General features: G+C 73.8%; 48 protein-coding genes and 1 pseudogene (1 of these 49 running past the window's edge). 30 read left to right on the top strand and 19 right to left on the bottom strand.

The genetic code is table 11. From position 1 onward, the window contains the following. The first annotated feature begins 453 nt into the window (after positions 1 to 453). The 6 genes from ACFWP3_RS17895 (at position 454) to ACFWP3_RS17920 (ending at position 10,491) form a co-directional block, all read left to right on the top strand. Complete coding sequence (locus ACFWP3_RS17895) at positions 454 to 1,953, top strand: xanthine dehydrogenase small subunit (RefSeq protein ID WP_384221750.1); 1,500 nt, start codon at positions 454 to 456, stop codon at positions 1,951 to 1,953. Continuing rightward, the gene (gene xdhB, locus ACFWP3_RS17900; RefSeq protein WP_384221753.1) at positions 1,950 to 4,385 is read left to right on the top strand and encodes a xanthine dehydrogenase molybdopterin binding subunit; all 2,436 of its coding nucleotides are present in this window, start codon (positions 1,950 to 1,952) and stop codon (positions 4,383 to 4,385) included. The genes ACFWP3_RS17895 and xdhB overlap by 4 nt, the downstream gene beginning before the upstream one ends. 1 nt (position 4,386) lies before the next feature. Further along, positions 4,387 to 5,241, top strand: a complete 855-nt coding sequence (gene xdhC / locus ACFWP3_RS17905; protein ID WP_384221891.1) for a xanthine dehydrogenase accessory protein XdhC — start codon at positions 4,387 to 4,389, stop codon at positions 5,239 to 5,241. 90 nt (positions 5,242 to 5,331) lie between these two features. Further along, a complete protein-coding gene (locus ACFWP3_RS17910) occupies positions 5,332 to 7,785 on the top strand; it encodes a SpoIIE family protein phosphatase (protein WP_384221756.1) in 2,454 nt (817 codons plus the stop codon). A 54-nt stretch (positions 7,786 to 7,839) separates the two neighbouring features. After that, a complete protein-coding gene (locus ACFWP3_RS17915) occupies positions 7,840 to 9,207 on the top strand; it encodes a pyridoxal phosphate-dependent decarboxylase family protein (protein WP_384221759.1) in 1,368 nt (455 codons plus the stop codon). Positions 9,208 to 9,327: 120 nt separating this feature from the next. After that, the gene (locus tag ACFWP3_RS17920; RefSeq protein WP_384221762.1) at positions 9,328 to 10,491 is read left to right on the top strand and encodes a phosphodiester glycosidase family protein; all 1,164 of its coding nucleotides are present in this window, start codon (positions 9,328 to 9,330) and stop codon (positions 10,489 to 10,491) included. Here ACFWP3_RS17920 and ACFWP3_RS17925 read toward each other — a convergent pair. After that, entirely contained in the window at positions 10,454 to 11,458 is a 1,005-nt protein-coding gene (locus tag ACFWP3_RS17925) for a CDP-alcohol phosphatidyltransferase family protein (RefSeq protein WP_384221765.1), read from the bottom strand. The genes ACFWP3_RS17920 and ACFWP3_RS17925 overlap by 38 nt on opposite strands. Positions 11,459 to 11,705: 247 nt before the next feature. Beyond that, the gene (locus ACFWP3_RS17930; RefSeq protein ID WP_384221768.1) at positions 11,706 to 12,854 is read right to left on the bottom strand and encodes a DUF475 domain-containing protein; all 1,149 of its coding nucleotides are present in this window, start codon (positions 12,852 to 12,854) and stop codon (positions 11,706 to 11,708) included. Between the two features lie 354 nt (positions 12,855 to 13,208). Between ACFWP3_RS17930 and ACFWP3_RS17935 the strand changes: the two genes are divergently transcribed. From ACFWP3_RS17935 to ACFWP3_RS17945, 3 genes are all read left to right on the top strand, one after another. Further along, positions 13,209 to 13,433, top strand: coding sequence for a DUF6243 family protein (locus ACFWP3_RS17935; RefSeq protein WP_384221771.1), 225 nt, complete (start codon positions 13,209 to 13,211; stop codon positions 13,431 to 13,433). A 106-nt stretch (positions 13,434 to 13,539) separates the two neighbouring features. After that, positions 13,540 to 13,890: an ArsR/SmtB family transcription factor gene (locus ACFWP3_RS17940; protein ID WP_384221773.1), complete on the top strand. Its 351-nt coding sequence runs from the start codon at positions 13,540 to 13,542 to the stop codon at positions 13,888 to 13,890. Continuing rightward, complete coding sequence (locus ACFWP3_RS17945; protein WP_384221776.1) at positions 13,890 to 14,645, top strand: cation transporter; 756 nt, start codon at positions 13,890 to 13,892, stop codon at positions 14,643 to 14,645. Before ACFWP3_RS17940 ends, ACFWP3_RS17945 begins: the two co-directional genes overlap by 1 nt. 67 nt (positions 14,646 to 14,712) lie before the next feature. On the opposite strand, the gene ACFWP3_RS17950 is transcribed toward ACFWP3_RS17945, so the two are convergent. Next, on the bottom strand, positions 14,713 to 15,543 hold the full coding sequence (locus ACFWP3_RS17950; protein WP_384221778.1) for an alpha/beta fold hydrolase: 831 nt from the start codon (positions 15,541 to 15,543) through the stop codon (positions 14,713 to 14,715). Between the two features lie 167 nt (positions 15,544 to 15,710). Between ACFWP3_RS17950 and ACFWP3_RS17955 the strand changes: the two genes are divergently transcribed. After that, entirely contained in the window at positions 15,711 to 16,658 is a 948-nt protein-coding gene (locus ACFWP3_RS17955; protein ID WP_384221780.1) for a cation diffusion facilitator family transporter, read from the top strand. Positions 16,659 to 16,711: 53 nt separating this feature from the next. Here ACFWP3_RS17955 and ACFWP3_RS17960 read toward each other — a convergent pair whose 3' ends face one another. The 6 genes from ACFWP3_RS17960 to ACFWP3_RS17985 all read right to left on the bottom strand — a co-directional run bounded on the left by ACFWP3_RS17960 (position 16,712) and on the right by ACFWP3_RS17985 (position 22,639). Next, a complete protein-coding gene (locus ACFWP3_RS17960) occupies positions 16,712 to 17,173 on the bottom strand; it encodes a DUF3093 domain-containing protein (RefSeq protein WP_384221782.1) in 462 nt (153 codons plus the stop codon). A 101-nt stretch (positions 17,174 to 17,274) separates the two neighbouring features. Next, positions 17,275 to 17,943, bottom strand: coding sequence for a DsbA family protein (locus tag ACFWP3_RS17965; protein ID WP_384221784.1), 669 nt, complete (start codon positions 17,941 to 17,943; stop codon positions 17,275 to 17,277). Continuing rightward, on the bottom strand, positions 17,940 to 20,030 hold the full coding sequence (locus ACFWP3_RS17970; RefSeq protein ID WP_384221786.1) for a cytochrome c oxidase assembly protein: 2,091 nt from the start codon (positions 20,028 to 20,030) through the stop codon (positions 17,940 to 17,942). Before ACFWP3_RS17970 ends, ACFWP3_RS17965 begins: the two co-directional genes overlap by 4 nt. After that, positions 20,020 to 20,616, bottom strand: coding sequence for a copper resistance protein CopC (locus ACFWP3_RS17975; RefSeq protein ID WP_384221788.1), 597 nt, complete (start codon positions 20,614 to 20,616; stop codon positions 20,020 to 20,022). Before ACFWP3_RS17975 ends, ACFWP3_RS17970 begins: the two co-directional genes overlap by 11 nt. An 84-nt stretch (positions 20,617 to 20,700) precedes the next feature. Beyond that, complete coding sequence (locus tag ACFWP3_RS17980) at positions 20,701 to 21,375, bottom strand: hypothetical protein (protein WP_384221791.1); 675 nt, start codon at positions 21,373 to 21,375, stop codon at positions 20,701 to 20,703. Between the two features lie 298 nt (positions 21,376 to 21,673). Next, the gene (locus tag ACFWP3_RS17985) at positions 21,674 to 22,639 is read right to left on the bottom strand and encodes a pirin family protein (protein WP_384221793.1); all 966 of its coding nucleotides are present in this window, start codon (positions 22,637 to 22,639) and stop codon (positions 21,674 to 21,676) included. Between the two features lie 109 nt (positions 22,640 to 22,748). Here ACFWP3_RS17985 and ACFWP3_RS17990 point away from each other — a divergent pair, with 109 nt between their 5' ends. The 6 genes from ACFWP3_RS17990 to ACFWP3_RS18015 all read left to right on the top strand — a co-directional run bounded on the left by ACFWP3_RS17990 (position 22,749) and on the right by ACFWP3_RS18015 (position 27,032). Further along, positions 22,749 to 23,102, top strand: a complete 354-nt coding sequence (locus tag ACFWP3_RS17990) for a tetratricopeptide repeat protein (RefSeq protein ID WP_384221795.1) — start codon at positions 22,749 to 22,751, stop codon at positions 23,100 to 23,102. A 70-nt stretch (positions 23,103 to 23,172) separates the two neighbouring features. Beyond that, entirely contained in the window at positions 23,173 to 24,366 is a 1,194-nt protein-coding gene (locus ACFWP3_RS17995; RefSeq protein ID WP_384221893.1) for a methyltransferase, read from the top strand. Positions 24,367 to 24,394: 28 nt separating this feature from the next. Beyond that, the gene (locus ACFWP3_RS18000; protein ID WP_384221798.1) at positions 24,395 to 25,174 is read left to right on the top strand and encodes a MerR family transcriptional regulator; all 780 of its coding nucleotides are present in this window, start codon (positions 24,395 to 24,397) and stop codon (positions 25,172 to 25,174) included. Positions 25,175 to 25,282: 108 nt separating this feature from the next. Beyond that, positions 25,283 to 25,921, top strand: a complete 639-nt coding sequence (locus ACFWP3_RS18005) for a DUF6230 family protein (protein ID WP_384221800.1) — start codon at positions 25,283 to 25,285, stop codon at positions 25,919 to 25,921. Further along, positions 25,912 to 26,385 (top strand): DUF6114 domain-containing protein, encoded by a 474-nt coding sequence (locus ACFWP3_RS18010; protein ID WP_384221803.1) that lies wholly within the window; start codon positions 25,912 to 25,914, stop codon positions 26,383 to 26,385. Before ACFWP3_RS18005 ends, ACFWP3_RS18010 begins: the two co-directional genes overlap by 10 nt. Next, positions 26,382 to 27,032, top strand: coding sequence for a hypothetical protein (locus tag ACFWP3_RS18015; protein ID WP_384221805.1), 651 nt, complete (start codon positions 26,382 to 26,384; stop codon positions 27,030 to 27,032). The genes ACFWP3_RS18010 and ACFWP3_RS18015 overlap by 4 nt, the downstream gene beginning before the upstream one ends. Before the next feature lie 73 nt (positions 27,033 to 27,105). On the opposite strand, the pseudogene ACFWP3_RS18020 reads toward ACFWP3_RS18015, so the two are convergent. After that, positions 27,106 to 27,351: pseudogene (locus ACFWP3_RS18020) on the bottom strand (hypothetical protein); the annotation flags it as partial. A 319-nt stretch (positions 27,352 to 27,670) separates the two neighbouring features. Between ACFWP3_RS18020 and ACFWP3_RS18025 the strand changes: the two are divergent. The 6 genes from ACFWP3_RS18025 to ACFWP3_RS18050 all read left to right on the top strand — a co-directional run bounded on the left by ACFWP3_RS18025 (position 27,671) and on the right by ACFWP3_RS18050 (position 38,718). Beyond that, the gene (locus ACFWP3_RS18025) at positions 27,671 to 27,973 is read left to right on the top strand and encodes a DUF2087 domain-containing protein (protein WP_384221808.1); all 303 of its coding nucleotides are present in this window, start codon (positions 27,671 to 27,673) and stop codon (positions 27,971 to 27,973) included. A gap of 134 nt (positions 27,974 to 28,107) precedes the next feature. Then, positions 28,108 to 31,734 (top strand): WGR and DUF4132 domain-containing protein, encoded by a 3,627-nt coding sequence (locus ACFWP3_RS18030; RefSeq protein WP_384221810.1) that lies wholly within the window; start codon positions 28,108 to 28,110, stop codon positions 31,732 to 31,734. Further along, entirely contained in the window at positions 31,731 to 32,903 is a 1,173-nt protein-coding gene (locus ACFWP3_RS18035) for an AAA family ATPase (protein ID WP_384221813.1), read from the top strand. Before ACFWP3_RS18030 ends, ACFWP3_RS18035 begins: the two co-directional genes overlap by 4 nt. A 12-nt stretch (positions 32,904 to 32,915) precedes the next feature. Further along, positions 32,916 to 35,411, top strand: coding sequence for a DUF5682 family protein (locus ACFWP3_RS18040; RefSeq protein WP_384221815.1), 2,496 nt, complete (start codon positions 32,916 to 32,918; stop codon positions 35,409 to 35,411). After that, entirely contained in the window at positions 35,408 to 36,577 is a 1,170-nt protein-coding gene (locus tag ACFWP3_RS18045; protein ID WP_384221817.1) for a VWA domain-containing protein, read from the top strand. Before ACFWP3_RS18040 ends, ACFWP3_RS18045 begins: the two co-directional genes overlap by 4 nt. Next, positions 36,574 to 38,718, top strand: coding sequence for a hypothetical protein (locus tag ACFWP3_RS18050; RefSeq protein WP_384221819.1), 2,145 nt, complete (start codon positions 36,574 to 36,576; stop codon positions 38,716 to 38,718). Before ACFWP3_RS18045 ends, ACFWP3_RS18050 begins: the two co-directional genes overlap by 4 nt. 23 nt (positions 38,719 to 38,741) lie before the next feature. Here ACFWP3_RS18050 and ACFWP3_RS18055 read toward each other — a convergent pair whose 3' ends face one another. The 5 genes from ACFWP3_RS18055 to ACFWP3_RS18075 form a co-directional block, all read right to left on the bottom strand. Next, positions 38,742 to 40,169, bottom strand: a complete 1,428-nt coding sequence (locus ACFWP3_RS18055; RefSeq protein WP_384221822.1) for a dihydrolipoyl dehydrogenase family protein — start codon at positions 40,167 to 40,169, stop codon at positions 38,742 to 38,744. Positions 40,170 to 40,209: 40 nt separating this feature from the next. Further along, entirely contained in the window at positions 40,210 to 40,602 is a 393-nt protein-coding gene (locus tag ACFWP3_RS18060; protein WP_384221823.1) for a thioredoxin family protein, read from the bottom strand. An 81-nt stretch (positions 40,603 to 40,683) separates the two neighbouring features. After that, complete coding sequence (locus ACFWP3_RS18065; RefSeq protein ID WP_384221826.1) at positions 40,684 to 42,123, bottom strand: aldehyde dehydrogenase family protein; 1,440 nt, start codon at positions 42,121 to 42,123, stop codon at positions 40,684 to 40,686. Positions 42,124 to 42,316: 193 nt separating this feature from the next. Then, complete coding sequence (locus ACFWP3_RS18070) at positions 42,317 to 43,516, bottom strand: thiolase family protein (RefSeq protein ID WP_384221829.1); 1,200 nt, start codon at positions 43,514 to 43,516, stop codon at positions 42,317 to 42,319. Between the two features lie 206 nt (positions 43,517 to 43,722). Beyond that, entirely contained in the window at positions 43,723 to 45,024 is a 1,302-nt protein-coding gene (locus ACFWP3_RS18075; RefSeq protein WP_384221832.1) for a LacI family DNA-binding transcriptional regulator, read from the bottom strand. 256 nt (positions 45,025 to 45,280) lie between these two features. On the opposite strand from ACFWP3_RS18075, the gene ACFWP3_RS18080 reads away from it, so the two are divergent. The 4 genes from ACFWP3_RS18080 (at position 45,281) to ACFWP3_RS18095 (ending at position 49,446) form a co-directional block, all read left to right on the top strand. Further along, entirely contained in the window at positions 45,281 to 46,570 is a 1,290-nt protein-coding gene (locus tag ACFWP3_RS18080) for an MFS transporter (RefSeq protein WP_384221835.1), read from the top strand. 61 nt (positions 46,571 to 46,631) lie between these two features. Next, positions 46,632 to 47,327: an alpha/beta fold hydrolase gene (locus ACFWP3_RS18085; RefSeq protein WP_384221895.1), complete on the top strand. Its 696-nt coding sequence runs from the start codon at positions 46,632 to 46,634 to the stop codon at positions 47,325 to 47,327. 153 nt (positions 47,328 to 47,480) lie between these two features. After that, the gene (locus ACFWP3_RS18090; protein ID WP_384221897.1) at positions 47,481 to 48,863 is read left to right on the top strand and encodes an amidase; all 1,383 of its coding nucleotides are present in this window, start codon (positions 47,481 to 47,483) and stop codon (positions 48,861 to 48,863) included. A gap of 118 nt (positions 48,864 to 48,981) precedes the next feature. Beyond that, positions 48,982 to 49,446, top strand: a complete 465-nt coding sequence (locus ACFWP3_RS18095; protein WP_384221837.1) for a type II toxin-antitoxin system PemK/MazF family toxin — start codon at positions 48,982 to 48,984, stop codon at positions 49,444 to 49,446. Between the two features lie 37 nt (positions 49,447 to 49,483). On the opposite strand, the gene ACFWP3_RS18100 is transcribed toward ACFWP3_RS18095, so the two are convergent. Next, on the bottom strand, positions 49,484 to 50,308 hold the full coding sequence (locus ACFWP3_RS18100) for a TIGR02452 family protein (protein WP_384221840.1): 825 nt from the start codon (positions 50,306 to 50,308) through the stop codon (positions 49,484 to 49,486). Between the two features lie 123 nt (positions 50,309 to 50,431). On the opposite strand from ACFWP3_RS18100, the gene egtA reads away from it, so the two are divergent. From egtA to egtD, 4 genes are read left to right on the top strand one after another with little or no spacing between them, the layout of a single operon-like run. Next, entirely contained in the window at positions 50,432 to 51,742 is a 1,311-nt protein-coding gene (gene egtA, locus ACFWP3_RS18105; RefSeq protein WP_384221842.1) for an ergothioneine biosynthesis glutamate--cysteine ligase EgtA, read from the top strand. Next, on the top strand, positions 51,739 to 53,043 hold the full coding sequence (gene egtB / locus ACFWP3_RS18110) for an ergothioneine biosynthesis protein EgtB (protein ID WP_384221845.1): 1,305 nt from the start codon (positions 51,739 to 51,741) through the stop codon (positions 53,041 to 53,043). The genes egtA and egtB overlap by 4 nt, the downstream gene beginning before the upstream one ends. Continuing rightward, complete coding sequence (egtC, locus tag ACFWP3_RS18115; RefSeq protein ID WP_384221848.1) at positions 53,043 to 53,813, top strand: ergothioneine biosynthesis protein EgtC; 771 nt, start codon at positions 53,043 to 53,045, stop codon at positions 53,811 to 53,813. The genes egtB and egtC overlap by 1 nt, the downstream gene beginning before the upstream one ends. A gap of 2 nt (positions 53,814 to 53,815) precedes the next feature. Further along, positions 53,816 to 54,790 carry an L-histidine N(alpha)-methyltransferase gene (gene egtD / locus ACFWP3_RS18120; RefSeq protein WP_384221850.1) on the top strand — a complete coding sequence of 325 codons (975 nt, stop codon included), beginning with the start codon at positions 53,816 to 53,818 and terminating at the stop codon, positions 54,788 to 54,790. On the opposite strand, the gene ACFWP3_RS18125 is transcribed toward egtD, so the two are convergent. From ACFWP3_RS18125 to ACFWP3_RS18135, 3 genes are all read right to left on the bottom strand, one after another. Beyond that, positions 54,673 to 55,602, bottom strand: coding sequence for a lysophospholipid acyltransferase family protein (locus tag ACFWP3_RS18125; protein ID WP_384221852.1), 930 nt, complete (start codon positions 55,600 to 55,602; stop codon positions 54,673 to 54,675). The genes egtD and ACFWP3_RS18125 overlap by 118 nt on opposite strands. Next, a complete protein-coding gene (locus tag ACFWP3_RS18130) occupies positions 55,599 to 56,423 on the bottom strand; it encodes a GNAT family N-acetyltransferase (RefSeq protein WP_384221855.1) in 825 nt (274 codons plus the stop codon). Before ACFWP3_RS18130 ends, ACFWP3_RS18125 begins: the two co-directional genes overlap by 4 nt. Positions 56,424 to 56,770: 347 nt before the next feature. Next, a protein-coding gene (locus ACFWP3_RS18135; protein WP_384221857.1) for an extracellular solute-binding protein crosses the window boundary here: on the bottom strand, positions 56,771 to 57,149 show its final stretch. Its footprint extends 884 nt past the window's final position; the window shows 379 of its 1,263 coding nt (coding positions 885-1,263); the start codon falls outside the window, past its right edge; its stop codon occupies positions 56,771 to 56,773.

Here is a 57,149-nt window from a genome sequence, read left to right on the forward strand (position 1 = left end):
GGGGCGGCCGCTGGTGCGGCGGGGGGCTGGGGGGCGGTCCCCCGGGGCCCGCCCCCCGGCCCCGGCCCCTGCCCCGGCCCCTGCCCCGGCCCCTGCCACCGCCCGCGGCCGGGGCCGCTCCCTTGACCGCAGTTCGCCCAGCCGTTACTTTGCGTGGACATCGACCCATGACCACCGAAGGAGGCGACCACCGGATGTCCACCTGCTCCGACCTCGCTCGCCTCGCCCACTGCACGGTGTGGGTTTCGGGTCGCATCGCACACGGCTGCTGACACGCCGCTCTGACGTGCCCTTCGTGGCACGTTCCGCGTTTCTTCGTCACCATCTCCTGGCACGTCGCTGTCGCGTGCCGTTCGCGCCCGCTCCTCCCTGTGGCGCGCCTGAACACAGAAAGCTGCCGACATTGGCGAACATGATGAACCGACCGGTCACGCTCCGAAACGACGGCCTGTGATGGCGGCGGCGAGGATCACGGTCAACGGACACGAAACACCCATCTCACCGGCCGCGCCCCACACCACGGCGCTCGACTTTCTGCGCGAGCGCGGCCTGACCGGCACCAAGGAGGGCTGCGCCGAGGGCGAATGCGGCGCCTGTTCGGTCCTGGTGGCCCGCCCGGGGGTGAACAAGCCCACCGACTGGGTGGCGGTCAACGCCTGCCTGGTCCCGGTCGCGGCGCTCGACGGCCAGGAGGTCATCACCTCCGAGGGCTTCGCCACCCCCGGCGAGCCCGGCACGCCTCCCGTGCTGCACCCGGTACAGGAGGAGATGGCGGTCCGCGGCGGCTCCCAATGCGGCTACTGCACACCGGGATTCATCTGCAGCATGGCCGCCGAGTACTACCGGCCCGACCGCTGCGCGCACGCGGCCCCGGGCCCGGACTCTGACTCTGACTCCGGCGCCGGCGCCGGCGCCGACGCCGACGCCGAGCACGGTCCGAACGGCTTCGACCTGCACGCGCTGAGCGGGAACCTGTGCCGCTGCACCGGCTACCGGCCGATTCGCGACGCCGCGTACGCCGTCGGCACGCCCACCGACGAGGACCCGCTGGCGCGGCGCCGCGAACAGGCCCCGCCCGCACCGGTCGCCACCGAGTACACCCGCGACGACAGCACGTTCCTCCGCAGGAGCACCCTCGCCGAGACGCTGCGGCTGCTGCGCAAGCGGCCCGACGCGGTGGTGGTCGCCGGCTCCACCGACTGGGGCGTCGAGGTGAACATCCGTTCCCGACGGGCCGATTGCGTAGTCGCCGTCGACCGGCTGCCCGAACTGCGGGAGCTGCGCGTCGCATCCGACCACATCGAGATCGGGGCGGCGCTGACGCTCACCGAGATCGAACGCCGCCTCGACGGCGAGGTCCCGCTGCTGGCGGAGCTGTTCCCGCAGTTCGCCTCCCGTCTCATCCGCAACGGCGCGACACTCGGCGGCAACCTGGGCACCGGCTCCCCCATCGGCGACAGCCCGCCGGTGCTGCTCGCGCTGGAGGCGTCGGTGGTGCTCGCCGACGCCGACGGCGAGCGCGTGGTCCCCTTGGCGGACTACTTCACCGGCTACCGGCAGAGCGTGCGCCGCCCCGGCGAGCTGATCCGCGCGGTGCGCGTCCCGCTGCCGCTGTCGCCCGTCACCGCCTTCCACAAGATCGCCAAGCGGCGCTTCGACGACATCTCCAGTGTCGCGGTCGCCTTCGCGCTCGACATCGAGGACGGCATCGTCCGCACGGCGCGCATCGGCCTGGGCGGCGTGGCCGCCACCCCGATCCGCGCCCTCGCCACCGAGGCCGCCCTGGAGGGCGGGCCGTGGTCGGCCGGGACCGTCGAGGCCGCGGCCGCGGTCCTGCGGTCCGAGGGCACTCCGATGAACGATCACCGCGCCAGCGCCGGCTACCGCTCCGCGATGCTCGGCCAGAGCCTGCTGAAGCTGTACGCGCGAACCACCGAGGCGGTGTCGTCATGAGCCATCTGTCCGAACGTCCCGAAAAGCCCGTCGTCGGCGTGGCGATGCCGCACGAAAGCGCGGCCCTGCACGTCACCGGCACGGCGCTCTACACCGACGACCTGGTGCACCGCACCAAGGACGTGCTGCACGCCTACCCGGTCCAGGTCATGCGGGCCCACGGCACGATCACCGCGCTGCGCACCGGGCCCGCGCTCGCCGTGCCCGGTGTGGTCCGCGTACTGACGGGTGCCGACGTACCCGGTGTCAACGACGCCGGGATGAAGCACGACGAACCGCTGTTCCCCGACGAGGTCATGTTCCACGGCCACGCCGTCGCCTGGGTGCTCGGCGAGACCCTGGAGGCGGCCCGGCTCGGTGCGGCGGCCGTCGAGGTGGAACTCGACGAGAAGCCCTCCGTGATCACTCTGCGGGAGGCGATCGAGGCGGACAGCTTCCACGGCGCCCGGCCCGTGATGCTGACCGGTGACGTCGACGCCGGCTTCGAGGACTCGGCGCACGTGTTCACGGGCGAGTTCCAGTTCTCCGACCAGGAGCACTTCTACCTCGAGACGCACGCGGCGCTGGCCCTCGTCGACGAGAACGGGCAGATGTTCGTCCAGAGCAGCACCCAGCACCCCTCGGAGACGCAGGAGATCGTCGCGCACGTCCTCGGCCTGCACAGCCACGAGGTGACCGTGCAGTGCCTGCGGATGGGCGGCGGCTTCGGCGGCAAGGAGATGCAGCCGCACGGGTTCGCGGCCATCGCCGCGCTCGGCGCCCGGCTGACCGGCCGGCCCGTCCGGGTACGGCTCAACCGGACCCAGGACCTGACCATGTCCGGCAAGCGGCACGGGTTCCACGCCACGTGGAAGATCGGCTTCGACGCCGACGGCCGCATCCAGGCCCTGGACGCCACCCTGACCGCGGACGGCGGCTGGAGCCTGGACCTGTCCGAGCCGGTGGTGGCCCGCGCGCTGTGCCACATCGACAACACGTACTGGCTTCCCAACGCCCGCATCACCGGCCGCATCGCCAGGACCAACAAGGTCTCCAACACCGCGTTCCGCGGCTTCGGCGGCCCGCAGGGCATGCTGGTGATCGAGGACATCATGGGCCGGTGCGCGCCGCTGCTCGGCCTGGACCCCATGGAGCTGCGCGAGCGCAACTTCTACCGGCGGGGCCAGTCGACTCCGTACGGACAGCCGGTCCTGCACCCCGAGCGGATCTCCGCCGTCTGGCAGCAGGTCAAGGAGGACGCCGGCATCGCCGGTCGCAAGCGCGAGATCGCGGCCTTCAACGCCGCGCACCCGCACACCAAGCGGGGGCTCGCGCTCACCGGGATCAAGTTCGGCATCTCGTTCAACCTCACCGCCTTCAACCAGGCCGGCGCGCTGGTGCTGGTCTACAAGGACGGCTCCGTCCTGATCAACCACGGCGGCACCGAGATGGGCCAGGGCCTGCACACCAAGATGCTGCAGGTGGCCGCGACGACGCTCGGCATCCCGCTGCACAAGGTGCGGCTGGCCCCGACGCGCACCGACAAGGTGCCCAACACCTCCGCCACCGCCGCCAGCGCGGGCGCGGACCTCAACGGCGCGGCGGTCAAGAACGCCTGCGAGCAGATCCGCGAGCGGCTGCTCCAGGTGGCCGGCACCCAGCTGGGCGCGAACGCCTCGGACGTACGGATCGTCGAGGGCGTGGCGCGCGTCCTCGGCAACGACAAGGAGCTGGCCTGGGACGAGCTGGTGCGCACCGCGTACTTCCAGCGGGTCCAGCTGTCGGCGGCCGGTTTCTACCGGACCGAGGGCCTGCACTGGGACGCGAAGGCCTTCCACGGCTCCCCGTTCAAGTACTTCTCGTACGGCGCGGCCGCGGCCGAGGTAGAGGTGGACGGTTTCACCGGCGCGTACCGGATCCGGCGGGTGGACATCGTGCACGACGTCGGCGACAGCCTCTCCCCGCTGATCGACATCGGCCAGGTCGAGGGCGGCTTCGTGCAGGGCGCGGGCTGGCTGACCCTGGAGGACCTGCGGTGGGACGCCGGGGACGGCCCGCACCGCGGCCGGCTGCTGACCCAGGCGGCGAGCACCTACAAGCTGCCGAGCTTCTCGGAGATGCCCGAGGAGTTCAACGTCAGGCTGATGGAGAACGCCACCGAGGAGGGCGCGGTCTACGGGTCCAAGGCGGTCGGCGAGCCTCCGCTGATGCTGGCGTTCTCGGTGCGGGAGGCGCTGCGGCAGGCCGCCGCCGCGTTCGGGCCGAGCGGGGTCGGCGTCGAGCTGGCCTCGCCCGCGACGCCGGAGGCGGTGTACTGGGCGATCGAGGCGGCGCGCCGGGGCGAAGCCTCCCGGGGCGATCGTGCCGACGCCCGCGCCGACGCGCGTGCCGGCGACGGACCGGCCGCCCCCGGCCCGGTCCGCACCGGGGCGGAAGCGTTGAGCGGTGCCTGACATGACGTGGGTCGCCGCGGTCGCACGGCTGCGGGCACGGCGGGAGTCCGGCGTGCTCGTGACCGTCGCGACCGTGCGCGGCCACGCCCCGCGCGACGCCGGGGCGAAGCTCGTCGTCGGGCGGACCGAGACCTGGGGCTCGATCGGCGGCGGCAACGTCGAGGCCGTCGCGATCGACCGGGCCCGGGAGATGATCGCCGCGTCCAAGCCGGAGCCGGAGCTGATCGATTTCGCCCTGAACGACAAGGTGGCCAACCGGCACGGCGTGCAGTGCTGCGGCGGCACGGTCTCGGTGCTGCTCGAAGCGCTGCCGGTGGTCCAGGCGGTCGCGATCTTCGGCGTCGGCCACGTCGGGCTGGAGCTGGCGCGGATCCTGGCACGTCAGGACCTCGACCTGCACCTGATCGACACCCGCTCCGACGTCCTCACCAAGAGGCGGCTCGACGTGCTGTCGGACGCGGTGGCGCAGGTGCACGTGCACCACACGCCGCTGCTGCCCGAGGAGGTGCTGGAGGAGCTGCCGCACGGCACCCACGTCCTGATCATGACCCATGACCACGCCGAGGACGCCGCGCTGTGCGACGCCGCCCTGCGCACCTCCCATCTCGGCTCCATCGGGCTGATCGGCTCGGCGGCCAAGTGGGTACGGTTCCGCAAGCGTCTCACCACCGAGGGCGGTCACGACGAGGCCGCCCTGGGCCGGATCAAGACCCCGATCGGGCTGACCGAGATCACCGGCAAGGAACCGGCGACCATCGCCGTCAGCGTCGCCGCCGATCTGCTGCGCACCTTCGAGACCGAGGCGTACGACCCCCCGCCCGGGGCCGGCGCGCGGGACACTGTGACTGACGCCTGAAGCGGTGCCGGATGGCGCAACGCCTCTGGCTCCCGTTCCGGACATCGACCAGCATGGGGACAGCGGGACCGGCGGACGAGATGGGCACGCATGCGCGCCACTGAGAGCAACCAGGACTATCCCTTCGCTGTCACGAACACGGCCGCGGCACTGCTGGACGATGCCGGGACGGTCGTCGGCTGGACCCCGGCGGCCGAAGCCCTGCTGGAGCGCCGGTCGGCCGACGTGTGCGGCCGGCCGGCACGGGAGCTCCTGGCGGACGCGGCCAGCTGGGAGGCGGTCCTGGCCCAGGGCGTCCTGGCCCAGGGCGGGCACGGCGGGACGGAGGGGTGGGAGGGACGGGCCACGCTGCGGCACGGCTCGGGCGGCGAGCTGGAGATCGGCTTCCGTGTCGTACCGCTGGACGGCGGCGCGCGCGGGGGCGCGGCCCGCTGCCTCGTGCTCGGCGCACCGCTGGAGCTGGTCGCCCAATGGCGGCAGGACCACGCCTTCACCCACGAACTGTTCCTGCAGGGCCGGGTGGGCCTGGCCGTCTTCGACGCGGACCTGCGCCTGCTGCGGACGAACACGCACCTGCTGCCGTACACCGGGGTCCCCTTCGAGCTGAAGGGCCTTCGCCTGGCCGACTTCCTGTGGGCCGAGGACGCCCGGACCATCGACGACCGGCTGCGGGAGGTCCTGCACGGCGGCAGCCCCCTCATCGGCTTCAACACGACCGCGCGCACCTTGGACGACCCCAGGGGCGGCCGGGCCGTCACCATCCAGGCGTTCCGGCTACAGGAACCCGACGGGCAGCCGATGGGCGTCGCGACGGTGTTCACCGACGTCACCGACCACGAGCGGGCGCGCGGCCGCCTGGACCTGCTGTACCGGGCGACCGGAGCGCTGGGCGGTTCGCTGTCCGTGCCGCGCACCGTCGAGGACCTGGTCGCCGTACTGGCTCCCACGTTCGGCGACTGCGCCGCGGTGGACGTCGCGGAGACCGTGCTGACCGGCGGCGAACCGCCCGCTGACGCGCCCCTCACGCTGCCGCTGATCCGGATGGCCGTCGCCGGAGCGGAGACGGACGCGCTGCGTACGGGCACCGCCCACTTCCCGGCGGTCCCGGCTGGGCCCGCGGCGCGGGAGTGCCGGGGGGAGCTGGTCACCGGCCTCGACGACCGGCCCGCGGGGGCCGGGCACGACGGGGACCCGGAGTGGGCCGGCGCCGTCCCGGGGGCGCATTCGGCGATGACGGCGCCGCTGTGCGCCCGGGGCATCAGGTTCGGACGGCTCACGCTGTGGCGCACGGGGGACGCTCCCCCGCTGGACGCGGACGACCTGGCGCTCCTGGAGGAGATCGCCGCCCGCGCCGCCGTCGCCGTGGACAACGCGCGCCGGTACACCAAGGAGCGCCGCACCGCCGTCGGGCTGCAGCGCAGCCTGCTGCCGCCGGCCACCGCCGAGACTCCCGCGCTGGAAGCCGCCAGCGTCTACCTGCCCGCCGACGCGGACAGCGGAGTGGGCGGCGACTGGTTCGACGTCATCCCCCTGTCCTCGGCCCGCGTCGCCCTCGTGGTCGGGGACGTCGCCGGCCACGGGCTGCACGCCACGGCCATGATGGGCCGCCTGCGCAGCGCCGTACGCGCCATGGCGGACCTGGAACTGGAACCGGAGGAGCTGCTGGCGCACGTGGACGACATGGTCCTGCAGGTCGTCGCCGAGGCCGAGAGCGAGGACGCGGAGGACGGCGACCACGGCCCGCCGCTGCCCAGCGGACCGGCCGGGGCCACCTGCCTGTACGCCGTCTACGACCCGGTCACCGGAAACTGCGTCATGGCGAGCGCCGGACACCCGCCGCCGGCCTTGGTCGGCCCGGACGGAACCGTGGAGTACGTGGAGCTGAGCCCCGGCCCGCCCCTGGGGGTCGGCGGCTGGCCCTTCGAGCCGGTCGAACGGGAACTGCCGGCGGGCAGCGTCCTCGCCCTGTACACCGACGGACTGATCGAACGCGGGGAAGAGGGGGACATCGACCAGGGCATGGAGGACCTGGCGGCGCGGCTGCTGCGCGCGGACGTGCTCGGCCGGCCGCTGCGCCAGGCCCGGCACGACATCGTGGAAGGGCTGCCGCCGGGCAGGCTGAGGGACGACGTCACCCTGTTGCTGGCCCGTACCCGCAGGGTCGAGGACGGCTCCCTCGCGACCTGGCACCTCGAAGCCGACCCGGCGGTCGTCGCCGAGGCGCGCCATCTCGTCCTGGACCAGCTGACGGCCTGGGACCTCGACGAGCTCGCCTTCAGCACGGAGCTCATCGTCAGCGAGCTGGTCACCAACGCCATCCGGCACGCCGGCGGCCCGGTCCGCCTGCGGCTGATCCGGGCGGACACCCTGACCTGCGAGGTCTCGGACTCCAGCAATACGCAGCCGAGGATGCGGCGGGCGCGGAACTCCGAGGAAGGGGGCCGCGGGCTGTACATCGTCGCCCAGCTCTCGCACCGCTGGGGCAGCCGCTACACCGCCGGGGGCAAGACGGTCTGGTCGGAACAGAGCGTGCCCCTCGCGTGAGTGCGGGCCCGGGGTGGCTTGCGGGGCGGTGGGCCCTGCCGCATAGTCCGAGGTATGGACGCGCGCGAGGCAGCGCTCCGACAGGCACACGGACACGCCGTCCGCTGGCTGGCCGGCCTGGACGACCGCCGGGTTCCCGCCCGCGCTTCGGTCGACGAGATCGTGCGCGCGCTCGGCCGCGAGCTGCCCGACGCCCCCAGCGCTCCCGCCGATGTCGTCGACCTGCTCGCCTCGGCCTGCGAGCCCGGGCTCACCGCGTTTCCCAGCGGCCGCTTCTACGGGTTCGTGGTCGGTGGCACCGAACCGGCCGCGCTCGCCGCGGACTGGCTGGTCAGCGCCTGGGACCAGAACGCCGTGATGCGCGCCGCCTCACCCGCGTACGCCGCGGTGGAGGAGGTCGCCGGCGCGTGGCTGCTGGATCTGCTCGGTCTGCCGGGCGACAGCGCCGTCGGCTTCACCACGGGCGCGACGATGGCCAACTTCACCTGCCTCGCCGCCGCCCGGGACGCGCTGCTGCGGCGCGCCGGCTGGAACGCGGCCCGCGACGGTCTCGCGGGCGGGCCCGCCGTCCGCGTCCTCGCCGGCGAGGACCGCCACATGGCCGTCGACCTGGCCCTGCGCTACCTGGGGCTCGGCCGGCCGGAACTGGTGGCGGCGGACGGGCAGGGACGCATCGAGCCCGCGGCCCTGCGGCAGGCCCTGGCGGCCGGACCGGGCCGGCCCACGATCGTGGTCCTGCAGGCCGGAGACATCCACTCCGGGGCCTTCGACCCGTTCGTCGAGACGGTCGGTGCCGCGGGCGAGGCCGGGGCGTGGGTGCACGTCGACGGCGCCTTCGGCCTGTGGGCGGCCGCGTCCCCCCGGTACGCGCACCTGACGGCGGGCTGCGCGGACGCCGACTCCTGGGCCACGGACGCGCACAAGACCCTGAACGTCCCGTACGACTGCGGCCTCGCCCTCGTGCGCGACCCGTCCGCGGTCCGGGCGGCGATGGGCCTGCGCGGCGACTACCTCATCCAGGACGAGCAGGGCGACCCCGTCGACAAGGTCCCCGAACTCTCCCGGCGCGGCCGGGCCTTCACCGTGTGGGCGGCGCTGCGGTCCCTCGGCCGCTCGGGCGTGGGCGACCTGGTCGACCGGCTGTGCCGGCACGCCACCGCGTTCGCCTCCGGCCTCGCCGCGACGGACGGCGCGACCGTCCTCAACGACGTGGTGTTCACCCAGGTCTGCGCCGGGTTCGGCGACGACGACCGTACGGACCGGGTCCTCGCCCGGCTGCTCGACGACGGCACGGCCTGGATCAGCGGCTCCACCTGGCACGGGCGCCGCGTCATGCGCATCTCGGTGAGCAACTGGTCGACGACCGATGCCGACGTCGCGCGCTCCCTCACCGCGATCCGCCGCGCGTCCGCGGGCTCCTGACGCTGCGCTGTGCGCTGTGCGCCGTGGGCTGCGGGCTTGTGGGCTGTGGGCTGTGGGCTGTACGGGTGGAGGCGCCGGGGGAGGTCGTCACGCGGGCTTCGTTCGCGCGTTGGGCACCACATGCCCGCACGTCCCTTCCGTCGCGCGAGCCGTCCCGTCGGCCGCGCCGTCGGAGTGTTCCTCGCCGCAAGCGTGTTCCTGTTGCCTTCGGTGTTCGTGGATCCGCTCAGGCCCGACCGGGAGGAGCGGTACGCCTTGGCCGCGGGGGTTCGGCTCACTGCCGTGGAGAGCCCCACGCGGTGGCTGAGCTACCGGTTGGCCGAGGCCGCGGTGGGTCCGGGGTCCCTGGTGATGCTGGGCGGCCGGCTGTCCCTGACCCGGCCGCTGTCCTCGTGGGCGGCGGGCGCGGGCCCGAGCGTCCTGGCGGCCGTGAACGGCGACTTCTTCGACATCGACGGCAGCGGTGTTCCGCTGGGCCCGGTGGTCCGGGACGGCCGGCTGCTGAAGGGGTCCGCCGAACCGGTGAAGGCCGTGGGCACGGACGACCGGGGGCGCCTGCGGAAGGGGCGGGTGAAGCTGGTCGGGACCGTCTCCGTCGCCGGTGTGACGCGCCCTCTGGGCTGCCTCAACTGCCTCGACCCGGAGGACGGGTTCGCCGTCTACACCCCGGCCTGGGGCACGAAGGCGCGGCCCGCCCACCGGGCCGGCCCGCTGCGGAGCATCCGGGTGTCGGCCGGCCGCGTGACGGGCGTCCGCGCCGGGGCCGACGGGCGCCCGGTTCCCGCGGACGGCTTCCTGCTGGTGGCCGTGGGCAGCGCCGCGCGCGAGGTGGCCGGGGTGGGCCCGGGCGCCGCGGCCTCCTTCACCGCCGGGCAGAAGCCCAGGAAGAGGCCCTGGGCGCTGGCCATGGGGTACCGGGGCACGCTGCTGCGGAACGGGAAGATCCCCGTCTTCCGCGATACGCCCCGCTACTGGTTCCGCGAGCCCCGGACCGCCCTCGGCTGGGACGACTCCGGCCGGCGTCTGTGGCTGCTGGTGGTGGACGGGCGTTCGCTGCGCTCGGCCGGGCTCACCATCGCGGCCACCGCGCGGCTGCTGCAAAGCCACGGGGTCAGCAATGCCGTCATGCTGGACGGCGGGGGTTCCGCAGAGATGCTCGCCCGGACCTCCCCGCGCCAGGGCCTGCGCATCGTCAACAACCCCTCCGAGGGTGCGGAGCGGCCGGTGCCGAACGGTCTGGCGGTCCTCACCTCGCGGTCGTCGCCGCACAGCCGGGAGCGCTGACCGGGTCGGCGTTCCCCGCACCGGAAGCGCCCGGGTGCTCGGCCGCCTTCGCGTCGAGGCGGCGGATCGTCTCGCGGAAGTCCCGTGTGGAGAGCAGGAGTTTGTAGACGACGCCCAACTCGAAGCAGAGCAGCGGTACCCCTGCGACCACGACCGGGGCCACGACGTGCCCCAGCAGCGGGCCGATGACGAAAACCGCCATCTGGAACTCGATGCCGCTGATCAGGTGCGGTCGGATGCGGGAGCGGAGCAGGCGGTCGCGGGCGGCCCCGTACCAGGGGAAGGTGTGCCGGAACCCCTTGTGCAGGTCGATCACTGCACCGTTGACGGCCGACGGCTCGATGCCCCGCTTCCGCCGGTCCCGCATCAGGTGCTCGATGAACACGGGGGGCTCGGTGTCGCCGAACGCCGGATGGCTGCGGATGTCGGCGCGCATGGTGGCGCGCACCTGGTTGACCTTTATTCCGTTGAGGTACCGGAGCAGGTCGACGAAGCCCACCGCCGCGGCGAGCAGCAGATAGCCGGGCTCGTCGTGCCGCAGCCATTGACCGAAGCCCAGTGCCAGCGCGCAGCACAGCACGCTCACCCGGTCGAGCATGTAGTCGAGCCACCCTCCGAAGAGGCTGCCGTTCCCCCGGATACGGGCCAGTTTCCCGTCCATGCAGTCCAGGATGAAACTCGCGTGGTAGACCAGCGCACCCAGTACGAGCCATTCGGGGGCGCTCTGGAAAAAACAGGCCGCGGCGCCGAGTCCGGCCAGGAAGGAAAGCCAGGTGATCTGGTTCGGCGTGATGCGGGTGAACCTGGCCACGCAGTAGACGAGGGGAATCGCGACGGGGTCGACAAGAATTACCGTCCACCAGGAATCGCGCTGTTTGCAGGCGAACCGGCGGACCGATTTCACGCTGAGTGGAATGTCTTCATCATCCGGGAGGAAGTTCCGAGGGGGCGGAAGGGTGATCGACATGCGCCACACCGTATACCAAACGGCAAACCTCCGAAGAATGAAATCGGAGGCATCATCCGGCCACCCGCGTCCGAAATTCCTAAAGATATAACGAGATGCTTTTCCGTGGGCTTTGCCGTTCACCCCGCCCGTAATTGAACGGGCCGGTCATGTCCGGCGGGTGCCCCACTTCTGGTTGCTCCCAAGTCACCCCGGCCCGGGCCGAGTCGCACGGCTCGGGCGCCGGCGCCGTGCCGGCGGCCCCGGCTCAGACGCCTGAGGAGACCTCGGCCTTCGCGTCGGACCCCGCGCCCTTCGCGCCGGCTGCCGCCAGCCGGCGGTTGCGCCGGACCGAGGAGACGAAGGACCAGGCGATCAGGAGGACGCCGACGAGGCCCGTGACGACCTCGGGGATCTCGTACCGGATGGTGACGAGCAGGATGACGGCGAGGGCGCCGATCGCGTAGTGCGCGCCGTGTTCCAGGTAGACGTAGTCGTCGAGGGTGCCCTGGCGGACGAGGTAGACCGTGAGCGAGCGGACGTACATGGCGCCGATGCCGAGGCCGAGCGACATCAGGACGATGTCGTTGGTGATCGCGAATGCGGCGATGACGCCGTCGAAGGAGAAGGACGCGTCCAGGACCTCGAGGTAGAGGAACAGGAAGAACGCGGCCTTGCCGGCCATCAGGACGGCCGGCGCCTTCGCGCCGCTCCTCCTGGCCGCCGCCTCGGCCTCGTGCTCGCGCTCCTCCTCTTCCTCGAGTTTGTTCTCGAAGTAGCCGGAGAGGCCGCCGACGACCAGATAGGTGATCAGGCCCGCGACGCCTGCGATCAGGACGGTCTGCGTCTTGTCCGCGTGGGCGCCGCCGTACTGGTGGGCGTGGGTGGCGAAGGTCATCGCGGAGACGAGCAGCACGATGAGCGCGATGCAGACGGAGAGCATGTCGATCTTGCCGAGCTTGGCGAGCGGGCGCTCGAGCCAGGCGAGCCACTTGAAGTCGCGGTCTTCGAAGATGAAGTCGAGGAAGATCATCAGCAGGAACATGCCGCCGAAGGCGGCGATCGACGGGTGGGCGTCCGTCACCAGCTGCTGGTAGGTGGCCTTGTCGTCCAGCGCGAGCCGCACCGCTTCGATCGGCCCGATCTCCGCGCTGACGGCGACGATCACGACGGGGAAGACCAGGCGCATGCCGAAGACCGCGACCAGGACACCGATCGTGAGGAAGATCTTCTGCCAGAAGGCGTTCATCTTCTTCAGGATCCCGGCGTTGACCACGGCGTTGTCGAAGGAGACCGAGATTTCGAGGATGGACAGGATCGCCACGACCCCGAAGCCGGCCCATCCCCCGTATAACACCGCCGCGACGAGGCCGAGCGCGGTGACCGCGAACGACCAGCCGAACGTTTTCAGAATCACTGGCTACCCAATCTTTGACACCGACCTCTGCGGGAACTCCACCGGGTACGTGATGATCAAGTCCAGGCGAGTCTGTCCGCCCGGGCCCCCCTGCGCATCGGGGATCACCCTGGCCGGGCCCTGGTCGGACCCTGACACCACATCAGGGGTCCGGACGAGACGCCCCGGGCCCTCCAGCACCTCGTCCGCCGCGCGCGGGGCCGGCGGGACCGGGTAACGTCTTTGTCATGTTCTTCCCGACACCGATGTACGAGTAGGCGCGCGACGGGCCCCCGCCTACGTCCTGCGACGTCGCCGCGCCCGTCCCCCACCGATGCGTCCGTAGATCACTTCACAGCACCACCGGGAGAACCCGTGACCGACAGCAAGAACATCAACAACCCCGTGGGCCAGGGCGGCGGACCGCGCAAGAGGCTGTCCCGCGCCGAACGGCAGAACAACGGCCCGCACCGCAACCTCGACCGCCGCAGTGCCGCGGACCAGAAGGCGGAGCTGGTGCGCAAGATGCGCGAGAAGGCACGCGCGGCCGAGGACGCCGGGGACGCGGGGCAGACGGGCGACGACACCGCACAGAGCTGACGCCGGACGGGAGAGCGCGTCCACGGTCTTCGGCTCGGCCCTGGACCACGCGCCCACCCCACCTCACCCTACTCAATAGTTCAGGGGTTTCTGAATTCACGAATCGATGTACTGTCGAAGGGTGCTGAACATCGTCGAAGACATCGAGGTCCTGGCGCGCTTCGGGCGCGCGCTGGCCGATCCCATCCGCTGCCGTCTGCTCCTCGAGATCCGCGAGGCCCCGGCGCACCCCTCCGACCTCGCCGACAAGCTGGGCATCTCCCGCACCCGGCTGTCCAACCACCTCGCCTGCCTGCGCGACTGCGGTCTCGTGGTCGCCGTCCCCGAAGGCCGCCGCACCCGCTACGAGCTGGCCGACGCGCGCCTCGGCCATGCCCTGGACGACCTGCGCTCCGCGGTCGTCACCGTCGCCGCCGACCGGACCTGCGTCGAAGCGAACGAGAAGGGCTGCTGCTGATGGCCACCTTGTCGCTCGGCCCGTCGCCCGCCCGGCGCGATGTGCTGGCCCGTCGAATACGCCTGCTCGTGGCCGTCACCATCACGTACAACGTCATCGAGGCGGTCGTCGCCCTCACCGCGGGCACCCTGGCCTCCTCTACCGCGCTGATCGGATTCGGACTCGACTCGATCATCGAGGTCTCCTCCGCCGCAGCGGTCGCCTGGCAGTTCTCCGCCAAGGACCACGCGGTCCGGGAGGCCCGTGAGCACCGGGCGCTGAGGATCATCGCCGTCTCGTTCTTCGCGCTCGCCGCCTACGTCGCCGTCGACGCCGTGCGGGCCCTGACCGGCGCGGGCGAGGCATCCTCCTCCGTGCCCGGCATCGTCCTGGCCGCCCTGTCGCTCGCGATCATGCCGTTCCTGTCCGCCGCGCAGCGCAAGGCGGGGCGCGAGCTGGGCTCCGCGTCGGCCGTGGCCGACTCCAAGCAGACCCTGCTCTGCACCTACCTGTCCGCCGTCGTCCTCGCCGGCCTCCTCCTGAACGCCACCCTCGGCTGGACCTGGGCGGACCCGATCGCCGCCCTCGTCATCGCCGCCATCGCCGTCAAGGAAGGCCGCGACGCGTGGCAGGGCAAGGGCTGCTGCGCACCCGCCCCGCCGGGAGCCCTGCCCCTGCCGCCCCTGCCCTCCGCCACGGAGGCCGGAGGCTGCACTGCCGGGCCGGCCGGCGACGCGTGCTGCGCCGGCGATGCCAAGGCGAAGACGGCGGAATAGCAGTGGCCGGGCGACCGATCGGGCATGGACCACCGGGCAGCCGCGGCCCCGCCCCCGGCGGCGGCGCTCAGGACGGCGTGAGGAAACCGAGGAGGGCGGCCGTGGTCTCGGCGGGGTGGGTGAGCAGCCCCCCGTGCGCTCCGGGCAGCGTCACGAGAGTGCCCTGCGGCAGTGCCTCGGCAGCCACTGCGGCAGCGCGCGGCGGAAAGTACAGGTCGCCCTCGAAGGCCAGTACCAGCACGGGTACGTCCACATCGGCCAGGGCGGCGATCCGGTCCGGGTCGCGCAGCCAGCCGTCCGCCGCGGCCGACTGTCCGACCGCACCGTCCGGTGACGCCCATACGCCGTCCTGGGCGCCCAGCAGCTCCAGCCATGCGCGGACCTGCTTCTCGTCTTCCAGCAGCACCTGCCCGGGCAGCGTGGTGAGGAGCGTCTGGAGCCGCAGGAACGCCGCGGGGAGCCGGCCGGTCGCCCCGATCAGCTCCGCTTCGGCGTCCAACACCGCCTCCAGCACACCCGTCAAGGGCCCCGCACCGGCCATCAGCACCATCGAGCGCACGAGGTCGGGGCGGGTCCGGACCAGCAGTTCGGCCGTGAAGCTACCGAGCGAATACCCGATCACCACGGCACTCCGGACGCCCAGCGCGTCCAGCAGACCGGCAAGATCACCGGCCAGGTCGGCCATCGCGTACGGAGCGGGCGGGGCGTCGGAGGGAGCCACCCCCCGCGCCGCGTACGTCACCACCTCGCAGCCCGCGTCCACCAGCGCGTCCCGGAGCCCGCACAGCTCCCAGGCGACCGCCGGCATACCGGTCCCACCCACCAGGACCACCGGCTGCCCGGCCCCCCGCCGCTCGTAGGCGATCCGTACCCCGCCGTCCAGCACGACCGACTCCATACCCACGCCCTCCCGATGCGGTGAACCCACCGTCCCATCATCGGCACGGGCACCGAAGTCGGAAGGCCCTTGCCGGAACATGCCCGTGGCGTCCGCGGCTTCGGGCCCCACCACTGCCAGGCTGGCCACGGGCGCAGCCGGCGCGACAGACCAGGAGGACCAGCATCATGGGACACGGCCACAGCCGCGGCTCCTCGCCCGGCGACGACGGCGGCGACGGGCACGCCCACGGCCCCCGGATCGGCAGCGCGGGCGAGCGCCACCAGAAGCCGTTGGCCATCGCCTTCTCCATCACCGCGGCGTACGCCCTGGTGGAGGTCGTGGCCGGCTTCATCACCGGCTCCCTGGCCCTGATCAGCGACGCCGCCCACATGGGCACCGACGTCCTGGGCCTCGGTCTGGCCCTCGCCGCGATCCGCCTCGCGAAGCGGCCGGCCGCGGGCCGGCACACGTACGGCACCTACCGTCTCGAAGTCCTGGCCGCGATCGTCAACGGCCTCCTGCTGTTCGGCGTGGCCTTCTACGTCCTCTACGAAGCCGTGCAGCGCTTCCGCGAGCCGTCCGAGGTCCCCGGCCTGCCCGTGCTGGTCGTCGCCGTCTTCGGCCTCGTCGTCAATGTCATCTCCTTCCGCCTGCTCACCGCAGGCGCCAAGGAGAGCCTCAACGTCAAGGGCGCCTACTTCGAAGTCCTCGCCGACATGCTCGGCTCCGTCGGCGTCATCATCGGCGCCCTGGTCATCTGGACCACCGGCTTCGAGTACGCCGACCCGATCATCGGCGCCGCCATCGGCCTGTTCATCCTGCCGCGCACCTGGAAGCTGATGCGCCAGGCCCTGCGGATCATCATGGAAGTGGCACCGCCCGGCGTCGACGTCGAGGCGGCGGAACGCGAGCTCGCCGCCATCCCCGGCGTCCAGCAGGTGCACGACCTGCACATCTGGACCATCACCAGCGGCATGGAAGCCGCCTCGGCACACGTGATGATCCAGGACGGCGCCGACTGGCACGCCGTCCTGGACCAGAGCCGCCGGATCCTCGCCGAGCGGTACGGCGTCACGCACCCCACGATCCAGGTCGAGCCGGCCGATCACACCGAGGAGCCGGTCGGATTCTGACCGGCGCCCCCTCGTACCGTGCGGGGCGCATCTCGCCGAGCTTCAGCGGGATTTCACTGGGCCCTGGCGGCTTCCAGGGCGTCGGCGAGTGCCTGCGGGGTGCGGGTCGACAAGTAGACGTACGGGGTCGGGTCGGCCGGGTCGGTGTTCTCGATGCGGACCGCCCCGGCGATGTAGCTGCGCATCAGCATGTGGGCCCGCATGTCCGCCTTGTACGTCCGCCAGGCCCGCGCCTCTCCGGCCTCCAGGACGTGGACCTCGCCCAGCGCGCCGAGCGGGATCCGTGCGTCGTCGGCGACCAGCAGCCCGCTGGTGACTCGGATGCGGGAGGAACCCTGGGCGCTCACCCACATACAGGCGATCAGGGTGCCGACGGCGAAGCCGACCAGGGCGGCGAGGCCCCCGTACGGCATGACGATGAGCGCCATGGCGAAGCCGACGGCGACGGCGATCAGCCACCAGGTGCGGGGCGCGGTGAGCCGTTCGTCGTAACCGGGCGGTGCGGGTGGGGTCATGGGGGCGGGTCCTCGCTCGTGCGGGTTGGAGGCGGTGGCGGGGCGGGGCGTCACGGGGGCGGGAAGGCGCCGGCGCCGGGCCGGAATCGGCGCGCGGCCCGTCATGGGGCGAGCCGTTCGTCGATCAGCGACTTGAACGCCTCGTAGGTGCGGGGCGTCTGGATGAGCCGGCCGTCGAGGAAGAAGGTGGGGGTGCCCTGCACGTTCAGGCCCATCCCGTCCCGCTGGTCGGCCTTGACCCTCTCCTCGGTGGCCGGGTCCTTCACCGCCGTGTCGTACGCGGCCATGTCGAGGCCGAGTTGCTCGGCGAAGGTACGGAAGAGGTCCGCCTGGGAGTTCTGGAGCTCGCCCCATTCCTTCTGGGTGGCGAACATCTTCTTGTACATGTCCTCGAACTTGCCCTGCTGGGCCGCGGCCTCGACGGCGACGGCCGCGGTCCGGCTGTTGCGGTGGCCGGGCATCGGGAAGTAGCGGACCACGAAGGTGACGCGGTCGCCGTACTCCTCGCGGAGCTTCTCGACCATCGGATGGACGGCTCCGCAGGCCTCGCACTCGAAGTCGAGGAACTCGACGAGGGTCAGCTCGCTGCGCTGCGGATAGGTCAGCCGATGGCTGTCCTCACGTACGGCCCGCGCCTCGCCCGCTGCGGGCGGGGGCGGCGCGGCCGTGGCCGAGTCCTCCGGCTTGACCAGCAGGAACGTGGCGAAGGCGGCTGCCAGGACCGCCACGACGGCAGCGAGGGCCAGCAGGTTCTTCTCGAGTTTCGTCATGATTCCTCTATGTGGTCCGGTATGTGGTCCGGTCGTCGGCCGGGTACGGCCCGACGGGCGGCGGGCTGGGCCGCCTGCTGCCGCAGGCGGCGGTCTCGGGCATGGAGACTCGACAGGTACGCGTTGTAGGCGGCCAGCGGGTCCCCGGAGTCCCCGCGGTCGATCCGGCGGTCGACCCGGCGGGCCTCACGGCGGTCGGAGCGCACCCACTGCGCGGCCAGGATGATCGTGGTGATCAGGACGGGGATGTCGCCGGTCGCCCAGGCGATCGCACCGCCGTTGTACTGGTCCTGGGCCAGGTCCGGCCCCCAGGTGCGGCCCACCGCCTCCCACCAGCTCGCGCCGATGATGCCGGTGGAACTCATCAGGGAGATGCTGAACCACGAGTGGAACGGCATCGTCAGCATGAGGACGAAGAGCCGGCCCAGGTGGGGCGGCCGGCGCGGCCCCGGGTCGACGCCGATGACCACCCAGAAGAACAGCAGGCCGACCGCCAGGAAGTGGATCAGCATCGCCATGTGGCCCAGGTGGCTGCCCATCAGGGTCTCGAACCACGAGGTGTAGTAGACGGCGAAGGCGCTGCCGATGAAGAGGATGCCGGCCACGGCGGGATGCGAGACGATCTTCACGTACCGGCTGTGGAGCAGCCGTACCAGCGCCTCGCGCGGGCCGGCGGCCTCACCCTTCCCCGCCGTGGGCAGGGTGCGCAGGGCCAGGGTGGCCGGGGCGCCGAGGACCAGGAGGATCGGCACGGTCATCGCGAGGATCATGTGCTGTCCCATGTGGACGCTGAACATGACCTTCCCGTACACGGCGAGCCCGCTCATCGTCGCGAGGACGGTGACGGCCAGGCCGAGCATCCAGGCGACGCTGCGGCCGACGGGCCACCGGTCGCCGCGCGCGCGGAGCCGGAGCACGCCGACGAGGTAGAGCGCGGCCGCCGCGCCCGTGCCGAAGGCGAAGACGGGGTCGAAGTGCCACTGGGTGAACAGCGGAGTCCAGGGGAAGCCGCCCAGCGGGGGCGGCATCGGGAAGCCGAGGAGCTCCTCCGCCGGGCTGGGCGAGCCGCGGCCGGTGCTCGGAGGTGGGGTCCGGGACAAGGCGACGGCCAGGCCCGTCGCCGCGGCCATCACCAGCAGTTCGCCCGCGGCCAGCCTGACGAAGGGCCGGCGGGCGCCGTCGGCGAGCGCCGCGAGCGTCCGGCGCCGGTGCCACCAGCCGATCGCACCCAGAGCCACGAGCGCCAAGGCCTTCAGCAGCACCATCCGCCCGTACGCGGTGGTGAACCAGGCTCCCGACAGGGGCATCCGCACCCAGGCGTTGACCAGACCGCTCGCGGCGACGGCCACGAACGCCCCGCCGGCGAGCGGACTGAACCGCCGGGCCGCCACAGCGGCTCCGTCGGTCCTTCGCAGGGCGGTGACCGTGACGAAGAGCAATCCGCCGACCCAGACGGCTGCCCCCGCCACGTGCAGGGCGAGGCTGGTGACGGCCGCGTCGTGGTTCGCGAAGGCGGCCGAGTGGCCCGTGAACGCGGGCGGCAGCACGGCCGCGACGGCGACGGCGAGCGCGGCCCGTGCCCACCGGACCTTGGTGACGCCCGCGCAGAACGTCGCCAGGACGAGCCCTGTCGCGGCCATCGCCGCATAGGCGCGGCCCGGTGCGGAGGTGAGGGCGAAGTCGGCCATCACGGCCGGGTCCAGTACCTCGGCGACCGGCCGGGCGAACAGGTCGGACAGCGTGAAGACCAGCAGAGCGCCGGACGACAGCGCCCACAGCCCGGCGGCTGTGGCCGCCCACATCAGATAGGGCAGCCGCGTCCGGCCGAGGTCCCGGCCACCGGGCAGCAGGACGCCCGCCAGCAGCAGGGCGCCCACCATCGCCACCGACGCGATGTCCACGGCGAGGCGCGACAGCGGCAGACCCCAGGAGGTCAGCGGGCCGGCGTCCGCGATGCCCGGCACCTGCCGCGCCGTGGACCCGGCCGCCCGCATCCCGACGACCGTGACGCCGACGGCCGACACGGCCGAGGCGAGCAGGATCAGCGGTAGCCGGCCCGCTCTGCGCAGAGCAAGGTCAGCCGGCACGGTGCGCCTTCCGACGGCGCGCCACGAGCACCGCGGCACCGGCGCAGGCACCTGCCAGGAGCAGTACGCCGATGACCGGGGCGCTGCTGACGCCGCCCGACGAGGACCGGGCGCTCGGCGCCGGGGTCGTAGCGGCGGCCTCGGCAGACGGCGTCGGGCTGGGCGCGGCCGGCGCGGCCGGGGCGGCCGGGGCCGTCTCCCGGACGGTGAAGCGGTACGACCCGGACACGGGATGGCCGTCGGCCGAGACCACCCGGTAGCCGACGGTGTACGTGCCCGGGGGCAGACCCGGCTGCACGGCGAGGGATGCGCTCTTGCCGTCGACCTGCGGCTCTCCGGCGCCCGCCGCCGTTCCGTCCGGCGCGGTCAGGGCGACCTTGGCGTACTCCCGCGACATGTCGTCGCTGAAGGTCAGCCCGATGCTCGCCGGCAGGGCGTCCAGGGTCGCGCCGTCGGCCGGCGTACTGGAGGTCAGGTCGGTGTGCGCGAACGCGGCCGGAGCCCCGGCCCACAGGAGCGCCGCGGTCAGGGGTACGACGAGGGTGCGGGCCGCCGCTCGGGCGGCACGCCGGGAAAAGGAGTGCATGAAAAGGGAGAGGTCTCTCTGTGCTCCCCGGACCAGCCGGAGCAGGACACGCCGCCGCCCGCGGACGGCCCCTCCATCCGGCCGCTAGGCCGGGCAGAAACCTCCGCCGGACGACAGCCCGGTCGTCGGGAGAGGGGCACGCCACGGCACGGCGTGCCCGAACCGCGGCGGTGCGCGTCCGGCGTGCAGCCGGACCACGATCGCGGACGGCGGCATCGCGCCCGTTTCCAGATCCCGCAGCGCTGCCTTCGGCCCGTTGCCCGCGGGCAGGAGCGGCCAGACGAACATCAGCAGGGCGCGCAGCGCCTCGAGGACGGGCTTGCCGCGCCACAGGAGCCGTCCGGTGAGTCCGAACAGGTGCGCGGCGAGCACCAGCATGACGAGGTGCCCGGCGAAGAAGACCTCCGGCGGGACACCGGCCGCCGAGGCGTGTTCGACCAGAGCCATCGGCTCCCGCGAACCGGTCACGGCCGCGCAGGCCCCCGGCAGCGAGTAGGCCGAGTGGTAGGCCAGCTGGGCGCCGGCCAACGCCGCCATGAGCTGGGTGTCGGAGAGCCTGTGCCGGGTCAGCAGCACCGCACTGGGCACCGCGACCGCGGCCATGCCCAGCAGCAACGCCCACCGCGGCATGTGCCCCTGCGCGAGGAGGTGGCCCGCCAAGGGCAGCAGTACGCACAACGCCGCGAGGGCCCCGGCCCGCAGACCGCGCACCACTCCGCGGGCCGGCGAAGGCGGCCGCGCTACGAGGGTGGCGGACATGGGCTGCTGCGCTTTCCGGGAGATCTGCCAGAACTGACCTGTGACTCGCGGAGAGCCCGAGGACCACCCGCAGGGTATCCCGGTGCCCCTGCCCGCCCCGCACCAGGACCCGTCGTCCGCGAGACGAGGCGAGGCGCCTGCCCCTGAAGCGGGAGCAGCTCGTGAGGGCCAGTCATCCCACCGGCCTGAGTGCGGGGATCAGACCACGAGGAGAACCCGGCCCGGACGGTGATGGTCTGGCTGCCGTCGGGGGCTGGTCACCACGGTCCTTGGTCGGTCTGCTTCACGCGAGCACGGGTCAGCGCACCCGCCCCCGCGCCTTCAGCGGCACCGGCGGGAGTTGTGGAGCCGGGATCGGGGGGCCGTCGTAGCCCTTTACCTCGCCGAAGCGGGTGCCGTTCGTCCAGTCCTCGCGGGCTTGGACGATGTCCTCGTTGGTGCGGCCGATCCAGTTCCAGAACATCACGATCTCCTCCTCGAACGGCTCGCCGCCCAGGAGCATCAGGCTCGCGTCCGAACTCGCCCGCAGGGGGAGTTCGGTGCGGCCGCAGCCGAGGTAGAGCATGGAGCCGGGGAGGACCGGGACTTCGTCCACGTGGGCCTCGCCCGACATCGACAGGACCGCGTACTCGAAGTCCGGGTCGAGCGGGAGGCGGGTTTCGGTGCCCGCCGCGAGGGTCAGGTCCGCGCCGACGATCGGGCTGTACGTCGTGCCCGGCGAGGCCGCGGTGTCCAGGGTGCCGAGGATGACCGTCGCGGTCAGGCCCGGGGCCGTCACCCTCGGGAGTTCCGCGTGGTGCTCGAAGTGCGGGTCCACGTCGCGGTGGGCGTCCGGCAGGGCCACCCACAGCTGGGCGCCGTGCAGGAAGCGGGCGTGCGGGCGGGGGCTCTCCTCGGAGTGGCTGATGCCCCGGCCGGAGGTCATCAGGCCCAGCTCGCGCGGGCGGACCGTCGCCAGGCTGCCCACGCTGTCCCGGTGCAGCACCTCGCCCTCGTGGAGCCAGCTGACGGTCTGGAGGCCGGTGTGCGGGTGCGGAGCGACCTGCATGCCGGGCTCGTCCGCGATGTCGTCCGGGCCGTAGTGGTCCACGAAGCACCAGGCGCCCACCATGCGGCGGCCCAGGTTCGGCAGGAGTCGTCGGACCTCGGTGGACTCCCCGAGCTTGACCGTGCGCGGGCTGAGGAGCTCGCGAACCGGTTCGGCCACGACGAAGCCGCGGCCGCCGCAGACGGAGAGTGCGGGCTGGCGATCGAGATTGCTCATGCGGACAACCTAACGGCGGCGGGGCGGCCGCGGTCAGTGGAATGTTCCCCCGGCCCTGCGTGTTGGAGGCACCGGACAGCGCGATTCGGACAGCGGGAAGGCGGGCGTGATGAGTTCGGCGGGGACGGCGTACATCGAGCACGGGACGGCGGCCGAGCGCTGGGAGCGGGCCCGGCTCTTCTTCGAGGCGAAGGAGTACGCGACGGCCGCCCGCATCCTGGACACGCTGGCGGCCGAGGCCCCGGAGCAGCTGGCGCCGCGCCTGCTGCTGGCCCGGGCCTACTACCACTCCGCCCAGCTCTCCCGGGCCGAGCACGAGCTCCGCGCCATCCTGGAGCGCTGGCCCGTGGAGGACTACGCACAGCTGATGCTCGGTCGCACGCTGGAGCGCGGCGGGCGGGCCGCCGAGGCCCGTCCGTACCTGCGGATGGCCGCCGCCATGGCGGGCGAGTTCGAGGACTAGCGGGCCGCCCGGCCCGGCGCATGCGGGGCCCGGGCTCCGGCTCGGTTAGCCTGGGTCGCATATGAACCGTCTGACCACGCCTTTCGGCTCCTACGAGCTCACCCGCTTCCCCGAGGACCCGCGCGACCGGCTCCGCGCCTGGGACGCCGCCGACGAGTACCTGCTGCGCCACCTCGACGCCGGCACCGGCGAGCGCGGGCCGGTGGACCTGGCCGGCGCCGGGCAGATCACCGTCGTCGGGGACCGCTGGGGGACGTTGACGACCGCGCTCGCCGCGTACCGGCCGACGCAGATCACGGACTCCTCCCTGACCCGCTCCGCCACCGCGGCGAACCTCGACCGGAACGGGATCGGGACCTCCAAGGCGACGGTCACGCTGCTGACCACGCAGGACCCGCCGCCCGAGAAGATCGACGTCCTGCTGGTGCGCGTGCCCAAGAGCCTGGCGCTGCTGGAGGACCAGCTGCACCGGCTGGCCCCGCACGTGCACGCGGGCACCGTGGTCGTCGGCACCGGCATGGTGAAGGAGATCCACACCTCCACGCTGCGGCTCTTCGAGCGGATCCTGGGCCCGACGAAGACCTCGCTCGCCGAGAAGAAGGCGCGGCTGATCTTCTGTACGCCGGGCACTCCGGGCGCCGCGCGGCCCACGACCGCCGGGCCGTGGCCGGTGACGTACACGGTGGACGAGGACGCCGGGTCCGCCTCCGGGCTGACCGTCGTCAACCACGCCGGGATCTTCTGCGCCGACCGGCTCGACGTCGGCACCCGCTTCTTCCTGCAGAACCTGCCGACCAACACCGACGGGGCCCGGGTCGTGGACCTGGGCTGCGGCAACGGCGTCGTCGGCACGGCCGTGCAGGTGCACGACGCGGACGCCGAGGTCGTCTTCACGGACGAGTCCTACCAGGCGGTCGCCTCGGCGCGGGCCACGTACCGGGCGAACATCCGCGAGGGCCGGCGGACGGCCGAGTTCCACGTCGGCGACGGGGTCGCGATGCTGGCGCCCGGTTCCGTGGACCTGGTGCTGAGCAATCCGCCGTTCCACTCCCACCAGGCGACCACGGACGCGACGGCGCTGCGGATGTTCGCGCAGTCGCGCAAGGTGCTGCGGCCCGGGGGCGAGCTGTGGATCGTCGCCAACCGGCACATGGGCTACCACACCCACCTGCGGCGGCTGTTCGGCAACAGTGAAGTCGTCGCGAGCGAGCCGAAGTTCGTGATCCTGCGGGCCGTCAAGGAAGACCGGCCGCGGCCTATGTGACCTGCCGGTACGTCCTACACTCTGCCGCGTGAGCAGCCAGGTGGTGGGAGACGGGGCCGAGGGCGGGACGGGCGGCGGGACGGGCGGCGGGCGCTACCGCCGGGAGGACGTGGCCCGCGCGGCCGGGGTCAAGGTGCGCAACCTGCGCTACTACCAGGAGCGCGGGCTGCTGCCGCCGCCGCGCCGCGAGGGCCGGATCGCCTGGTACTCCGATGACCACCTGACCCGGCTGCGGCTGATCAGCGACCTGCTGGGGCGCGGCTACACGGTCAACGGCATCGCCGAGCTCCTGCAGGCGTGGGAGGGCGGCGGCGGCCTGTCCGGACTGCTGGGCCTGGAACGGGAGATGACCCGCGACTGGGTGCGCGAGGAGCCGGTCACGATGACGCGGGCCGAGCTGCGGGAGCTGTTCGGCCCCACCGCCACGGCCGAGGACACCCGACGGGCGGCGGAACTCGGGTACGTCACGGTCGACGGGGACCTGGTCACCCACCCGAGCCCGCGCCTGCTGGACGCGACGCTCGCGCTGGTGCGCGAGGGCGTCCCGCTCGCGGAGATCCTGGACGCCGGGGAGTTCGTACAGGCGCAGGCGGCCGCCCTCGCGGACCGGTTCGTCGGACTGTTCCGGCGGCATGTGATCGGACCGGCGGCGCTTGAGCTGCTTTCGGCCACGCAGCTCCAGCACATCACGGAGGCGGTGACGGCCCTGCGGCCGGTCGCCGGGGAGGTCGTGGCCACGGAGTTCGCCCGGGCGATGGCGCGCCGGGTGGACGCGGAGGTCGCCGAACTGCTGCGTACGGAGCAGTAGGAGTCGGCCGAAAGGGTGCGCTCGCACAACCTTGCCAACCCCCATTGGCACTCTTACATTCAACTCGTCGGTAACAACGGCTCACAGCTGAACACAAGGGACGATCTCATGACGGATGCCCCGCACTTATCCGACTTATCAGACGAAGATCGCGGCTCCGGCCGTGTCCGCTGGCGGCGCTTCGCCGTCCTGACCGTACCCGCCGTGGCCGTGACCGCCGGCCTCGGCATCGCCCTCGCGCAAGGGGCGCTCGCCGCCTCGTTCGCGGTGTCGGGGCAGCAGTTCAAAGTGTCGGCGAAGAGCCTGCAGGGCGAGGGTTTCGCCCAGTACGGCAGTGTCGACGTCAACGCCCGCGAGGAGCTCATCCCTGTGGCCGTCACCGCCATCCGGGAGGCGAAGCTCAACAGCCTGTGCCAGTCCGTGGTCACCACGCTCCCGGTGATCGGGGACATCTCGCTCAACCTGACGGCGGGCCAGAAGAAGCCCGTCGAGGCGAGCAACCTGTTCGTGGACGCGACGCAGCTCTCCGGTGACGCGGTCTTCAGCAACATCGAGATCGGGCGCGACGCCTCCACCCTCGACAAGGGTCCGGCCGACGCCCAGGGGATGCAGGACCTGTTCGCGCAGCAGGCCGACACGGTCAGCATCACCGATCTCCAGCAGACGGCGTGGGCGACCAACGCAGGCACCTTCAAGCTCTCCGGGCTGCGCATGGACATCAGCAAGGGCAAGAAGGAATGCTTCTGAGCCGTCGGCGGTGGCGGCGGTGGCGGCGCGGCAGACCGTTCTGGGGCGGACTGTTCACCATCCTCGCCGGCGTGTGGATCTGCCTCCTGCCGCTGGCACCGCTCAAGATCATGCTCCAGCAGGGGGTGGCGGGGATCCCGTCCGTCCTGATGGGCCTCGTGATGATCGTGCTCGGCCTCACCGCCTGGTTCTCCCCCGCACAGCGCGCGCTCGCGGGTGTCCTCACCACCCTGATCGCCACCGCGGCCCTGGTCCTGTCGAACCTCGGCGGATTCCTGATCGGCACCCTGCTCGGCATCCTCGGCGGCGGCCTGATGTTCGCCTGGCAGCCGCACGCGGCCGCCCGCGCCCCCGACTCCACCCCTGCCTCCACCGTTCCTTCCGCTGTCCCCTCAGCCGCACCGTCAGCCGCTCCCTCCCCCACGACACCTCCGCACCACGATCCCCAAGGAGCACAGCCATGAGCCGTACGCGCACCGCGCTCGCCCTCGGGATGGCCGCCGCCGGAGCCCTCACGCTGGCCTCGGTCTCCGCCTCCGCCGCGCCGTTACCCGTGGCCGGGTCGACCACCGTCACCCCGGCCGGGCACGCGTTCAAGGCCACCCTCAGCGGTAAGGCCACCCTCAAGGCCGGTTCGGTGACGGTGACCTGCAACGTCTCCGTGGCCACCGGCACGGTGCCGGCCGCCCCCGGCAACCAGAACCCGGCCGGGCCCGTCTCGTCCCCCATCTCGGCGCCGACGTACAGCTCCTGTACGTCGAGCATCCCCGGCGTGACCCCGACGGTCACGACCAGCGGTGCCTGGACGGTGTCGATGCAGCACGGCTCCCCGATCACCGCGACCATGACCGTGCCGGTCGGCGGCCTGGTGGTCAAGACGACCGGGCTCGCCTCCTGCACGGTCACCACCGCGCCCACGGCCGCCGCCAACGTCGCCGGCACCTGGACCAACGGCGCCCCGCCCAGCCTGACCTTCACCAACGCGACCGTACCGGTGAAGGTCACCGGCGGGTTCGGCTGCCCGACGAGTGCGACCACGTCCACCTTCAACGCGGTCTACCTCGTCACCGACACGACCGACCCGGCGCAGCAGATCACCGTCGGCCCCTGACCCCCGCGCGCACCGAGGCCCGCCGTCCCGGAGATCGTCCGGAACGGCGGGCCTCCGTCGTGCCCGCGCCGCGTCAGCGGTGCGCCGGGAACTCCACGACCTGCTGGTACGTGGGCCGGTTCTGCCAGTTGACCTGCGGGTGGGACAGTCCGCCGACCGGGCGCTGGACGATCGAGTCGGCGCACCACTGGTTGCCCGCGGCGCAGGTCCCGTCGGCCGGGTAGACGGCCGCCGAGGTGGCGGCGGCGGCCTGCTTGAGCGTGGCGGTCACGGCCTCGCGGCACGCGGCGAGCGAGCCGCCGCCGCAGGATGTCCGAGCACTGGCTGCCGCAGTAGTCGGCGATCGGGAGCGGCACGGGGTCGGCGGCTCCGGCGGCCGCGGCGGGCGGTGTCAGCAGGGTCGCGCCGAGGGCGATCAGCGCGGCGGCGACGGCAGTTCTCAGGCGGGCGGCGGGACGTAACATACGTGCTCCTCCGTGGGGGCGGGAACCGGGTCACGGGGAGGGGTACTGACGGAACTACCACTCAGTGAGATGAGCGACCGTCACCTTTTCGGAGGGCTGCGGACGCCCGCGCCGGGCGCCGGGGCCTCGAAATTGCGTTGCCCGGACGGCGGGTGTCGGGAGAGGCTCCCTGCCATGTCACAGAGCACTGAACATCAAGAGCCCACGGCCGGAACCCGCCGGAACGTCTCCGACCTCTTCTCCGGCGGCCGCCTCACCGCGATCCCGCGCAAGGCGGCCCGGCGCGAGCAGCTGCTCGCCCACCTCTCTCAGACGCTCTTCGCCGCGGACCGGGAGTACACGGAGCCCGAGGTGAACGACGCGCTGCGCACGGTGCACGAGGACTGCTCGGCGCTGCGGCGCTACCTGATCACCTCGGGTCACCTCACCCGGACCCGGGACGGCAGCAGCTACCGGCGGGCGACGACCAGCCGGTAGTACGTCGCCGGCCGCCCGTCCGTCCGCCCGTCCGCCCGCCCGCCCGTCCGTCCTCGGGCACCTCCCCCGAACCCGTTGTCAGAGGGGCCGTCTACTGTTCGGTCATCTGATCACGCACGAAAAGGGGAGGCAGCGTGCGGCGCTGGGAGTACGTCGACGGAGGCTCGGCCAAGTTCTGGGAGGCGGAGGCGGAGGGCACCTCGGTGACCGTCCGCTTCGGTCGCACCGGGACCGCCGGCCAGACCCGGATCAAGGAGTTCGGCTCCGCCGCTGACGCCCAGTCGCACCTGGTCAAGGCCATAGCCGAGAAGGAGCGCAAGGGCTACGCGGCAGTCGCGGAGGCCGCGGAAGCGGCCGCGCCGGCCGTTCCCGCCGCCGTGGATCCGGGCGTCGCCGACGTGAGCGCGGGCCCGGCCGCGCCCGTCGACGAGGACACCCTCGTCCTGCCCGAGGAGTGGAAGCGGAATCTGTATCCGCGCCGCGGCGGGGTGCCCTGTACCGTGCCGGCGGTCGACGGCGAGGCGCAGGGGGCACTGCGCAAGTCGCTCGAGCTCAGTGCCGAGACGGTCGAGCGCGTGCTCTCCTCCCCGCGGAGCGACCCCGCTCTCGTCGAGGCCGCCCGGGCCCACCAGTCCGGCAGTCCCGACCCGCTGGGCGCGGCGGTCCTCGCGGAGCTGCGGTCCGGCGGCTCCCCGTCCCTGAGCGTCGTGGACGCCTGGGCCGCCGAGTTCGGCCTGCCCTTCGCCGCCCGCGCGGCGGCCGAGATCCCGGAGGTCCATGCCGAGTGGGTCACGCCGTCCCCGGGCCACAAGAGCCGGAAGGACTCGGTCCACGCGACAGCGGACCCCGACGTGCACTACCAAAGCGCCTGGGCCAGGATGCACGCCCGGCAGCCCCTGGCCCGTGTCCGGGCCCTGCTCTCCGTGGCGGACGAGGAGACGTACCGGGCCGCCGTCGCCGGCCTCGCGACCGCCCGGCGGACCCCGCGCCAGCAGATCACCGCTTGCTTCATCGCCCCCTCGGAGCAGGAGTGGGTGGAGGAGTGCTGCGCCGATCCGGCCCTGCGCGCGCACCCCGACCGGCTGGTGCGCGAGATGCTGCTGTGCTCCCTCGGGTCGCCCGAGCAGGCCGCCCTGTTCGACGACCGGGGGGACCTCGGCTGGACCGTCCGCAACGCGGCCGTCGTGCCGACCGTCGCGGAGGGCATCGGCGTGGCGATGGCCCCGCTGGCCGCCGGCGAGTTGAACCGGCAGTACATCGACACCGACGACACCAAGGCGATGGCGGCGGCCCTCGTCGAGCTGCCCTCCGACGAGGCCTTCGGCTTCCTCGTGGAGCGCCTCGACAACAAGTACGTCCGGATGTCCGTGGCCACCGCCGCCCGCCGGTATCCGGTCCGGGCGCTGCGGCTGCTCGCGCAGGCGTCCGCCGGTGCCGGCCCCACCGCCTCGATGGCGGGTCAGCTGCTGGTCACGCACGTCGCCGCCCACCAGGAGCTCGTGCTCTCCCTGCTGCCGGACCTGCCCGCGGAGCTCGCCGCACGCGTCGGTCCCCTCGCACGGCAGGAGGGCCGGGTGGCGGAGGTTCCCGCGGAGTCGCTGCCGCCGCTGCTGACCAGCCCGCCGTGGACCCGCAAGCGCACGGTCGCCAAGCCGCGGACGCTCAGCGGGCTGGCGGTGCCGGAAGGGGCCCGGACGGACTGGCGCACCGGCGAGCGGGAGGCATGGGCCGCCACCGAGTCCTGGGTCACCTGCTGGGAGCCGTACCACCCGATGGAGACCTACGTCGAGCACCTGCGCCAGGGCATGCGGCGCCACCAGTGGGACGCGCTGGCGGTGTTCGTCAAGGGGCCCGAGGAGCAGGTGCGTCCGCTGCTCGCCGACTGGCAGGGCACCGAGTACACCTATGAGGGCCTGAGCTCCTTCAAACCGCTCGTCGCCCGCCACGAGCTGGCCGCTCTGCCGGTGGCCGTGAACATGGCGACCCGCAACCCGAAGGTGATGGCACCCCTGCTCCTCCCGTTCCTCGACGCGGGCGTGGCACGGCTGATGGCCGGCTGGCTGGTACGGCTCAAGGCGGCGGGCGAGACGGCCCGTTCCTGGTTCGTCCGGCACGGCGCGGGCGCCGCCCGGCTGCTCGTCCCCGACGCGCTCGGCGCGCCCGGGGCGGAGCGGACCGCCGCCGAGCAGGCCCTGTCCGTGATCGTGACGGCGCACGGGGCCGACGCGGTGCGCCGGGTGGCCGCGGAGTACGGCCAGGAGGCCGCCGAGGCCCTGGAGCCGCTGCTGACCGCCGATCCGCTCGCGACCGCGCTGCCCGCCCGCATGCCCAAGGCGGCCGACTGGGCCGATCCGCGGGCGCTGCCGCAGATCCTGCTGCGGTCCGGCGGGGCGCTGCCCGCCGCGGCGGCCTCGCACGTGGTGACCATGCTGGCGGTGTCCACGCCGAGCGCGGAGTTCCCCGGGCTGGCCCAGGTGCGCGACCTGTGCACGCAGGAGTCCCTGGCCGCCTTCGCATGGGCGCTGTTCACGGAATGGCAGCTCGCCGGGATGCCGCCCAAGGAGTCGTGGGCGCTGCACGCGCTCGGCCGGTTCGGCGACGACGGGACCGTCCGGGCCCTGACCCCGGTGATCCGGGCCTGGCCGGGCGAGGGCGCGCACCACCGGGCGGTCGACGGCCTCGACGTCCTGGCGGCGATCGGCACCGATGTGGCCCTGCTGCACCTGCACGGGATCGCGCAGCGCGTGAAGTTCAAGGCGCTGAAGCTGCGCGCGCAGGAGAAGATCGCCGAGGTCGCGGCCGGACTGGGGCTCACCGGTGAGCAGCTGTCGGACCGTCTGGTGCCGGACCTCGGTCTGGACGCGGACGGCAGCACGGTCATCGACTACGGCACGCGCCGCTTCACGGTCGGCTTCGACGAGCAGCTCAAGCCGTACGTACTGGGCGAGGACGGCCGGCGCCTGAAGGACCTGCCGAAGCCCGGCACCCGGGACGACGCCGAGCTCGCCGCCGCCGAGCGCAAGCGGTTCACGGCGCTGAAGAAGGACGTCCGGACGATCGCCTCGGACCAGGTGCGGCGCCTGGAGGCCGCGATGGTGGACGGGCGCTCGTGGACGGCCGCCGAGTTCCGCCGGCTGTTCGTGGAGCATCCGCTGGTGTGGCACCTGGTGCGGCGCCTGGTCTGGCGGGCCGAGCGGGAGGGCGAGGTGACCGCGTTCCGCGTGGCCGAGGACCGCACGTACGCCGACGCCGAGGACGAGGCGGTCACGTTCGCGGACGGTGCGGGCATCACCCTGGCCCACCCGCTGGACCTGGGCGGCGCGCTGGCGGACTGGTCCGAGCTGTTCGCGGACTACGAGATCCTGCAGCCGTTCCCGCAGCTGGGCCGGCCGGTGCTGGCGGTGACCGAGGAGGAGGCCGCCGACTCGCGCCTCACCCGCTTCGAGGGGATCACGGTGCCCGTCGGCAGGCTGCTCGCGCTGCAGAAGCGCGGCTGGGAGCGCGGCGAGCCCCAGGACGCGGGGGTGGAGCGGTGGTTCTCCCGCCGGCTGGGCCCCGAGCGCTATCTGGTGATCGGGCTCGACGAGGGCATCGCGGTCGGAATGATCGGCGAGTTCCCGGACCAGAAGCTGGAGACCGTCTGGCTCGACACGCGGCCCTGCGACTACTGGACGTCCCGCACCTATCCGCTGAAGTTCGGCGACCTGTCCCCCGTCGTCGTCTCCGAGGTGCTGGCCGACCTGACGGAGCTGACGTCATGACGACCACGACCGCGACCACGACTGCGACCACGACTGCGACTGCGACTGCGACTGCGACTGCGACTGCGACCGCGGGCCCGGCTGCCGAGGAGCTGCAGCGGCCGCCCGCCGAGGTCCGCTACGCCGCGGAGCTCGCCGCCCTGCGCGCCGCCGACACCGATCACCGGCCGCCGGGCTGGCAGCTCAGCCTGCGGGCCGCCCGCCGCTTCATCGTCGGGGACGAGGAGGCGGGCATCGGCCGCAAGTTCGTCGGCGACACGGCCCTGGTCGAGCGGGCCCTGGTGGCGCTGGCCACCAACCGGGGCCTGATGCTCGTGGGTGAGCCCGGTACGGCCAAGTCGCTGCTGTCGGAGCTGATCTCGGCGGCCGTCAGCGGGGACTCCACGCTGATCGTCCAGGGCGGCGCGGCGACCACCGAGGACCAGATCAAGTACTCCTGGAACTACGCCCTGCTCGTCTCCGAGGGCCCCTCGCAGCGCTCGCTGGTACCGGCTCCCATGCTGAGCGGCATGCGGGAGGGGCGGCTCGTCCGGTTCGAGGAGATCACCCGCTGCCCGCTGGAGGTGCAGGACTCCCTCCTGTCGCTGCTGTCCGAACGGGTCGTGGCCGTACCGGAGCTGGAGGGCCCGGACGGGATGGTCTTCGCCCGCCAGGGCTTCAACGTGATCGCGACGGCGAACACCCGCGACCGCGGGGTCAACGAGATGAGTGCCGCGCTCAAGCGGCGGTTCAACTACGAGACCGTCTTCCCCATCTCCGACCTGGACACCGAGCTCGCCCTGGTGGAGACCGAGGCGAAGGCCCTGCTCCAGCGCTCGGGCGTGACCGCGGCGCCGGACCCGGAGGTCCTGGAGGTGCTCGTCACCACCTTCCGGGAGCTGCGCTCCGGAGTCGGCGGCCACGGCGCCGGCACGGACCGGCTCTCCTCCGTGATGAGCACGGCCGAGGCCGTGTCGGTCGCCCACGCGGTGGGCGTACGGGGCTGGTTCCTGCGCGGCGAGCCGGGCAACGCGGCCGACCTGGTCACCTGCCTGGCCGGTACGGCGGCCAAGGACAGCCCGGAGGACCTGGCACGGCTGCGCCGCTACCTCGAGCAGCGGGCGGCCAAGCGGGGCGGGGCGCAGTGGCAGGCCCTGCACGCGTCGCGCCACCTGCTGGCGGGCCGGTGAGCCGGTGAACCGATGACCGCGACCTTCCTCGGCGTACGGCACCACTCCCCCGCGTGCGCCCGCCTGGTGGCCCGCACCATCGAGGCGCTGCGGCCGGCGTACGTGCTGGTCGAGGGCCCCGCCGATCTGAACGGCCGCCTCGGCGAGCTGCTGCTGGGCCATGAGCTGCCGATCGCCGTGTTCAGCCACTACCGGGACGAGGAGCGCAGCGCCACGTCCTGGGCTCCGCTGTGCGCGTACTCGCCGGAGTGGGTCGCGCTGACGGCGGGCCGGGCCGCGGGGGCGGAGGTGCGCTTCATCGACCTGCCGGCCTGGCACCCGGCGTTCGCCGGGCGCACCAACCGGTACGCGGACGCCGAGGCCCGCTACGCCGAGGCGACGGACCGGCTGTGCCGGCGGTTCCACGTCGACTCCGTCGACGCGCTCTGGGACCGGATGTTCGAGTCCGGAGCCGACCCCGCCCCCGGACCCGGCTCCGGGGACGACGGACTCGCCGCGCGGCTGGAGGCGTACTTCGACGTGGTGCGCGGCGACTCGGTCGCGGACGAGGGAGACCGGGCGCGGGAGCGGTACATGGCCGCCTGGGTGCGGGCGGCCCTGGCCGCGGCCGGTGAGCGCCCGGTCCTCGTGGTCACGGGCGGCTTCCACCGGCCCGCGCTGGTGGCCCTGAGCTCGGCCCCCGCGTCCGGCGACACGGGTGACGACGGCCTCAACGACGCCGGCAGCGGCGAAGCCCGATTCGACCACGCCGACCGCAGTGAAGCCCGGCTCGACCACGCCGACCGCGGCGAAGTCCGACTCGACCACGCCGACCGCGGCGAAGCCCGGCTCGGCCGCGGCCTGCAACGCGGCAGTCGCCGCCCCGGTGACGGCTGGCCGGCCGTGCCTGCACCGCCCGAGGGGGCCGTCGGCGGCAGTTTCCTCGTGCCCTACTCCTTCCGGCAGCTCGACGCCTTCGCCGGCTACCAGTCCGGCATGCCCTCGCCCGCCTACTACCAGGAGCTGTGGGAGGCGGGCCCCGACGCCGCCGGCGAGGCCCTGGTCCGGGCCGTGGCCGGCCGACTGCGCGGGCGCGGCCACCCGGTTTCCACGGCCGGCCTGATCGCGGCCCGGACCACCGCCCTGGGCCTGGCCACCCTGCGCGGACACCCGACGCCGAACCGCCTCGACCTGCTCGACGGACTGGCCGGGGCGCTGATCACCGACGCCCTCGACGCACCGCTGCCGTGGACCCGGCGCGGCCCGCTGCGCCCCGGAGCCCACCCGGTGGTCGTGGAGATGGTCGCCGCGTGCAGCGGCGACCGCGTCGGCCGGCTGCACCCCGACACGCCGCTGCCCCCGCTCGTGCACGACGTCGCGGCCCAACTGGCCGCGCTGGGCCTGGCGCCCGGCGACGGCCGCCCCGTCACCCTGCGCCTGACCGACCCGGCGGACCTGGACCGCAGCCGGGTACTGCACCGGCTGCGCGTGCTGGACGTCCCCGGCTTCGCCCGGGCCGGCGGCCCCGCGCACGGCACCGACCCGGTGTTCACCGAGACCTGGGAACCCCGTACGGCAGCGGCCCGGGAGGCCGCGCTCATCGAGGCCGGCGGGTTCGGCGCGACCCTGGACGAGGCCGCGGCCGTCGCCCTCGACGACCGGATGCGCGCCGCGGGCGCCGAGCCCGACGCCCTGGCCGCCGTCCTGTTCGACGCCGTGGTCTGCGGGGCGACACGGCTGTCCGCCCGGCTGGTCGCGGAGCTCGCGGCCGGGCTCGGGCGGGCGACGGCCCTCGGACCGCTGGGCGAGGCCCTGCACACGGCACTCGGACTGTGGCGGCACGACCGGATCTACGGCGTGTCCCGCGACCCGCTGCTCGCCGCCGCCGTCGACACGGCGGTCGGCCGCGCCCTGTGGCTGGCCGAGGTCGTTCAGGGCTCCGGCTCGGGTCCGGACCACGGCCGGCTGCGCGCGCTGGTCGCCGTACGGGACGCGGTGCTGCACGCCGGGGAGCTGCTGTCGGTGTCCCGGGAGACGGTCGCCGCGGTGTGCCGCCGGATCAGCGCGGATCCCGGCGCCCCCGCCGACCTGCGCGGTGCGGCCTTCGGGCTGCAGCGCGTGCTGGGCGACGGCGGCGGCCCCGACGCGGCCGCCGCGATCCGCGCGGCCGCCGATCCCGCGACGCTCGGCGACTGGCTGGCGGGCCTGTTCGCCCTCGCCCGTACGGAACTGACCTCGGGCGGCGGCGGACCCGAGCCGCTGATCGGCGTACTCGACGGGCTGGTCCGGGACATGTCCGAGACCGACTTCCTGGCGGGTCTGCCGGCCCTGCGGCAGGCGTTCGCCTACTTCCCGCCCCGCGAGCGCGAGCGGATCGCCGCCCAACTGATCGAACGGCGCGGCCTGCGCGGCTCGGCACGCTCGCTGCTGCGCGTCACCGCCGACCCGCTGCTGATCGCGCGGGCCCGGAGCCTGGAGAACCACGTGGAACGCACCCTCGACCGCTACGGCCTGCGGGCCGCCCCGTGACCGCCCCCGGCCCGCACCCCGCCGGCACCCCCGATCCCGGCCTGGAGCGGTGGCGGCTCATCCTGGGCGCCCCCGCCGAACGGCACACCGGCCCGCTCGGCGCCGAGGGCGCCGCCCGCGACGCCGCCCTGGACTGGCTGTACGGCCGCGACCCCGAGCAGGCCCGGCGCGGTGTCCGCGCCGGTACGAACGCGCGGGAGAGCCGCGCGGGCGGCGACGGACCCTCGGCGGTCACGGCCGTCGACTGGCTCGACGACATCCACCGGCTCTTTCCGAAGGAGACGATCGAACGGCTGGAGCGGGACGCCGTCGAGCTCTACGAGATCCACGAGATCGTCACCGACCCGGCCGTGCTGGAGCGCGTGGAGCCCGATCCGACCCTGCTGCGCGCCGTGCTGCGCACCAAGCACCTGATGAACCCTGAGGTGCTGCGGCTGGCCCGGCGGATCGTGGAGACGGTGGTGCGCCGCCTCCTGGACCGGCTGAAGCCCGAGATCCGGCGCTCCTTCACCGGTACCCGCTCGCGCCGCCCCAGCCGGCTGCCCTCGGCCCGCGACTTCGACTTCCACGGCACCGTCCGCGCCAACCTGGCCCACTACCAGCCCGCCGAGCGGCGGATCCTGATCGAACGGCCGCGCTTCCACTCGCGCACCCGCCCTCACCTGGAGCAGTGGCAGCTGATCCTGCTGGTGGACCAGTCCGGTTCCATGGTCGACTCGGTCATCCACTCCGCCGTCACGGCCGCGAGCCTGTGGGGGCTGCCCGGGCTGAAGACCCATCTGGTCGCCTTCGACACCAGCGTGGTGGACCTGACGAGCGATGTCTCCGACCCGGTCGAGCTGCTCATGGGCGTCCAGCTCGGCGGCGGCACCGACATCGCGAGGGCGGTCGACTACGGCACCCGGCTGATCGACAACCCGCGCCGCGCCATCGTTGCGCTGATCACCGACTTCTACGAGGTCGGCGACGCCTACCGGCTGGTGCACGGTGTACGCGCCCTGGCCGAGCAGGGCACGACCGTACTGGGTCTCGCCGCGCTCGACGAGGAGGCGAACCCGGCGTACGACCGCGCGATGGCACAGCGGCTGGCCGATGTCGGCGCGCACGTCGGCGCGATGACGCCCGGTCAGCTCGCCGAGTTCGTCGCGGAGAGGCTGGGCCGATGACCGCAGGAGCGGCGACGGCCCGCCCGGATCTGCTGGCCCTGGACTCCGGCACCCTGATCTCGCTGGCCAACCGGGGGCTGGTCAAACGTGCCGCGAAGGAACTGGACGCGGGCGCCGGCGCGGTGCTCTCCACGGACGCGGACAGGGACGGGGATGGGGATGGGCACGGAGACGGAGACGGGGACGGGCCCGGCACGCTGCGCGGCCGGTTCCCGGACGGCACGGAGGTTTCGCTGCCGCCGGGTGCGGGCCTCGACCGGGGGTCGTGCACCTGCGGGGCACCGGGGATCTGCCGGCACCTGATCGGCCTGGTCCTCGCCTGTCAGCGGGCGGCCACCGAGGCCCCCGACGCCTCGGCCGCCAGCGGTACCGGTTCCGCCGCCCCGGACGGCCCCGCAGCGGAGCCGTGGTCCCCCGGCAGCCTCGACGACGAGGCGCTGAGCGCCGCCGTCGGAGCGCGGGCCGTCACCGCCGCCCGGCGCACCCTCGCCCGCGGCTACACGGCCCGGCTGCACCACCCGACGGCCGGGGCGCCCGCCGCCCGGGCCGAACTGCCCACCTGTACGGTGCGGTTCCCCGTACCGGGACCGGACGGCATCGGCCACGCGGTCACCGATGCCACCGACGCCCGGCGCGGGGAGGTCATCGCGCTCGCCGTCTGGGCGTTCCGTGCCGCCGTCGAGGCCGACCCGGCCGATCCGCCCGCCCAGGTCGACGTGGGCGGGAGCGGCGGGAACGGCGGGAACGGCGGGAACGGGTCGAGCGGGGCGCGCGGCGCGAGCGGCGGCCGGGCGGGCGCCGCCGGGTCGCCGGAGCTGAGCGCCGCGGCCGCCCTCCTCGACGACCTGCTGCTGGACGGCGCGGCGCACACCGGTCCGGTGCCGGCGACGGCCCTGCGCCGGGCGCGGGACGAGTTGTCCGCGCGGTCGCTGCACTGGCCCGCCGGAACGCTGGCCGAGGTGATCGAGCAGCTCGACGACCACGCGGCCCGCGGCGCCCGCTACCGGGCCGAGCGGTTCGCCGCCCTGATCACCGAGTTCCACGCCCGGCTCCGCGCGGCCGGCCGCACCTCGCAGCTCGCCGCGTCGCAGATCCTGGGCTCCGGGGAGCGCGGCGACACCGCGCTGCGCCGGGTGCGCCTCACGGCGCTCGGCTGCCGGATCAGCGGTACCCCGCGGGACCGGACCGCCGAGGTGTTCCTCGCCCACGACAACGCCCGGACCGGCCTGGTGCTGCGCCGCCGGTGGAGCCTCGCGCCGGGCCAGGAACCGACGGGGCCGGAGCTGGCGGCCCGGCGCGTGGCGGGGGCGCCGCTGGGGGCGCTGGCCCGCGCCAACCTGGTGAGCGAGAGCGCCTCCCGTACGCCCGGTCTGTCCGTCACCATCGGGGCCGGCCGGCTGGCCTCGACGAGCGTGACACCGGTCGGCTCGGCGTGGTCCGGCCTCCCCGAGCCGATGCTGCTCCGGGACTTCGAAGCCCACGCCCGGGCGCTGGACGGGCTGCCGCCGTACCTGGTGCGGCCCCGGACCGAGGCCGGCTCCGTGCACGTGGTCGAGGTCCGCGAGGTCGGACCGCTCGGCTACGACCCGGCCGAGCAACGGCTGGAGGCGACCGTACGGGACGCGCAGGGCGCCGCGGCGACGGTCTGCGCGACGCACAACCCGTACAGTCCCGGCGCGCTGGACGTGCTCGCCGCCTGCCTGGACGGCAGCCGGGGCGAGGTCCGCTTCCTGAGCGCCTTCGTCCGGGTGACGGGAGGCGGGCTGGTCCTCGATCCGCTCGCCGTCATGACGGCCGAGGGCGTGACCGTACCGGACCTGAGCCCCGCCGCCGGCTCCCGCCTCGTGCCGAACCTGCTCCCGCGTCCGCGCGACCCGATCGCCGAGGCGCTGGACGGTGCGCTGGCCGCACTGGCCGTGGCGGCCGACCGCGGGCTGCGCAACCTCGGCGAGGGTGCGCGCACCGGCCTCGAGGACGCCGCGACCGGCCTGGCGCGCACGGGCCTTTCGGTCGCGGCCGGGCTGGTACGGGACTTCCTCGGCACGCTGCGTGAGGAGGGCCCGGCCGCGGCGGTGCGGGCGTGGGTGGACGCGCAGATCCACCTGCTGTCCGCCGTGGAGCTGCACGCCCGCGCCACCTGAGCCGGGGCGCGGGCCCGGACCGGCTACCCGCGGTACGTCTCCAGCAACCGGAGCCAGATCTCGCTGATCGTGGGGAACGCGGGGACCGCGTGCCACAGCCGTTCGAGGGGGACCTCGCCGGCCACGGCGATGGTGGCCGCGTGCAGCAGCTCGGCGGCGCCCGGGCCGACGAAGGTGGCGCCGAGCAGGATCCCGCGGTCCAGGTCGACGACCATCCGGGCCCGGCCGCGGTAGCCGTCGGCGTAGAGCCCGGCGCCCGAGACCTTGGACAGGTCGTAGTCGACGGCCCGCACCCGGTGGCCGGCCCGTTCGGCCTCGGCCAGGCCGAGGCCCACCGCGGCGGCCTCCGGATCGGTGAAGACCACCTGCGGGACGGCCCGTGTGTCGGCGGTCGCGACGTGCGCGCCCCAGGGGCCGGTGTCGAGCGGGTCGCCGGCCGCCCGGGCGGCGATGGCGGCTCCCGCGATCCGGGCCTGGTACTTGCCCTGGTGGGTGAGGAGCGCGCGGTGGTTGACGTCCCCGACGGCGTACAGCCAGTCGTGCCCGGGCACCCGGCAGCTGTCGTCGACCCCGATCCACTGCCCCGCGGACAGCCCGACGGTGTCCAGCCCGATGTCCTCGGTCCGCGGCGCCCGTCCCGTCGCCACCAGCAGCTCGTCGCCCTCCAACAGCTCGCCGCCCTCCAGCACCACGGTGACGGGCCCGGTGGAGCCGTCCCGTACGACGGCCTCGACGGCCACGCCGGTACGGACCACCGCGCCGGCCTCGCGCAGCGCATCGGCGACGAGCTCGCCCGCGAAGGGCTCCATGCGCGGCAGCAGCCCCGAGCCGCGCACGAGTACGGTGACCTGCGATCCGAGGCCCTGCCATGCCGTGGCCATCTCCGCGGCCACCACCGAACCGCCCACGATCAGCAGCCGGCCCGGCGCCGCCTGGGCGGAGGTCGCCTCGCGGCTGGTCCAGGGTCCGGCCCCGGCCATCCCGGGCACGTCGGGGATCACGGCCCGGGTCCCGGTGGCGACCACCACCGCGTGGCGGGCGGACAGCACGTGGTGCTCGCCCTCGGGGCTGGTGACGGCGACCTTGCGGACCCCGTAGAGCCGGCCGTGGCCCCGGTACACGTCGGCGCCGATGGAGTCGAGCCAGTCGATCTGGCCGTCGTCCTTCCAGTTCCCGGTCCAGTAGTCGCGGTGCGCGAGCACCGCCGCCGTGTCCAGCGGCCCCTCGACGGCGCCCGCCAGCCCCGGCACCCTGCGGGCGTCGGCACGGGCGAGCACCGGGCGCAGCAGTGCCTTGCTCGGGACGCACGCCCAGTACGAGCACTCCCCGCCCACGAGCTCGCTCTCGACCAGAGCGGTGCTCAGTCCGGCGGCACGGGTCCGGTCGGCGACGTTCTCGCCGGCCGGTCCCCCGCCGAGCACCACTACGTCGTACTCCACGGCATCAGTCATACGGGCCAGTGTCACCGCCCGCCGGGGCGGCGTCACGCAATCAGGCCCCGGGCGTGCCGGTTTCCCCCGCGCCCTGCTGCTCCGCGGCGATCTTGGCGCGCACCTCGTCCATGTCCAGGGCGCGGGCCTGTGCGATGAGGTCCGTCAGCGCGGCCTCCGGCAGGGCGCCGGGCTGGGCGAAGATGGCCACCTGATCCCGGATGATCATGAGGGTGGGGATCGAGCTGATCTGGAACGCTCCGGCCAGCTCCTGCTGTGCCTCGGTGTCCACCTTGGCGAAGACCAGGTCGGGGTGGGCCTCCGAGGCCTTCTCGAAGACCGGGGCGAACTGCAGGCACGGCCGGCACCAGCCCGCCCAGAAGTCGATCAGCACGAACGGGTGCTCGCTGACCGTCTGGTCGAAGTTTTCCTTGGTGAGCTCGACTGTAGCCACGGTGTCCTGCCTCCTGATTGAGCGTTCTGCTCCTTGAACCAACGATGTGTCCGCATCATTCCGCTCCCGGCCTGACGGCTCCTAGAACGGGTGCCCCGCGGGGGTGGAGCGGGTGGTGGTCCAGCGCAGCTCGGTGAAGGCGTCCAGATTGGCCTCGCCGCCGAACCGGGCCCCGGTGCCGGAGGCGCCGACCCCGCCGAACGGGGCGACGGCCTCGTCGTTGACCGTCTGGTCGTTGACGTGCGCGATCCCGGTCGGGATCCGGTCGGCCAGGTCCAGCCCGCGCGCCGCGTCCCGGGTGACGATCCCGAGGGAGAGCCCGTACGGGCCGGCCGAGGCGAGCTCCACGGCCTCGTCCTCCGTGGTGAAGGACCGTACGGGCGCGACGGGGCCGAAGACCTCCTCGGCGTAGGCGGGGGTGTCGTCGCCGACGCCCGCGAGCACGGTCGGCCGGTAGAAGAGGTCCCGGTGGGTGCCGCCCGCGACCAGTTTGGCGCCCTGCGCGGTACTGGCCTCCACCAGGGCGTGGACGCGCTCGACCTGGGCGCGGTCGATCAGCGGGCCCAGGTGGACCCGCTCGCGGTACGGGTCCCCCACCGCGAGGGCCTCGGCGCGTACGGCGAGCCGCTCCACGTACTCGTCGTAGAGCGAGGCGTGCACGAGGTGGCGGCCGGCGGTCATGCAGATCTGGCCCTGGTGGAAGAAGGACCCCCAGGTCGCCTGGGCCACGGCGGCCTCGACGTCCGCGTCGCGGAGCACGACGAGGGCCGAGTTGCCGCCCAACTCCAGGTGCGCGCGCTTGAGGTGACGGCCGGCCAGCTCGCCGACGGAGCGTCCGGCTGCGGTGGATCCGGTGAACGACACCACCCGGACCCGGGGGTCGGCGACGACCGCGGTGCCCGTCTCGGCGCCGCCCGGCAGGACGTGCAGCAGCCCGCCGGGCAGGCCCGCGGCGGCGAAGACCGCGGCGAGCGCGAGGCCGCCGCAGACGGCGGTGCGCCGGTCCGGCTTGAGCAGCACGGCGTTGCCGAGGGCCAGCGCGGGCGCCACCGAGCGGATCGACAGGATCAGCGGGGCGTTGAACGGGGCGACGACCCCGACCACCCCGGCCGGCACCCGTCGGGTGAACGAGAGCCGGGGCGCCTCGCTCGGCAGCACCTGCCCGGTCGGCCGGGAGGCCAGCGCGGCGGCCTCGTAGCACTCCTGCGCGGCGACGTGCAGCTCGAAGTCGGCCTTGCCGGGTATCGACCCGGACTCCCGCACCAGCCATTCCCGCAGTTCTTCGGCGTGCGCGGCGAACAGGTCCCCGGCGCGGCGCAGTACGGCCGCCCGCTCAGGGTGGGTGGCGCGCGCCCAGTCGGCCTGCGCCGCCCGCGCCCGTACGGCCGCCTCCGCGACGTCGGCGGGGGCGGCCAGGCCGATGGTGGCGAGGGTGCGGCCGGTGGCGGGTTCGACGACCGGTGCGTCGCCGCCGGTGAGGGCGGGTCCGTCCTGCCAGAGCGTCGGATCGAGGAGCGGCATGGCGCGGTGCCTCCGGGTGGGGATGGGCGGGTGCCGGGTGGTGCGGGGGGCGGCAGCACGCGCCATCGTGCCAGACCGGAGGCTCCATCTCTGTTCAGTTATTGGGCAGTTGACGATTGCCGGTGACCGGAAACGATCGACGAACCCGAACCCGAACCCGAACCCGGGGCGGGTTCGGGGCGGCCTGGACGGTCTAGCGCTCCAGGACGAGTGCGATGCCCTGGCCGACCCCGATGCACAGGGCCGCCAGGCCGGTGCCGGAGCCCGCGGCCGCCAGCTGGTGCGCGACCGAACCGGCCAGCCGGGCCCCCGACGCACCGAGCGGGTGGCCGATCGCGATGGCTCCGCCGCGCGGGTTGACCACGGCCGGGTCGAGCTCCGGCCAGGCGGCGAGGCAGCCCAACGCCTGTGCGGCGAAAGCCTCGTTGAGCTCGAAGGCGGTGAGGTCGGCGAATCCGCGGCCGGCCTTGCCGAGCGCCTGCCGGACGGCGTCCACCGGGCCCAGCCCGAAGAGCTGCGGCTCGATTCCGGTGACGGCGGAGGCGCTGATCCGGGCGAGCGGCTCCCGCCCGGTGGCGGCCAGCCCCGCCTCGTCGGTCAACAGCAGCGCCGCGGCGCCATCGTTGAGCGGGGAGGCGTTGCCGGCGGTGACCGTGCCCCGGCCGTCCGTCCGGAAGGCGGGCTTCAGCCGGGCCAGGGCCTCGGGCGTGGAACCCTCCCGGATGCACTCGTCCCGTACGAGGTCCACGCCCTCGTAGGGCACGACCTCGCCGTCGTACAGACCGGCGGCCCAGGCGGCCGCCGCCTTGCGGTGGCTGTCCAGGGCGAAGGCGTCCTGCGCCTCGCGGGTGACGGCGTACTTGTCGGCGACGAGTTCGGCGCCCTCGCCGAGGGAGACGGTCCACTCGGCGGGCATCCGCGGGTTGGTCATCCGCCAGCCCAGCGTGGTGGACCACATCTGCTGGTGGCCGGCCGGGAAGGTGCGTTCGGGCTTCTGCACGACCCAGGGGGCCCGGGTCATCGACTCGACTCCGCCCGCGATGGCCACCGAGGCATCGCCGAGGGCGATGGCGCGGGCGGCCTGGATCACGGCTTCGAGGCCGGATCCGCAGAGCCGGTTGACGGTGACCCCGGGGACGCTCACCGGGAGGCCGGCCAGCAGGACCGCCATCCGGGCGACGTCGCGGTTGTCCTCGCCCGCGCCGTTGGCGTCGCCGAAGACGACGTCGTCGATGCGCGCCGGATCGAGGTCGGGCGTACGGTCCACCAGCGCGCGGACCACGTGCGCGGCGAGGTCGTCCGGCCGGACTCCGGCGAAGGCCCCGCCGAACTTGCCGATCGGGGTGCGGACGGCGTCGACGACGTAGACGTCGCGGACGGTGCGGATGCTCATGGGGTCGCTCCTGGGCGGATCCGTACGGGCGGTGGCGTTCCGGTGCGTGTGTGGGCACCGCGGGACGCCGCCGGGCGCGCCCGGTGGGACGCGCCCGCAGTTTCCGTCCGCAGGTCACCGCCTGTCAACGGCCCCCCGGGGCACTGTCCGGGAAGCGACCTCCGCTTCCCGGCGCCCGGACCCCGCCGCGGCCGCGCGGGCATGCGTCAGGTCGATTCGCGGTGGACGGCCGCGGCGGCCATCAGGTCGTGCCGCTCCGTGGCCTCCGAGGGCTCCCGCACGGCGCGGTCCACGAGCGCGGCCAGGTGGTCGCCGGTCGGCAGCTCGATCTGCACCGTGCTCAGCCGGGGCCGCAGCAGCCGGCCGATGAGCAGGTCGTCGGCGCCGATGACGGCGACGTCCTCGGGGACGCGCAGGCCCTCGTCCTGGAGGGCCCGCATCAGCAGCATCGCGTACTCGTCGTTGTACGCGAAGACGGCGTCGAGGCCGAGTCCGCGCCAGCGGGCCGCGAGCGCCGCGGCCGACTCCTCGGAGTAGGCCATCGGAAGGGCCTCGACCTCCGCCTTGCCGCGGGCCGAGATCTCGTCCCCGGCCCGGACCCCGGCCGAGATCTCGTCCCCGGCCTGGACCCCGGCCGAGATCTCGTCCCCGGCCCGGACCCCGGCCGAGATCTCGCCCCCGGCCCGGACCCCGGCCGAGATCTCGCCCCCGGCCTGGACCCCGGCCGAGATCTCGTCCCCGGCCTGGACCCCGGCCTCGCCCCGTACCGCCCCGAGCCTCCGCGCCGCCTCCCGCGCACCCGCGAGGCGGGGCGCGGAGAACAGCTCCAGCCCGTCCTCCTCGGGGACGATCACGCCGATCCGGCGCCGGCCGCGCTCGATCAGGTGGGCGGCGGCCCGGGCCCCGACCTCCTCCTGGTTCATCACCAGCGCGTGCGCTCCCGGCACGCTCACGGGACCCATGGTGATCACCGCGCGGGCCCCGGCCCGTTTCAGGGTGGCCACGTTGTGCGCCGAGAGCGCGATCTCGCCGAGCGAGATCACCGCCACCGGGCGCAGTTCCGCCCAGGCGCGGGCGGCCTCGTCACCGCTGAGGCCGAGGCTCCCGTACTGGACCACGGTGTAGTCGAGGCGGCGCAGCGCCCACTGGAGCTCGTTGAGGAAGGTGCTGTAGAGCGGCCCGACCGGCACGTGCGAGGTGGGCAGCAGCACGATCCGGGTGTGCCCGGCCCGCAGGCTGCGGGCCGCCGCGTGCGGCACGTAGCCGAGCTCCTCGGCGGCCTCACGCACCTTGCGCCGGGTCGGCTCGCTGATGCGCACGGCTTCGGCGTTGTTCAGGACGTACGAGACCGTCGCTCGCGACACGCCCGCGAGCCGGGCCACGTCGGCGCTGGTCGGCACGGGCGGTGGCGCGGCGGGCCCGGAGGCGGGACCGGGGGCGGGCCCGGAGGCGGGCCCGGAGGCGGCCGCCGGCGCCGGCGGCTTCGGCGATTTCGATGACTGAGACATTGCCGTGGCATCTTTCCAGAGCCGTTGCGGCCGGGGGCTAGCGGATGGCCTGAAACGGATGCTACACAGTGGTTACACGATTCATTGACACGTGTAACCCCGGCGTCACATCCTCTTCACCGGGCCAGCCGTCTCATGTGTCCCCCATCGTGCCGTCGCCCTGTCGCGCTCCGTCGCACCCCCGCCGTCGCGACAGGGCGGCGCGCACCCCTCCCGCCGCACCCCTCATCCCCTCGCACCTGCCCAGGAGGGCACCGTGGGCCATTCCTCCCCCGGCCACAACACCGGCGCCGGAGCCGACACCACCGCCTCCACCGCGATCACCGGCGCCACCACCGACGCGTCCGCCCCGTCCCGCCCCGCACGCGGCCTCCTCCCGCTGCTGCTCGTCGGCAACACCGCCATGTACGCGCTGTACGTGGGCGTCGCCGGCGTGCTGCTCGCGCTCCAGGTCGAAGACATCGACCCGGCGAACAAGGTCGCGAACTTCGGCCTGATCGCAGGGGTCTCGGCGATCTTCGCCACCGTGTTCAACCCCGTCGCCGGAGCCCTGTCCGACCGCAGCGGCCGGCGCAATCCCTGGATCCTCGGCGGCGGACTCGCCGCCGTACCGGCGATGTTCCTGCTCGGCTTCGCCGACACGATCCTGCTGATCACGATCGCCTGGTGCCTCGGCCAGGCCGTCATGAACGTCTACCAGGCGGCCATCACCTCCGTGGTGCCCGACCGGGTGCCGATGAACGCCCGCGGCAAGGCCTCCGCCGCCGTCGGGCTGGGCCTGCCCTTCGGGTCCACGCTCGGGGCACTGGTCGGCGCGGCCTTCTCCGAGGACTACCGCACCGGCTACCTCGTCTTCGGCGCCCTCGTGGCGGGCTCCGCCGTCCTGTTCACCGCCTGCACCCGCGAACAGCGCCTCCCGGCCCGCGCGCCGCTGCCCGTCAAGGCGCAGCTCGCCGCCTTCGCGAGCGCGCTGCGCGACCACGACTTCCGCTGGGCCTTCATCGGGCGGGCGCTGCTCGTCCTCGGCTACTTCGCGGTGAGCAGCTACCAGCTCTACATCCTCCAGGACCACACGGTGCTGCCCGACGGGATGGAGCCGCAGGCCGCGGTGGCGGTGCTGATGCCGCTCACCAGCGTGGCGATGGTCGTCTCCACGGTCCTCGGCGGGTACCTCTCCGACCGCTACGACCGCCGCAAGCTCTTCGTCGGCGCGTCCGCCCTGCTGTCGGGGGTGGCCCTGGTGATCCCGGCCGTGTCGACCAGCTGGACCGCGATACTGGCCTTCTCGGTGGTCAATGGGCTCGCGTTCGGCTGCTACATGGCCGTGGACACCGCTCTGGTGACGATGGTGCTCCCCAAGGCCGAGGACGCGGCGCGCGACATGGGCGTGCTCAACATCGCCAACGCCGGTCCGCAGATCGTCGCTCCGTTCATCGCCTCGGTGGTCGTCTCGCTCAGCGGCGGGTACACCTCCCTGTTCCTCGTCGCGGCCGTACTGGCGGTGGCGGGCGCCCTCGCGGTGAAGCCGATCCGCAGCGTGCGCTGACCCGCACCCCTCCTATGCTCGTTCTCTTCCCTTGACCATCTCGTCTCCGAAAGGCACCACCGTGCTGCTGCACACCCAGAGTTGGGGCGAGGGCGACCGCCTCGCCCTCCTGATCCACGGGATCATGGCCGACCACCGGACCTGGCGCCGGGTCGGTCCCGCGCTCGCCGACCGCGGGTACCGCGTCATCGCGGTGGACCTGCGCGGCCACGGGGCCAGCGGCCGGGGCGAGTACAGCCCGGAGCTGTTCGCGGACGACGTGGTCGAGACCCTCCCGGTGGGAGCCGAACTCGCCATAGGCCACTCGCTGGGCGGTCTGACGCTGTCGCTCGCGGTGGACCGGCTGAGGCCGCGGCGCGCGGTGTTCTCCGACCCTGCGTGGCACCTCGGCTTCACCCCGGAGGGCTTCGGGCCGGAGATGCTCGCGGAGTTCAAGTCGGCGCCCAAGGAGCAGATCCAGGCGATGAACCCGCGCTGGGAGGAGGCCGACGTGGACATCGAGCGGGAGACCCTGGCGGTCTGGGACGAGGCCACCGCACTGAGCCTCGGCCCGCTGGCGGGGGCCGACCTGCTGCCGGCCGCGCCGGTGGTCCCCTCGCTCGTCCAGCTCGCCGACCCGAGCATGCTGATCACGCCGGAGCGGGCCGCGGTCCTGGGGAGCCGTGGTTTCGAGGTGCGTTCGGTCGTGGGGGCCGGGCACACCATCCACCGCGACGACTTCGACGGGTTCATGGCCTCGCTGGAGGGGTGGATCTAGTCACCCCCTGCCACTCCCCACTACGGTCTCCCTACCGATCGGTAATGGGGAGTGGTCGCGGTGCCTGAACCTTCAGCTTCAACAGTCCCGCCGGCCGGACCGGCCGCGTACGAGGCCGCGTACGGCTCCGACGGGCCCTCGGGCCTGGTGGACATGGCGGCGGCCCTCGCCGAAGGCCGCGTCTCGGCACGCGAGTTGACGGAGCGTGCGCTGAGCCGGATCGCGGCCGCCCAGCCCGAGCTCAACGCCTTCCGCACGGTGCGCGCCGAGGCGGCCCTCGCGGAGGCGGACGCGGCGGACCGGCGGCTGGCCGCGGGCGAGCGGCTGCCGCTGCTGGGCGTTCCGCTCGCCGTGAAGGACGACATGGACGTGACCGGCGAGCCGACCTCCTTCGGCTGCGCCGGGACCTTCCCCGCCAAGACCGCCGACAGCGAGGCGGTACGCCGGCTGCGCGCGGCCGGCGCGGTGATCGTCGGCAAGACGCAGACGCCGGAGCTGGGCCAGTGGCCGTTCACCGAGGGCGGGGCCTTCGGTGAGACGCGCAATCCGTGGAACCCCGCCTACACGCCCGGCGGTTCCTCGGGCGGCTCGGCGGCCGCGGTGGCGGCGGGGCTGGTCCCGGCGGCGCTCGGGTCCGACGGCGCGGGCTCGGTGCGCATCCCCGCCGCGTGGACGCACCTGATCGGGGTGAAACCGCAGCGCGGGCGCATCTCCACCTGGCCGGAGCCGGAGTCCTTCCACGGGCTCACGGTCAACGGCGTACTGGCCCGTACCGTCGCCGACGCGGCGCTCCTGCTGGACGCCGCGAGCGGCCCGCACCCCGAGGACCTGCACCGCCCGGACCGCATCTCGGCCGTCGAGGCGGCCCGTCGCGCCCCGCGCCGGCTGCGCATCGCGCTGTCGTTCGCGATGCCGTTCACGGCGACGCCCAAGTCCCTTGACCCCGAGGTGCGTTCGGCGGTGGAACGGCTGGCCGGGCGGCTGGAGTCGCTGGGCCACGAGGTGGTCCCGGAGGATCCCCGGTACGGCCCGATCGGCCTGACCTTCGTCCCCCGGGCGACGAGCGGCGTACGGGACTGGGTCGCGCGGGTCCCCGATCCCGGGCTGCTGGACCCCCGTACGCACGAGGCGGTACGGACGGGCCGGATCCTGGGCGGCCTGCCGCTGCGCGCGTCCCGCCGGGCGGAGTCGGCCCTGCGGCGGCGGGTCGGGGAGATCTTCGGCCGCTTCGACGTCGTCCTGACCCCGACGACGGCCACCCCGCCCCTGCGGATCGGCGCGCTGTCCGGCCTGGGTGCGATGGCCACCGACCGGGCGATGATCGCCGCCTGCCCGTACGCCTGGACGTGGAACGTCCTGGGCTGGCCGGGCGTCAACATCCCGGCGGGCTTCACGGAGGACGGCCTGCCGATGGGGGCCCAGCTGCTGGGCCCTGCGAACGCGGAACCGACGCTGCTGAGCCTGGCCGCGCAGCTGGAGTCGGCGGAGGGCTGGGCCGCACGGTGGGCCGGGAGCCGGGTCGCCGGAAGCCGGTAGGGCCGGGAACCCGTAGGGCCGGGAACCGGTAGGGCCGGGGCCGCTGGTCACCGCGCGGCGGCGGTGCCCGGCCCCGGGTACGGGCCAAGCGGAAGCCCGACCCGCTAACCTCACCCGGATGACGGCTATTTCCCCCCACGGCAACCACCGCGCCGACCAGCCCGGCCGCGACGGAGCGACCGCCACCAGCGAGGCCGATCCGCGCGCCATCGGCCCCGTACGGACCTCGTACGCGCCCGACCCCGACGGCGATCCGGATCCCGGCGAGATCGTCTGGACCTGGGTCCCGTACGAGGAGAACGACGGCCGCGGCAAGGACCGTCCGGTGCTGGTCGTGGCCCGTGAACCGGGCGGGCGGACGCTGCTCGCCGTGCAGTTGTCCAGCAAGCGGCACGACCACGACCGGGAGTGGGTGCCCATCGGCACCGGCCCGTGGGACAGCGCGGGGCGGGAGTCCTGGGTGGACGTCGACCGGGTCCTGCGGGTGCACGAGGCGGGGATGCGGCGCGAGGCCTGCGCGCTGGACCGCGGCCGCTTCCAGCTGGTGGTCGACCGGCTGCGCGAGCGCTACGGCTGGCGCTAGGCGCGCGGCCCGCCCCCACCCGTTCGGCCGGACCGTCTCAGTCGGGGGTCCGGCCGAAGGCCCGTTCGAAAGCCTCCCGGGTTTCCGGCTTGCGGTCCAGGATGCCGAACACCACCTGGTCGAACACCCCCGAGAAACGCCCGGCCAGCAGCCCCCGGAAGGCCTCGGCCACCACCGCCGGGTCGTTCTGGAACACCCCGCACCCCCACGCGCCGAGCACCAGCCCCCGGTAGCCGTGCAGCGCGGCCACCTCCAGGACGAGCCCGGCCCGCCGGGCCAGCGCCTGCGGGATCTCGGCGGCCCGCTCCGGCTCCTGGCGGCGGATCGTGCCCGCGTTCGGGGCCGGGGAAGTCAGGAAGCCGGCCCGGAACGGGGTCTCCAGCAGTGCGCCGCGGTCGTCTCGGAAGACGGGGACCCCGGGCGAGTGAATCACCCGGTCGGTGTAGAAGGTGCTGCGTTCCGCGCGGTGGACCTCGTAGTACTCCGGAGCCTCCAGCAAGGTCTCGTACAGGGCCGAGGCGCGGCACAGGGCCTCCTCCTGCGCCTTGGCTCCGCGGACGTAGCCGCCCCCGGGATTCCGGGCCGAAGCGAAGTTCAGCACCGCGACCGGAGCACCCCGCGCGGCGAGCCTGCGGGCCGCGACGGTGCTGCTCTCCCCCGTCACCTCGATGGCGGTCTCCCGCCCGTCCCCGGCGATGCGCTCGCCTGGAATCGTCTGGTTTGGTCCATATATCCTGGTTCCCGCCCTGGCTTCCGCCAGGGCGGCGGCCAGATCGACCCGCCGTCCCGACCGCGTCCGGTACCCGCCGGCCGCCACGATCTCCGCGTTCTCCCGCGCGATCTCGCGCAATCTGCTGCTCACACCAGCATCTTGCGCACCAGAGGCCCCATAGGGAAAAGGATTTTGCGACCGGAAGACGGGTAGGCACGGGTGATGTCACGACGACCGATGTCGCGACCGACGACAGGAGAAGAGGACCCGGTCATGTCCACGTTCTCACCCGCTCACCCACCACCACCGCCACCCATATCCGAAGGCCAGGCCGAGGACCTGCTCCATGGCATCTGCTTCAAGACGGGCCCGCCCCGCCTCCTCGGCGCCGAGCTCGAATGGCTGGTCCTGGACGCCGAGCGGCCCGGCCGTCCCCTCTCGCCCGACCGGCTGCGGGCCGCGCACAGCGCCGCGCGCGCCCTGCCCCTGAGCTCCCGGGTGACCGTCGAACCCGGCGGCCAGCTGGAGCTCAGCTCGGCCCCCGCGGCCTCGCTGAGCGGCTGCGTGGACGGCCTCCAGGCCGACCTCACCGCCGTCCGGGCCGCCCTGATCACCCAGGGCCTGCTGCTGGAGGGCCACGGCCAGGACCCGCGCGTCCCCCACCGCCGGCTGCTGAACAGCCCGCGCTACGACGCGATGGAGACCTACTTCGACCGCACCGGCCCGGCCGGGCGCGCCATGATGCGCGCCTCCGCCTCCGTGCAGGTCTGCGTCGACGCCGGTCACGAGGAGCCCGGTGTGCTCGGCCACGGCCGGCGCTGGCGGCTCGCGCACCTGCTCGGCGCGGTCCTGGTGGCCTCCTTCGCGAACTCCCCCGCCTACGAGGGCCCGTACGCCGACTGGCGCTGTGCCCGGCAGGGCAACTGGGCCGACATCGACAGCCGTCGCGCGCTCGCCCCGCCGCTGGACGGTTCGCCGCGGGCCGGCTGGACCCGGCAGGCGCTGGACACCGAGGTGATGTGCGTACGGTCGTACGACGGCGAGCCGTGGACGATCCCGCAGCACATGACCTTCCGCGACTGGCTGCGCACGGGCGGCGACCCGGTGTACCCGGGGCTGCGCCCGCCCACCGCGGAGGACCTGGACTACCACGTGAGCACCCTGTTCCCGCCGGTGCGGCCGCGCGGCCACCTCGAGCTGCGGATGATCGACGCGCAGCCCGGTGACGACGGCTGGCTGGTCCCGGTGGCCGTCGTGCACGCGCTGTTCGACGATCCGGAGGCTGCGGAGACCGCGTACCGGGTGAGCAAGGCGCTCGCCGAGACGTACGGCTCCGCGCCCGCGCCCCGCAATCCGCTGTGGCGCTCCGCCGCCCGGCACGGCCTGACCGATCCGGAGCTGCGGGCCGCCGCCAAGGCCTGCTTCCGGGCCGCCGCCGAGGCGCTGCCCCGGCTCGGGGCGAGCGACCACGTCCGGGACACGGTCGGGGCCTTCACCGAGCGCTTCGTGCTGCGCGGCCGCTGCCCGGCCGACGACCCGCCCCGGCCGCCGGCCGGGGCTGCCGGCAAGGAGGCCCGCCGATGACCCACGGATCCCCTCCCGGCCTGCGGGAACGGGCGGCGGCCGCGCTGACCGCCGCGCGCGCCCGGACGGCCGCGCTCACCGACCCGGTGACCGACCGGGACCTCACCGCCCAGCACTCGCCCCTGATGTCGCCGCTGGTCTGGGACCTGGCGCACATCGGGAACCAGGAGGAGCTGTGGCTGCTCGGCCGCGTCGCCGGACGCGAGTCGCTGCACCCCGAGATCAACCCGCTCTACGACGCGTTCCAGCACCCCCGCTCCGAACGGCCGCGGCTGCCGCTACTCGGTCCCGCCGAGGCCCGCCGGTACGCCGCCGAGGTGCGCGGCCGGGTCTTCGACCTGCTGGAGCGCACCCCGCTGGAGGGCAGCGCGCTCCTCGACGACGGCTTCGCCTTCGGGATGATCGCCCAGCACGAGCAGCAGCACGACGAGACGATGCTGATCACCCACCAGCTCCGGCAGGGCGAGCCCGTCCTCACGGCCCCCGAGCCCGATCCCCCGTACGAGGCGCCGCTGGTGGCCGAAGTCCTGGTGCCGGGCGGTCCGTTCACGATGGGGACCTCCGCCGAGCCGTGGTCGCTGGACAACGAGCGGCCCGCGCACGCCCGGGACACGGCGCCGTTCTGGATCGACACGGTGCCGGTGACCAATGCGGCGTACCAGGCGTTCATGGCGGACGGCGGCTACGGCGAGCCCCGCTGGTGGGCCGCGGCCGGCTGGGCGCAGATCCGCGAACACGGCATCGAGGCACCGCTGTTCTGGCGCCGCGAGGGCGGCCAGTGGCTGCGCCGCCGGTTCGGGGTGACCGAGCCGGTACCGGATGACGAGCCGGTGCTGCACGTCAGCTGGTACGAGGCGGACGCCTACGCCCGCTGGGCGGGGCGCCGGCTGCCCACCGAGACCGAGTGGGAGAAGGCCGCCCGGCACGACCCCGCCACCGGCCGCTCGCGCCGTTACCCGTGGGGCGACGCCGATCCGGACCCGGTCCACGCCAACCTCGGCCAGCGCCACCTGCGCCCGGCCCGGGTCGGCAGCTACCCGGCCGGGGCCTCGCCGCTCGGGGTGCGCCAGCTGATCGGCGACGTGTGGGAGTGGACGGCGTCCGATTTCCTGCCGTACCCGGGCTTCCGGGCCTTCCCGTACCGCGAGTACTCGGAGGTGTTCTTCGGCCCCGAGCACAAGGTGCTGCGCGGGGGCTCCTTCGCGGTGGACGCGGTGGCCTGCCGGGGCACCTTCCGCAACTGGGACCTTCCGGTGCGACGGCAGATCTTCTCCGGCTTCCGCACCGCGAGGGATGCCTGATGTGCCGTCATCTCGCCTATCTGGGACCGATGGTGGCGCTCGGACGGCTGCTGAGCGAACCCGAGCACTCGCTGGTGCGCCAGTCCTGGGAGCCGCGCCGCCAGCGCAGCGGCACCGTCAACGCCGACGGCTTCGGCGTCGGCTGGTACGCGGAGGACGACCCGGTCCCCGCCCGCTACCGCCGGGCCGGGCCGATCTGGTCCGACCTGACCTTCGCCGACCTCGCCCGCGTGGTGCGCAGCGAGGCCGCGCTGGCCGCCGTACGCGACGCCACCCGGCCGGGGGCCGACGGGGAGGCCGCGGCGGCCCCGTTCGCGGACGGGCCGTGGCTGTTCAGCCACAACGGGGCGATACGGGACTGGCCGGACGCGGCGGCCCCGCTGGCCCTGGGCCTGCCGCCCGCGGACCTGCTCCAACTGGCCGCGCGCACCGATTCGGCCCTGGTCTGGGCGCTGGTCCTGAACCGGCTGCGGGCCGGGGCCGACCTGGGCGCGGCGCTGGCCGGGGCGGTGCTGGAGCTGGCCGTTGCCGCTCCCGGCTCGCGGCTGAACCTGCTGTTGACGGACGGCGCGGCCATCGCCGCGACGGCATGGGGGGATTCGCTGTGGTACCTGGCGGATCCGCGGGCGGAGCGGATGGTGGTGGCCTCCGAGCCGTACGACGGGGACACCCGCTGGTGCGAGGTGCCCGACCGGACCCTGCTGACCGCCACCCGTACCCGGGTCGAGCTGACCCCCCTCAAGGAGACCCCGCAGGGGGAGAAGGAGTGAGCGTGAGTGACTTCCAGATGACCCGGACCCTCGACGAGCACGCTGCGGAGACGGCGCTGCGCGCGGACGTCCTGCACGGGCTGACGCAGACGCCGAAGGTGCTGCCGCCCAAGTGGTTCTACGACGCGCGGGGCAGTGAACTCTTCGAGGAGATCACCCGGTTGCCCGAGTACTACCCCACGCGCGCGGAGCGGGAGATCCTGCTGGAGCGGGCGCAGGAGATCGCCTCGGCGAGCGGGGCGCGGACGCTGGTGGAGCTGGGCTCCGGCTCCTCGGAGAAGACCCGGCACCTGATCGAGGCGATGCCGGCGCTGGACACCTACATCCCGGTGGACGTGAGCGAGAGCGCCCTGGAGGGCGCGTCGCGGACGCTGCTGGCGGCGCATCCGGGGCTGCGGGTGCACGCCCTGCTGGCCGACTTCACCGGCCCGCTGCGGCTGCCGGAGTCGCCGGGGCCGCGGCTGGTGGTGTTCCTGGGCGGCACGATCGGGAACCTGCTGCCGCCGGAGCGGGCGGTGTTCCTGGCGTCCGTACGGGCGATGCTCTCGCCCGGGGACACGCTGCTGATCGGCACGGACCTGGTCAAGGACGAGGCCGTGCTGGTGGCGGCGTACGACGACGCCCAGGGGGTGACGGCCGAGTTCAACCAGAACGTACTGGCCGTGATCAACAGGGAGTTGGGTGCGGACTTCCACACCGCCGACTTCGCCCACGTGGCGGTGTGGAACCGGGAGCGGGAGTGGATCGAGATGCGGCTGCGGGCCCGGTCGGAGCAGCTGGTGAAGGTCCGCGCACTGGACCTGGTGGTGCCGTTCGCGGCGGGTGAGGAGATCCTGACGGAGGTGTCCGCGAAGTTCCGTCAGGAGGGCGTGCGCAGGGAACTGGCGTCCGCCGGGCTTGAGTTGGTCCAGTGGTGGACGGATGCGGCGGGCCGCTTCGCCCTGTCCTTGTCGGTCGCCGACGGCGCGGAGCGCTGAGCCGGGATGCCGGGCAGGGATGAGGCGGAGGTGATCGCCGTCTGAGCCGCGGCCGCGAGGTCCCGCCGGTCCGCGTACCGGCCCGGCGGGATCCGCGGCAGCAGGGTGACCTCGGCCCGCACCCCGCGGGCCCGGGCGATCCGCCAGAGCGAGGCCGTCAGCGGGTCGTCCCCGACGAAGGCGGGCTCCCCGGCCGGCTCCCCGTCGCGGCGCAGGTAGGCGAGCCGGACGGGCTGTACGGGCACCCGCGCGTCCAGGGCCGACTGGAAGGCCGCCCTGCGGAAGGCGCCTTGGGCGCGCCCGCACCAGGTGGAGCCCTCGGGGAAGACGGTGACCCGGTCGCCGTCCAGCAGCGCGCGGGTCATGGTCTCGACAGTGGCGGGCAGGGCGCGGATCCGCTCGCGCTCGATGAACAGGGTGCCGGCCTGTCCGGCGAGGCGGCCGAGGACCGGCCAGGCCCGGATGTCGCTCTTGGCGAGCATCCGGCAGGGCAGGACGGCCGCGACGAGCGGGATGTCCAGCCAGGAGATGTGGTTGGCGACGATCAGGCGGCCGCCGCCCCGGCCGGGGCTTCCGTGCACGGTGATCCGGATGCCGAACGCCCGCACCAGCGCGGCCGACCAGCCCCGCACCACCGCGTGCCGGGGCCGGGCCGGCAGCAGCCGTACCGGCGGGGCGCCGAGGATCCCGGCGAGGATCAGCAGGACGGCGGCGGTGAGCCGGAGCACCGCGAGCGGGACGCTCGCCGTGCTCCCCTCGTGGCCGGCGCAGGCCTCGGCGGTGCAGGGCGAGGTGGGCAGCCAGACGCTCATGCGCCCGGGACGAGCGAGAGGAAGTGCTTGAGGTAGCGCGGGTTGGTGCGGCGCAGGGAGAGCAGCACGTACAGGTCGGCGCAGCCGAACTCGGCGTCGAGGGCGGGCTCGCCGCAGACCCAGGCGCCCAGGCGCAGGTAGCCGCGCAGCAGCGGGGGCAGTTCCATACGGGCGGGGTAGGTGATGCCCTCGGGGTTCCAGGGGATGTGCGGGGTGACCCGGTACTCCTGGGGGGCGAAGGCGCGGGCGAGGGCCGCTTCACGGGTGGCGGCGGCCAGCACCCCGCCGTCGGCGAGCGGTATCGAGCAGCAGCCGGCGAGCCAGTTGTGCCCGGAGCGGTCCATGTAGCGGGCGAGGCCGGCCCAGATCAGGGCGATGACGGCGCCGTTGCGGTGGTCGGGGTGGACGCAGGAGCGGCCGACCTCCACCAGGTCCGGGCGGATGGGGGCGAGGGCGGAGAGGTCGAACTCACCCTCGGAGTAGAGGCGGCCGGCGACGGCGGCGCGCTCCGGGGGAAGCAGCCGGTAAGTGCCGACGACCTGCTCGGTCTCCTCGTCGAGGACCAGGAGGTGGTCGCAGTACGCGTCGAAGGAGTCGGTGTCGAGACCCGGCTCGGGCCCGACCAGGCGGGCGCCGAGCTCGCCGGCGAAGACCTGGTGGCGCAGCCGCTGGGCGGCGCGGACCTCGTCCTCGTTGCGGGCGAGGCGTACGGCGTAGCGGGGGGCGGTGAGGGCGCCGGCTCCGGCGGTGGGGGCGGGAGCGGGGACGGCGGCCGGGGGCGCCGTGGGGATGGGGGACGGGGACAGGGGTGCGATGGTCATGGCGGCTCCTGATCCGGGCGCGGAGAGCCAGGCCGGCAGGTGTGCGACCTGGCTCCTTTACTTCTTCCGTGACCGGCTGGATTCGACATGACCGCTCAGCGGCACGCGGATGTGCGGACGCTGAACTCGGTGGTTGGGCGGGCGGAGGGGCGTGGCGGGTCCGGTGCGGGCGGCGGGGCGGCGGGGCGGACCCGGCGGCCTCGGAGGTCTGCGGACCCGGCGGCCTCAGGGGTCTGCGGACCCGGCGGCCTCAGGGGTCTGCGGACCCGGCGGCCTCGGAGGTCTGCGGACCCGGCGGCCTCAGGGGTCTGCGGCTCAGCGGGTCTGCGGCTCAGCGGGTCGGCGGGTCAGCGGTCGGAGCTGAGGACCGTGCTGATGGTCGCGGAGGCCGTCCGGGCGGCCTGCTTCGGGTCCTGCCCGGTCAGTACGGCCGTCATGAAGGGCTTGATCGGGTTCTTCGCCTCTACCTCGGCCCAGCGGGCGGACTTGGGCGTGGCCCGGCCCTGTGCGGCGCCCACGGCCATGGTGGCGGCGCCCTCGTTGCCCTCGACCACGTGCGCGAGGGTGGTCTTGTTCGGTACGTAGCTCATGGTGCGGGCGAGCTCGGTCTGCCACTTCTCGCTGACCAGGGCCGTGATCACGTCGACCGCGGCCTTCCGCTGCCCGGTGCGCTCCGGGATGATCAGGTCCGAGCCGCCCGTGAACACCGCGCCCGCCTTGTCGGAG

Source organism: Streptomyces sp. NPDC058525 (genome assembly GCF_042719495.1).
Classification (GTDB): Bacteria; Actinomycetota; Actinomycetes; order Streptomycetales; family Streptomycetaceae; genus Streptomyces.

Coding starts and splice junctions, on each gene's coding strand:
- ACFWP3_RS17895 (WP_384221750.1), top strand. CDS start 454: ATGGCGGCGGCGAGGATCACGGTCAACGGACACGAAACACCCATCTCA.
- xdhB (WP_384221753.1), top strand. CDS start 1,950: ATGAGCCATCTGTCCGAACGTCCCGAAAAGCCCGTCGTCGGCGTGGCG.
- xdhC (WP_384221891.1), top strand. CDS start 4,387: ATGACGTGGGTCGCCGCGGTCGCACGGCTGCGGGCACGGCGGGAGTCC.
- ACFWP3_RS17910 (WP_384221756.1), top strand. CDS start 5,332: ATGCGCGCCACTGAGAGCAACCAGGACTATCCCTTCGCTGTCACGAAC.
- ACFWP3_RS17915 (WP_384221759.1), top strand. CDS start 7,840: ATGGACGCGCGCGAGGCAGCGCTCCGACAGGCACACGGACACGCCGTC.
- ACFWP3_RS17920 (WP_384221762.1), top strand. CDS start 9,328: ATGCCCGCACGTCCCTTCCGTCGCGCGAGCCGTCCCGTCGGCCGCGCC.
- ACFWP3_RS17925 (WP_384221765.1), bottom strand. CDS start 11,458: ATGTCGATCACCCTTCCGCCCCCTCGGAACTTCCTCCCGGATGATGAA.
- ACFWP3_RS17940 (WP_384221773.1), top strand. CDS start 13,540: ATGTACTGTCGAAGGGTGCTGAACATCGTCGAAGACATCGAGGTCCTG.
- ACFWP3_RS17945 (WP_384221776.1), top strand. CDS start 13,890: ATGGCCACCTTGTCGCTCGGCCCGTCGCCCGCCCGGCGCGATGTGCTG.
- ACFWP3_RS17950 (WP_384221778.1), bottom strand. CDS start 15,543: ATGGAGTCGGTCGTGCTGGACGGCGGGGTACGGATCGCCTACGAGCGG.
- ACFWP3_RS17955 (WP_384221780.1), top strand. CDS start 15,711: ATGGGACACGGCCACAGCCGCGGCTCCTCGCCCGGCGACGACGGCGGC.
- ACFWP3_RS17960 (WP_384221782.1), bottom strand. CDS start 17,173: ATGACCCCACCCGCACCGCCCGGTTACGACGAACGGCTCACCGCGCCC.
- ACFWP3_RS17965 (WP_384221784.1), bottom strand. CDS start 17,943: ATGACGAAACTCGAGAAGAACCTGCTGGCCCTCGCTGCCGTCGTGGCG.
- ACFWP3_RS17975 (WP_384221788.1), bottom strand. CDS start 20,616: ATGCACTCCTTTTCCCGGCGTGCCGCCCGAGCGGCGGCCCGCACCCTC.
- ACFWP3_RS17980 (WP_384221791.1), bottom strand. CDS start 21,375: ATGTCCGCCACCCTCGTAGCGCGGCCGCCTTCGCCGGCCCGCGGAGTG.
- ACFWP3_RS17985 (WP_384221793.1), bottom strand. CDS start 22,639: ATGAGCAATCTCGATCGCCAGCCCGCACTCTCCGTCTGCGGCGGCCGC.
- ACFWP3_RS17990 (WP_384221795.1), top strand. CDS start 22,749: ATGAGTTCGGCGGGGACGGCGTACATCGAGCACGGGACGGCGGCCGAG.
- ACFWP3_RS18005 (WP_384221800.1), top strand. CDS start 25,283: ATGACGGATGCCCCGCACTTATCCGACTTATCAGACGAAGATCGCGGC.
- ACFWP3_RS18010 (WP_384221803.1), top strand. CDS start 25,912: ATGCTTCTGAGCCGTCGGCGGTGGCGGCGGTGGCGGCGCGGCAGACCG.
- ACFWP3_RS18015 (WP_384221805.1), top strand. CDS start 26,382: ATGAGCCGTACGCGCACCGCGCTCGCCCTCGGGATGGCCGCCGCCGGA.
- ACFWP3_RS18025 (WP_384221808.1), top strand. CDS start 27,671: ATGTCACAGAGCACTGAACATCAAGAGCCCACGGCCGGAACCCGCCGG.
- ACFWP3_RS18035 (WP_384221813.1), top strand. CDS start 31,731: ATGACGACCACGACCGCGACCACGACTGCGACCACGACTGCGACTGCG.
- ACFWP3_RS18040 (WP_384221815.1), top strand. CDS start 32,916: ATGACCGCGACCTTCCTCGGCGTACGGCACCACTCCCCCGCGTGCGCC.
- ACFWP3_RS18050 (WP_384221819.1), top strand. CDS start 36,574: ATGACCGCAGGAGCGGCGACGGCCCGCCCGGATCTGCTGGCCCTGGAC.
- ACFWP3_RS18055 (WP_384221822.1), bottom strand. CDS start 40,169: ATGACTGATGCCGTGGAGTACGACGTAGTGGTGCTCGGCGGGGGACCG.
- ACFWP3_RS18065 (WP_384221826.1), bottom strand. CDS start 42,123: ATGCCGCTCCTCGATCCGACGCTCTGGCAGGACGGACCCGCCCTCACC.
- ACFWP3_RS18070 (WP_384221829.1), bottom strand. CDS start 43,516: ATGAGCATCCGCACCGTCCGCGACGTCTACGTCGTCGACGCCGTCCGC.
- ACFWP3_RS18075 (WP_384221832.1), bottom strand. CDS start 45,024: ATGTCTCAGTCATCGAAATCGCCGAAGCCGCCGGCGCCGGCGGCCGCC.
- ACFWP3_RS18090 (WP_384221897.1), top strand. CDS start 47,481: ATGGCGGCGGCCCTCGCCGAAGGCCGCGTCTCGGCACGCGAGTTGACG.
- ACFWP3_RS18095 (WP_384221837.1), top strand. CDS start 48,982: ATGACGGCTATTTCCCCCCACGGCAACCACCGCGCCGACCAGCCCGGC.
- egtA (WP_384221842.1), top strand. CDS start 50,432: ATGTCCACGTTCTCACCCGCTCACCCACCACCACCGCCACCCATATCC.
- egtB (WP_384221845.1), top strand. CDS start 51,739: ATGACCCACGGATCCCCTCCCGGCCTGCGGGAACGGGCGGCGGCCGCG.
- egtC (WP_384221848.1), top strand. CDS start 53,043: ATGTGCCGTCATCTCGCCTATCTGGGACCGATGGTGGCGCTCGGACGG.
- ACFWP3_RS18125 (WP_384221852.1), bottom strand. CDS start 55,602: ATGAGCGTCTGGCTGCCCACCTCGCCCTGCACCGCCGAGGCCTGCGCC.
- ACFWP3_RS18130 (WP_384221855.1), bottom strand. CDS start 56,423: ATGACCATCGCACCCCTGTCCCCGTCCCCCATCCCCACGGCGCCCCCG.